We start from the raw sequence: 57,456 nt of genomic DNA on the forward strand, positions 1-57,456 counted from the left end.
AGGCATCGTCCACGTGGTGGGCCCGCAGCTGGGCCTGACCCAGCCCGGCATGACGGTGGTGTGCGGCGACTCGCACACCTCCACCCACGGCGCCGTCGGCGCGCTCGCGTTCGGCATTGGCACGTCCGAGGTGGAGCACGTCATGGCCACCCAGACCCTGCCGCTGAAGCCGTTCAAGACCATGGCCATCAACGTTGAAGGCACCCTGCGCCCGGGCGTCAGCTCCAAGGACATCATCCTGGCCATCATTGCCAAGATCGGCACCGGCGGCGGGCAGGGCTACGTCCTGGAATACCGCGGCTCCGCGATCCGCGCCCTGTCCATGGACGCCCGCATGACCATCTGCAACATGTCCATCGAGGCGGGCGCCCGCGCCGGCATGATCGCCCCGGATGAGACCACCTTCGAATTCCTCAAGGGCCGCCCCCACGCCCCGGTTGGTGCCGAGTGGGATGCCGCCGTCGAGTACTGGAAGTCCCTGGCCACCGAGGACGACGCCGCGTTCGACGCCGAAGTATTCCTGGACGCGAACACCCTGGAACCGTTTGTCACCTGGGGCACCAACCCGGGCCAGGGCGTTTCCCTGAACGACGCCGTTCCCTCACCTGAGTCCTTCGGCGACGAAAACGCCAAGGCGGCCGCCCAGCGCGCGCTGGCCTACATGGACCTGGAAGCCGGCACGCCCATGAAGGACATCCGCGTGGACACGGTGTTCCTGGGTTCCTGCACCAACTCCCGGATCGAGGACCTGCGCGCCGCGGCGGACATCGTCCGCGGCCGCGAAAAGGACCCCAATGTCCGCATGATGGTTGTCCCGGGCTCGGCCCGTGTACGGCTCGAGGCAGAGGCCGAGGGACTGGACAAGGTCTTCCTGGCCTTCGGTGCGGAGTGGCGCTTCGCCGGCTGCTCCATGTGCCTAGGCATGAACCCGGACCAGCTGGCGCCGGGCGAGCGCTGCGCCTCCACGTCAAACCGCAACTTTGAGGGCCGTCAGGGCAAGGGCGGGCGCACCCACCTGGTCTCGCCCGTGGTCGCAGCCGCAACGGCCGTGCGCGGAACCCTCAGTTCGCCGTCGGACCTTGAACCTATTGGCGTCGCAGCCAGCACCGTAGCGTAAGGAGCTCACCCCATGGAAAAGTTCTCCACCCACACCGGCATTGGTGTTCCGCTGCGCCAGAGCAACGTCGATACCGACCAGATCATCCCCGCCGTCTACTTGAAGCGCATCACGCGCACCGGCTTTGAGGATGCATTGTTCGCGAGCTGGCGCAAAAACCCTGAATTCATCCTCAACCAAGAGCCGTTCAACGCCGGCTCCGTGCTAGTTGCCGGGGCGGACTTCGGCACCGGTTCCTCCCGCGAACACGCCGTATGGGCGCTCAAGGACTACGGCTTCAAGGCCGTGCTGTCCTCCCGCTTTGCCGACATTTTCCGCGGAAACTCCGGCAAGCAGGGCCTGGTGGCAGCCGAGGTGGCCCAGGACGACATCGAGCTGATCTGGAAGGTCCTGGAGAACGCGCCGGGCACCGAGGTTACGGTGGACCTGGAGGCCAAGATGGTCACCGCCGGTTCGGTGGTGGCGCCGTTCCAGATTGACGACTACACCCGCTGGCGTCTGCTCGAAGGCCTCGACGACATTGGCCTGACCCTGCGGGACGAACCGGCCATCACCGCGTTTGAGGCCACCCGCCCGTCCTTCAAGCCCACCACCCTGCCCGCCAAGAGCTAACTTTCGCTCCGGATGGCGATACGGACTTTCGCCCCTGGTATACCGGGGGCGAATGTCCGTCCCGGCCCCAGGATGTCGAAACGGCTAATTGAGCCCGATAGTTCAGGCTCAAATGTCCGGATCGGCATCCGCAGCGATCAAACACGTTTCCGGCTCCCGGAACCGGACGGCAGTCCAGCCTTGTGCAGCTTGGCCACCAGCAGCCGTGGATCCCTGAGGTCGTCCCAGACCCAGCGGACCACCGTGTAGCCGAGCGCCCGCAGCCGGTCCTCCCGTTTCTTCTCTTCCACAACCACCTGCGACGGCGTTTTGCCTTTGAGGTAGCGCTGGGCAGAATACTTTTCGAAGCCGTCAAATTCACCGATGACCTTGAATTCCTCCCAGTCAAAGTCCGGATAGCCCACCAGCCCCCAGTCGTCAAAGAAGGGCTTTTGCAGCACGGGCCGGGGGAATCCATTGAGGATCATGATGGCACGGCTTCTGGATTCCCCGGCTGACTGTGCGCCGGCGTCGGCAACGTCAAGCACCCGCCTGACCCGGTTCTGCTTGGCCATGGAGCCCAGTCTGGCAAGGGATTCACGCATGTGCTCCTCCCCGAACGTCAGATTGGTACCGTGGGGCGAGCCGGGGAGAATCTTGCCCTGCAGGAGTTTGTCCATGGCTGGCAGGGCACGCTCGAGGGGCAGGTGGACGGCCAGGTCGCGGGCCGTCTCCACTGGCCGGGTCACCCTGAGCCCGAACATGGCCCACGGTTCCGGATCCCCTTCGACCGCCATGATCCGCCGCACGCCGTTGCGGCTCTGCCCGCCCGGAGTTCCGGGCGGGATGACCGTCTGGACCAGGAGGGGCACGCCGAATACGGGAAGCCCCATCACCTCGGCGGCGGATTCCCTGGCAAAAACGGGCGGATTGACGGCCAGTTCTTGCACGGCCTGGACCCGAACCCGGTGCTGCTCCCACGGTTTCAGCGCAGCCCACACCTCCGTGGGCAGGTAAAGGCCCTGCCGCACGCGGACCAATTCCCCTGACGCCGCGCGCCTGGACAGCTGCCGGCTGCCGTGCTCGGAGACGAACTTGCTCGGGGCACTGATGAAGGGCGGCAATTCAAGCGTGGTCATGCGTCAATGGTTCCGTGTCCCGGCGGCTTGGAACCGGCCATCGCCCCGAATGTGGGCAACCCCGTCCCCGGCTCCCCTTGTGGAGGACGGATCGGGGGCTGCCCGAAAGGGGCGGATTGGTCCAGGATGTCGAGGTGGACTATTGATCCCGGGATATGAGGATCAAAAGTCCGAATCGGCATCCTGCATGGAATCACGACGCCGGAGCCCCCATCCGCTGTTCCGTTTCGGCATCTTCGGTGAAGAAACTATGCTTGACTGAGGCTTCCTGCATGCCAGGGGAACCGAGCCGCAACAAAGGATGTGTATTTATGGGCAGGATTCTTACGGTCCGCGGAGGAGTTCCGCTCAAGGGACGGGTGCAGGTGCGGGGGGCCAAGAACCTGGTGCCAAAAGCCATGGTCTCGGCCCTGTTGGGAAACTCACCGTCCATCCTGCGCAATGTGCCGGAGCTCAAGGACGTTGAAGTTGTCACCTCACTCCTGCAGATCCACGGCATCACGGTGGTCAAGGACCCCGTCACCGGCGACCTCACGATGGATCCGGCCAACGTCAAGACGGCGTCCAGTTCGGAAATCAACACCCATGCCGGCGACTCCCGCATCCCCATCCTGCTGTGCGGACCGCTGATCCACTCCATCGGCCACGCGTTCATCCCGGACCTGGGCGGCTGCAAGATCGGCGACCGGCCCATCGACTACCACCTGGAAGTGCTGCGCAAATTCGGCGCCGTGGTGGACAAGACGGGCGGCGGCATCCTGATCACCGCACCGAACGGACTCAAGGGCACCAAGATTTCGCTGCCCTACCCCAGCGTCGGCGCCACGGAACAGGTGCTCCTTTCGGCAACCCGGGCCGAAGGCATCACCGAGCTCAGCGGGGCGGCAACGGAACCGGAAATCATTGACCTGATTGCCATCTTGCAAAAGATGGGCGCCATCATCTCGGTGCAGACTGACAGGACCATCCGCATTGAGGGCGTGAAGGAACTGACCGGCTACGTCCACACGGCGCTCCCGGACCGCAACGAGGCGGCGTCGTGGGCCTCGGCCGCACTGGTGACGGGCGGCGACATTTACGTTGAGGGCGCCAGCCAGCGGGACATGATGACCTTCGTGAACACCTTCCGCAAGATCGGAGGCGGCATGGACATCCACGACGACGGCATCCGTTTCTACCACCCCGGCGGCGACCTCAAGCCCCTGGTCCTGGAAACCGACGTCCACCCCGGCTTCATGACCGACTGGCAGCAGCCGCTGGTGGTGGCGCTGACGCAGGCCCAGGGTGTGTCGATTGTCCACGAAACGGTTTACGAAAACCGCTTCGGCTTTACCGAGGCCCTGGCCCGCATGGGCGCCAACATCCAGTTGCACCGCGAATGTCTGGGCAGTGTCCCCTGCCGGTTTGGCCAGCGCAACTTCATCCACTCGGCCGTCATTTCAGGCTCCACCCCGCTCACCGGCACCAGCATTGACATCCCGGACCTGCGCGGCGGATTCAGCCACATGATCGCCGCCCTCGCCGCCAAGGGCACCTCCACCGTGACCGGAATTGACATCATCAGCCGCGGCTATGAGCGCTTCACCGGCAAGCTGGACGCACTCGGCGCCGACTTCGACGTCCACGACTCCAAACAGGCGCTGGTGTAGGAATGGCTGATCGCAAGCGGCCCTTCAAACCTGCCGGAATGTCCCTGCGCACCCGCGTTTTCTTCGCCATCCTGGCCGGCGTGGCCCGCCCGGCCATGAACCTGCTCACGGGCAAGGAGTGGCACGGGCTGGAAAAGCTGCCCGTGGGCGAGGGCTTCATTGTGGTGCCCAACCACTGCACCGAAATTGACCCCATAGTGGTGGGCCACATGCTCTACAACCAAAACCTCATGCCCCACTTCCTGGCCAAGGACGGACTGTTCCGCACGCCCGTCCTGGGCGCCGTGTTGCGGGGTGCCCACCAAATCCCCGTTGAGCGCAGCGGCGTCGGGGCGGGGAAGTCGCTCGAAGGCGCCGAAAGGGTGCTGGGTGAGGGCGGCGCCGTCGTTATTTATCCTGAGGGGACCTTGACCCGGGATCCGGGCCTGTGGCCCATGAAGGGCCGCACCGGCGCCGCGCGGTTGGCGCTCAGCACGGGTGCCAAGGTGGTTCCGGTGGCCCATTGGGGCGCCCAGGAGGTGTTCCCCCGCTATGCCAAGGGCTTCAAGATTTTCCCCCGCAAGAAGACGCATGTGGTGGTGGGGGACCCCGTCAACCTGGATGAATTCATGGGCAGGACGGGCGACAAGGCCACGCTGGAAGCCATGACGGAGGTCATCATGGCGGACATCACGGCCCTGCTGGAACCGCTGCGCGGCGAGAGCGCGCCGGCCCAGCGCTGGGACCCCACGGCCCACCACCAGTCAACCCACGGCCGCTTCGTGGAGCGGGGCGCCAAGGCCCACGGTACACCCGGCAAGGACGACGCCGGCACACCGGAAACAGGGGACCCCAAGTGAGCTTTGTGGACGGCCTGGCACCGGCCAAGGTTGCCGTACTGGGCGCGGGAAGCTGGGGCACCACCTTTGCCAAGGTGCTCGGCGATGCCGCGGAAGGCACCGGCCGCAGCATTGTGCTCTGGGGTCGCCGGCAGGAAGTTGTCGACCAGATCAACAACCACCACAGGAATCCGCGCTACCTCTCCACCACGGCGCTGCCGGTCAACATCACCGCCTCCACCGACGTCCGGGAAGTCCTGGCCAGGGCCGAGCTGGTGGTGCTGGCAGTCCCGGCGCAAACCCTGCGCGAGCAGCTTCGCGGGTGGGCCGGCCTCCTGGCGCCGGACGCCGTCGTCGTGAGCTTGATGAAGGGGCTGGAGCTGGGCACGGACCAGCGCATGTCCCAGGTCATTGAACAGGAACTGAACCTCACCCCGGACCGCGTGGTGGTGGTCTCCGGGCCCAACCTGGCCATGGAGATTGCGCGCCAGGAACCCACGGCATCCGTGGTGGCCTGCGCGGCGGAAAGCACGGCGAAGTGGGTGGCCGAGGTGTGCACGCCCGCATACTTCCGCCCCTACACCAATGACGATGTGGTGGGCGTGGAAATCGGCGGGATCGTGAAAAACGTGATTGCGCTGTGCGTGGGCATCTGCGAGGGCCAAAAGGTGGGCGACAACACCAAGGCCTCCGTCATCACGCGCGGGCTGGCGGAAACCACGCGGCTGGCGCTGGCCTTGGGCGGCAAGGCCGAGACCCTGTCGGGGCTGGCGGGGCTGGGCGACCTCGTGGCCACGTGCTCGTCCTCGCTCAGCCGCAACCACACCGCCGGTCGGATGTTGGGCGAGGGGCTGACGCTGGAGGAAGTCAACAACCGCATGACGCAGACTGCCGAAGGCATCAAGTCCGGGCGTGCCGTGAAGGACCTGGCCGCCAAAATGGGAGTTGAGATGCCCATTACCAACGCCGTGGTCGGTGTCCTCGAAGGTAAGCTGACTGTCGACGACCTCGGGCCGCTGCTGCTGGCCCGCCAACTGAAATCCGAAGGCGATTAACGCGTGAGTACTCAAGCACCAGTTCCCGGCACGGCCACGCCCGGACGCATCCGGGTGGCCATTCTGTTTGGCGGGCGCTCCAGCGAGCATGCCGTCAGCTGCGTCACGGCGGCAGGGGTCATGGGTGCCATTGACAGGACCAAGTACGACGTCGTCCCCATCGGCATTGCGAAAAACGGCCAGTGGGTACTGGCTGGCAATGAGGTTGCCGGGTGGTCCCTGAGCGCCGGCACCCTGCCTGAGGTGGTGGCCGGGGACAAGTCCGTTTCGCTGTCCCACCTGGGCGGGGACCACCAGCTGGTGGTGTCCGAATCCAGCGCCGTTCCCGAGGAGCTCGGTTCCGTGGACGTCGTGTTCCCGCTGCTGCACGGGCCGTGGGGCGAGGACGGCACCATCCAGGGACTGCTGGAGCTGAGCGACACCCGCTACGTGGGAGCCGGGGTCCTGGCGTCCGCGATCGGCATGGACAAGCATTTCATGAAGGTGGTGTTTGAGGCCGCCGGCCTGGCGGTGGGCCCGTATGTTGCCGTGACGGACCGCGAGTGGACCGTTTCGCCCGGGCTGGTCCGGGAGCGCGTGGCCGCCTTGGGCTTCCCGGTGTTTGTGAAGCCCGCCCGCGCAGGGTCCTCCATGGGCATCTCCAAGGTGGATTCCCCGGCCGGGCTGGATGCCGCCATCGCGGAGGCACGCGAACACGACCTCAAGCTGGTCATTGAGGCCGGCATTGTGGGCCGTGAAATTGAAATCGCCGTCCTGGAGGGCCGGGGGAGCGCCGCGCCGCGCGTTTCATTGCCGGGCGAGATCGCCATGGTGGACGGCGCGCACCACCAGTTCTACGATTTTGAGGCCAAATACGTCCAGGGCGACGCCGTGAACCTCAGCTGCCCGGCCGACATGCCGGACGCTGACATTGCACGCGTCCGGGAGCAGGCGGCACGGGCTTTCGACGCCGTCGGTGCTGAGGGGCTCTCCCGGGTGGACTTCTTCTACACGGCTGCCGGGGAGCTCATCATCAATGAGATCAACACCATGCCCGGGTTCACGCCAAGCTCCATGTACCCGCAGATGTGGGCTGCCTCAGGCCTGTCATATCCCGAGTTGATTGACGAACTCCTCCAGCTGGCCCTGACCAGGAAGACCGGCCTGCGCTGAGCGCCGGCCAGCATGGCGCTCAGGACGGCGCCGCAGCAGTCACCTGGACGCAGGACGGCGTGGAGCGCACAGCCCTGTGGCGCCCGGCCTCGGGTGTGGCGGCGCCGAAGTCCGTGGAGACCGTGGATGATTCCCTCACGGCAGACCAGGCATACCGCTTGGCCGTGCAGGGCCGGGCCATGCTGTGGACAGGGGACTACCACAACGCCCGCCAGCTGCTGTCGGCCCTGGCCCGGCGGCTGCTGGACGGCACCACCGGGCGGAAGAAGCACGACGGCGGCGGCGTCGCGGAAGAGTTCTACCGGCACCGGCAGGCCCGCTCCCAGCGTGCGCGGATTCTCGGGCTCCTGCTGGTCCCGCTCGAGGCCGGCCCCGCCGTGGCGCTGCGCCGCGCACCGGATGTTGCGGCCGCCTGGCTCGCGGCGTCCGGACCCGTGGAGGCGGCCGCCGTCGCGCCGCTGCAGGACGTGCTCGGAGCCATTGGGGCTCAGGAATGGCGCCGGAAGGGGCTCCGCGTTGAGGCACTGGACGCCGTCATCCACCCGCACTATGGCACTTTTGCCCCCATCCGGAGCGAGTACCTGGACCTCGTGGCACAGGCGGAGCTGCCTTCCACTGAACTGGCCTTTGACATCGGAACGGGGACCGGCGTGCTGGCGGCCATCCTGGCCCGGCGCGGCGTAAGGCGCGTCGTTGCCACGGACAGCGAGCCCCGTGCCATTGCCTGTGCCGAGGAAAATCTGGCGCTGCTTGGCCTCTCAGCCGTGGTTGAACCGGTGCTCGGCGACATGTTTCCGGCCGGCCGGGCGCCCCTGGCGGTCTGCAACCCGCCCTGGCTTCCCGGCACGGCCCATACGCTGCTGGACAATGCCGTCTACGATCCCAAAAGCCGCATGCTCCGGGCCTTCCTCAACGGCCTGGCCGCGCACCTGGAACCGGGCGGGGAGGGCTGGCTCATCATCTCCGACCTGGCCGAGCACCTGGGCCTGCGCACCAGGGAGCAGCTCCTCGGCTGGATCGCAGGGGGCGGACTGGAGGTGCTTGGCAGGCTGGACACGCCGGCGCAGCACCCCCGCTCCATGGACCGCGCCGATCCCTTCTTTGAGGCCCGTTCGCGGGAAGTGACGTCGCTGTGGAAACTCGGCGTGAAGTAGCGCCTATCCCTTCGCGGGGGCGGTGCTTGTTGGTGCGGTGCCTGTCGGCGCGGTGCTTGCCGCTGAGGGCGTCGTACTCGGGACCACGTCGCCGGGTCCCACGCAGCTGCGGACCTGTGGCAGCTTGGACACGGCACTGGACAATTGGGCCAGCACGGTGCGGTCCGGAGTCTTTTTAGGGTCCAGCAGCACCTGGACGGCCGGATCACGGCCGTAGCTGGTCAGCGTCCAGACGGGGTCGCCCTGCTGGAGCACCCAGTCCACGCCGTTGACCGTGGCACACGGATCGGTGGTCGGCCCGAGGGGTGGCACGCCGCACCGCAGGATGATCTGGGAGGGATTGCCCCAGGCGGCCGTGGCCTGGCTGGAGGTGGTGCGGCGCGCGGCGTCCGCCAGGGAATCGGGCAGGGCCACCATCATGGGTGCGCAGGCAGGATTGTTGGAGTCCTTGGCCGCGGACACCTCCACGGACGGGGCGCAGCCGGTCAGCGCGACCAGGGCGCCGACGGCAAGAGGCACAGCAATCCGCCAGGACAGGGAATTCAAAGGCATGGACCAAGCCTAGTCCGTGAAACTGGGAACACCGCCACCCAAGATCACCGCTTGAATACCGCGCAACTGCCCAGCACGGAGGAAGCGGAGGGAAAGCCATTCAACCGTTCTAACCGGGGTAACTCAGTGTCCTGTCCGCAAGGGCCCGGACGCCCATTGGTCAATCAGGCCGTTGTGCTGGCCCAGCGTGGGGGCGGGGGAGGGTGCCACCGAACCGGTCAGGCGCAGCGGCGAGGCCAGGGTCCGGAAGCCGTCCGACTCCGTGGCCACCGTGCCTCGGTACTCCGAATGCTCGCTGTCCAGCGCCTCGTTCACGCTGTACACCTTGGACGCGGGCACCTGGTGGGCGGACATGAGCTCGAGGGCCTCGTCGTCGGTGAATTGGCTGAGGGCCTCCTCCAGTGCGGCCCGGAACTCCACCGGGAACTCGTTGCGGCGGGTTTGCTCGCTGAAGCGCTGGTCCTCCAGCCACTCGGGCCGGTTCAGCGCCTCGGTCAGGCGGGGGAACAGGCGGTCTCCGGCGATGGCAATCGCGATCGAGCCGCGCCCGGTCTGGTACGTGCTGAACGGCGTGGACATGGCGTGGTCGTTGCCGCACGCTACCGGCTCCTCGCCGTGCAGGGCGCGCATGCCCACGGATTCCAGCACGGAGATCAGGCTATCCAGCATGGCAACGTCAATGTGCTGGCCCCGGCCCGTGGTGTGCCTCTCGTTGATGGCGGCCAGCGCGGCGATGGCCCCGTACAGGCCCGGAATGACGTCTCCGATGCTGATGCCGATGCGCGTCGGGTCGCCGCCGCGCAGGCCGGTGATCGACATCAGCCCGCTCATGGCCTGGGCGATGAGGTCGTACGCGGGCGCCTTCTGCAACGGCCCGTCCTGGCCAAAACCGGAAATGCTGACGATGATCAGGCGCGGGTTCTCCTCCAGGAGTCGTGCTGGGGACAGGCCCAGGCGTTCCATGACGCCCGGACGGAAGTTCTCGATCACCACGTCGGAGCGCCGGGCGAGATCCAGCAGGCGGCCGCGTTCGGCTTGGTCCTTAAGGTCCATGGTGACGCCGAACTTGCTGCGGTTGAAGAGCCGGTAGTAGGCGGACTCGCCGTTATACCAGGGGCCGAAGTGGCGGGAGTCGTCGCCGTCGGGACTCTCCACCTTGATGACCTCGGCTCCCAGGTCGGCCAGGATCATGGCACAGAACGGGCCTGCCAGGACGCGGGAGAGATCCAGGACGCGTAGGCCCTCAAGCGAGCCAGGGCGCCCCAGTCCCAGGGCGGGGGAGTGGGGGTCTGTCGCGGAGGGGGAGGGCATGGTAGCGGTCCTTTAAGTAAGTGGCGGCCCGGCCGTCCGGGAGGGCTTACCCACTATCCGACCACCGAAACATGGGTCGCGGCACTTTACGTCCCGGCGAAGTATCTGTGATCACAGACAAACGGCGCTGTAGCATGGTGTGATGAACTCGCCCCAGCTGCCGGCGCAGGTCCCGGCCGCCAAGAACGTCCTGTCCGTGCTGCGCTACGTGGCAGCCCAGGCCGGCCCGGTGGGTGCAGCCGCCATTGCGCGCGACGTGGACCTGCCCCGTTCCACCACCTACCACCTGTTGGCGGCGCTGGTGGAAGACGGCTTCGTGGTTCACCTGCCGGAGGAGCGCAAGTACGCGCTGGGCGTGACCGCCCACGAGCTGGGCACGGGCTACTCGCGGCAGGCACCGCTGCAGCGCATCGCCCGCTTCCCGATTGCGCAGCTGGTGGCCCGCACCAGGCGCACTGCGCATCTGGCCGTCATGCACGGACGCGAGGTTATCTATGTGATCGAGGAGCGTGCCAAGCGCCAAAGCGAACTGGTGACCGATGCTGGAGTGCGCCTCCCTGCGCACCTCACCGCCAGCGGACGGGCAATGCTGGCGTCCATGCCGGCGGCACAGCTGGCGGCGCTCTACCCGGGGCCGGAGGCGTTCCCCACGCGGTACGAGAACGGGGTCCATTCGGTGGAGGCGCTGAACGAGCTGCTGGCCCGCATCCGCGAGCGTGGATTTTCGTGGGAACAGGACGAGGTGACGGACGGCTTTTCGAGCCTGGCCGTGCCCGTGCTGGACCGCAGCGGCTACGCGTTAGCCAGCGTGACGCTGACGGTGGCCAACCGGCCGACGCTGTCCACGGCGGCCGCCGCTCGCCATGCCGCGGAAGGCACGGTGCCGGAGCGCACCGTGCAGCTGGAAGACCTCGCCAGTCAGTGGCTGCCCGAGGTCAAGCGCTGTGCTGCGGAGATTTCCCGGAGGCTGCGGCCGAGCGGATAGAGTTTTTGGTGCACATGGTTTGTGTATGTCATCGGCAGATTCCGCGGCAGATGCGTGACATGCCGTCATTGGCCCGCGGCCGCTAGGTAGTGTGGCGATTACACCACCCGCAGCGGCAGCCCGGCCGCGACCCTGGCCACGGAGGATTCCCTCCATGACGGTTGCCAGCATCCAGGCCACTGCCCTTGAAGAACTGGGGGCCGCGCCAGGCGCCAAGGTCAGCACGGACTCCGAAGTTCTCGCGTCCCGCGGCCACGACAGGTCCCACCTGCCTGGGAGCCGCCCCTGGCAGTGGTGCGGTGCTCCGGCACCGCAGACGTGTCCGCAGCCCTGCGGATCTGCCACCGCCACAGCATACCCGTGGTGCCGATCGCAGCAGACACCGGCCTGGAGGGCGGCGCCAACGGCTCCGCGGGGACTGTCTGCCTGGACCTCTCCGGCATGGACAGGATCCTGCGGATCGGGGCGAAGGACTTCGACGCCACGGTGCAGTGCGGCGCCATGAAAAGCGCCCTCAATGCCGAGCTTGCCGCGCACGCGCTGGCCTTCCCCGTGGGGTCCGGCGTGGATGCCGGGGTGGGCGGCATGGCCTCCACGGGGCCAATGTCAGCACGGCGGTGCGCTACGGCACCATGAAGGAAAACGTGCTGGACCTGACGGCGGTCCCGGGCGCCGGAACCTTAATCACCGCAGTAGGCCCCTCGCGCAAGTCGGCGGCAGGCTACGACGTCACTCACCTCTTTGTCAGTGCCGTTGGAATGCTGGATATACTGACGGAGGTGACCCTGCGTGTCTACGAGATTCCGGAGGCAACGGCCGTGCCAATCTGTTCCTTCCCCGCGCTGGGGGACTGCACGGCTGTGGTCCAGGCCACCCTGGAACGCGGCGTCCCCATATCCCGGGTTGAGCTGCTGGACAGCGTCACGGTGGATTTAGGGAACCGCTATACCGGCTTGGGTTTGCCCGTCATGCCGACGCTCATGTTTGAATTTGAAGGCTCCCCGTCCAGCCTTGCCTAGCACGGCGCCGCCGTCCGCAGTCTCGCTGAAGTGCACGACGGCGTGGCTGGGACTATGCCGACACCCCCGAACGCATCGGCCGGATCTGGCGCGCCCGGCACGACGTCCTTCCCCCCTACGCCGCACAGGTTCCCGGACCCAGCACCTGGTCAACCGCTGTGTGTGCCCACCTCGCAGCTGACCAAGTGCATTGCCCTGACCCAGGAAGACACCGAAGTCCACGGCGTAATGGCTCCCATTGTGGGCCACGTGGGCGACGGCAACTTCCACCTGGCGTTCGTGCTGCCGCCGGGCGACACTGCGGGGGCCGCCGTCGACGCGAGGTTGGTAGAGCGGGCCCTTGCCATGGGCGGGACCTCCGCCGGCGAAAACGGGATGGGGCTGGGCAAGGTGGCCTCTCTTGCCAAGGAACACGCCTCGGCGCTGCCCGTCATGGCAGCGATCAAGAACGCGCTGGATCCCCGGGGAATTCTCAACCCCGGCAACGTGCTGGCCCTGCCCTAATCGCGGGTGCTCAAAAAGCCGGGGCCGGCCCAGTGTGGACTGTGCCGGCCCCGGCTTTTGTGTTCTTCAGGCTCGAGCGGTTAGCGACCTTGGCCGGCGGCCAGCCATGCGTCCACGCCGCGAAGGACGGCCGCCTCTGCCTCCCGCGAGCCGACCGTGACGCGCACGCCCTCGCCCGCAAAGCAACGCACGCTCACGCCCTCGGCGAGACAGGCAGCCTCCAGGGAACCGGAGCCGCTGCCCACCGGCAGCCACAGGAAATTGGCTCCGCTGTGCGGCACATCCAGCCCGCGCAATGCGAGTTCCGCGGAAAGCGCCGTGCGGACCAGGATGGGGTAGGCCTCATAGTTGCGCCAGGCAAACACCACTTCCGTTGCCGGACCCGTGAACGCCGCCAGCAGCTGCTGGAGCACGGCGAGCGAGCCGGCCCCCGCAACGGGCTGCGCCGGGTCCACGGCCAGACTGCTGGCCAGGGCGGCAATCAGGGGATCCCCCTGCAGCGTGGGGTATTGCTGGCACTGCCGGGCCGCCCGGTCCACGGCCGCAAGGACCGCGGCCGACGGCGGAAGGAAGGACTCGTTGGACGACGCCCGCCACCGGGGCTGCTCCGTCCCGCCCGCCTTGGAATAGACGGGGGGACGGCCACGACCGCACGGGGTTCCGGCGTTTAGCGGTCCTCGGTCTCGACAGGCTCGACCACCGGACGTGCCGCCGTTTGCGAGATCATGCCGACGGGGAATTGACGGGTTCGGCTGCCGCGGTCTCCTCGATCGGGTAGACCATCTCCGCGGGAGGGCGCTGGAATTTCCGGGCAACCGGGTAGTAGACCACGGCCGTGACCACCAGGCCCACCAGCCACGAGATGTCCGCGCCGCCCAGCAACGGGGTGATGGGCCCGGTGTACATGGACTGTGCGAGGAATGGGACCTGGACGACCACGCCGAGCAGGTAGGTCAGCAGGGCCGGCACATTCCAGGCACCGTAGCGGCCCTTGGGGTCGTAGAGCGCTGGGACGTCGACCTTCTCCTTCGACACCAGCCAGAAGTCGACCAGGTTGATGGAGCTCCACGGGATGAAGACCATCAGGAGCAGCAGCACAAAGTTCTTGAAGTTGGAGATGAAGTCCGCCGAGGCGGCAATGGCGATGATGACGGAAACGGCAATGAAGCCGATCACGTAGGCGAAGCGCACCCACGGGGCGAACCGCAACTGGCGGGTGAACGCGCTGACAGAAGTCAGGATGGTCATGTAGCCACCGTATGCGTTAAGCGTGTTGACGGTAAGCTTGCCCACTACAACGACCAGGTACAGCAGGATGGCAATGGCGCCGCCGCCTGACAGCTCGCCCACAAAGGCCACCTGCCCGTCCAGGAACTCGTGGCCCTTGGGCATGGCGATCGCGGCAAACAGTGCGCCGAGCGTCATGGACCACTGCGCGCCCAGCACGGAGCCGGAGAAGCAGGAAAGGAAGGTCCGGCCCGCCGGGGTGTTCGCCGGAAGGTAACGGGAGTAGTCCGCCACGTAAGGCCCGTACGTTAGCTGCCAGCCGGCGCTGAGGGAGATCGCCAGGAGGAACGTGGGGAAGGCGAAGCCGCCCACCCCCAGGACGGCAACGACGTCGTGCTTAAGGAACAGCTGGACGGCCAGGTAGCTGAAGCCGAGGATGCCCACGATCGTGGAGATGCGGCCAAGGGCGTGGATGTACTTGTAGCCCAGCGTGGCCACGAGCACCGTCAGGGCGCCGAAGATGATGACGCCCACGGCCGGGTGGCCCGTGGGGATGATCTGCCCCACGGCCTGCCCGGCCAGAACGGCGCCGGTGGCCGCGAAGCCCAGGTACATGATGATGACCAGGACGAGCGGGATGACGGCGCCGAACACGCCGAACTGGGCCCGGCTGGAGATCATCTGCGGCATGCCGAGCTTGGGTCCCTGCGCGGCGTGCAGGGCCATGACCGTGCCGCCGAGGATGTTGCCGATGAACAGCCCGATGATGCCCCAGAAAGCGTCCGAACCAAAGATCACGGCCAGGGCGCCGGTAACGATCGCCGTGATTTGCATGTTGGCGCCGAACCACAGCGTGAACTGGCCAAACGGCTTGCCGTGGCGCTCACCGTGCGGCACGAAATCAATGGAGCGGCGTTCTATTACCGGCCCTGACTTCTTTACTGTTTCAATCCTTGACATGCGGTTCCTCCGATGGAATTTGTGGCGCAAAAGCTAATCCATCAATCTGAGCACGGCGGGCCGAGTCGCGGTGATCCAGGCCACTAATCTAGTCTGTGATCACAGACAAAGCGGCAAATGGTGCCGCCCGGTCCATTTTGCCGGCGCGCGGCGGCTATGTTCGATGGACACCCCTTCCTCTCCCTTTTCTGTTCCGAAGGAGCACTCCCATGAGCGAAACCCGTGCGCTGCCCTATGTTGACGGCGACTTCTTCTTCTTTGAAAGCCTGCTGCCCGCTGGCGAGCTGGCCCGCCTGAACGAGATCCGGGACTGGATGGAGGCCAATGTGCGCCCCATCTCCCGCGACTACTGGAACCGCAGCGAATTCCCCAAGCACCTGATCCCGGAGGTTGCCAAGCTGGACATGATCAGCCCGGTTCGCCGTCAGGGACACTCGCACCTGTTGGCCGGCATGGTCACCGCCGCCATCCACCGCGTTGACGCCTCCTTCGGCACCTTCTTCAGCGGCCACGACGGCCTGTTCACCGGTTCCATCGAGCTGCTGGGCTCCGAGGAGCAGAAGGCTGCGTGGCTCCCCGACATCTACGCGCTGCGCAAGACCGGCGTGTTTGCCATCACCGAGCCGCTGGCCGGCTCCGACGTGGCGGGCGGAACACAGACCACCGCCGAGCGGCGCGGTTATTCGTGGGTCCTCAACGGCCAGAAGCGGTGGATCGGCAATTCCACATTCTCCGACTACGTGATTGTCTGGGCCAAGGACGTGGCGGATGGCCAGGTCAAGGGCTTCCTGGTGGAAACCACCACGCCCGGCTTCAAGGCGACCCTGATTGAGAACCGGATCGCACTGCGCGCGGTCCAGAACGCCGACATAGTCCTGAAGGACGTCGCGGTGCCCCACTTCAACAAGCTGGCCGGGGCCAACAGCTTCCGTGACACCAACAAGGTGCTCAAGACCACCCGTGCCACGGTGGGCTGGCAGGCCGTGGGCATGCAGCTGGCAGCCTTCGACGTGGCCCGCAAGTACGCGGTGGAGCGCCACCAGTTCGGCAAGCCGATCGCCAGCTTCCAGCTGATCCAGGAGCAGCTCGTCACGATGCTCTCCAACGCCCAGGCGTCGATGGGCATGATGGTGCGGCTGGCGCAGATGGAGGACGCCGGGACCACGCGCAACGAGCACTCCGCGCTGGCCAAGGCATTCGTGACCAAGAGCATGCGCGAGACCGTGGCGCTGGGACGCTCCATCCTGGGCGGCAACGGCGTGTCGGTGGACTACGAGATGGCGAAAATCTTCTGCGACGCCGAGGCCATCTACACCTACGAGGGCACCTACGAGATCAACACCCTCGTGGCCGGGCGCGCCATCACGGGGATCGCTGCGTTCGTGTAACGGTGCCTCCGTGAAACAGCACGGCCGCAGTGACTGAGAAGCCCGTGGCACGGGACATCGCCACCCCGGCGAGGTTGAACAGTGCCGCTCCGCCTTCGACTGACGGCCGCCCAAGGAGGGATCCCGGCATCGTGCATCAACGGAGGGGCCATTGTCTTGAATCACAGACACCATGGTTGCCGCGGACCTAGGAATGCGGCGTCTGTGGGGGTTGGATGGAACTAAAGGAAACCCCACCGAACCCTATCGCTGACTAAAGGAACACATCATGGCAACGATGCATGACCCCTCCCGCACCATCCGCGCGGCCCGCGGCACCGAACTCACGGCCAAGTCGTGGCAGACCGAGGCGCCGATGCGCATGCTCATGAACAACCTGGACCCCGAAGTGGCCGAACGGCCCGAGGACCTGGTTGTCTACGGCGGAACGGGCCGCGCAGCCCGTTCCTGGGAAGCATATGACGCCATTGTGGCCACGCTGAAGACGCTTGACGACGACGAAACCCTCCTGGTGCAGTCCGGCAAGCCCGTGGGCGTGTTCCGCACCAACGTCTGGGCACCGCGCGTGCTGCTGGCCAACTCCAACCTGGTGGGGGACTGGGCCACCTGGCCGGAATTCCGCAAGCTGGAGGCCGAGGGGCTGATGATGTACGGCCAGATGACGGCCGGCTCCTGGATCTACATTGGCACCCAGGGCATCCTGCAGGGCACGTTCGAGACCTTTGCCGCGATCGCTGAGAAGCGCTTCGGCGGCACGCTGGCCGGCACCCTGACCTTGACCGGCGGCTGCGGCGGCATGGGCGGCGCCCAGCCGCTGGCCGTCACGCTCAACGGCGGCGCCTGCCTCATTGTGGACGTCTCGGAGGAGCGCCTCAACCGCCGCGTGGGCAAGCGCTACCTGGACGAGCTGGCCCCCGACCTGGACACCGCCCTGGCCCGGGTCCTCGAGGCCAAGGCCAACAAGACCCCGCTGTCCGTGGGTGTCGTGGGCAACGCCGCCGACGTGTTCCCGGCCATCCTGAAGCGCCACCAGGCGGGCGAGTTCACGGTGGACATCGTCACCGACCAGACCAGCGCCCACGATCCCCTCTCCTACCTGCCCACCGAATATTCCGTGGAGGAATGGGCAGCCGAGGCCGAGAGCGATCCCGAGGGCTTCACCAAGAAGTCGCAGAACGCGATGGCCCGCCACGTCCAGGCCATGGTGGAATTCCAGGATGCCGGCGCCGAGGTGTTTGACTACGGCAACTCCATCCGCGACGAGGCCCGCAAGGGCGGCTACAACCGTGCCTTCGAGTTCCCGGGCTTTGTTCCGGCCTACATCCGCCCCCTGTTCTGTGAGGGCCTGGGCCCGTTCCGCTGGGTGGCACTTTCCGGCGATCCCGAAGACATCCGCGTCACCGACGAAGCGCTGAAGGAACTGTTCCCCGACAACGCCCACCTGCACCGCTGGCTCGACGCCGCGGCGGAGCACGTCGAGTTCGAAGGCCTGCCGGCGCGCATCTGCTGGCTGGGCTACGGCGAACGCGCCAAGGCCGGCGTGCTGTTCAACCAGCTCGTTGCTGACGGCAAGGTGAAGGCGCCCATCGTCATTGGCCGCGACCACCTCGACTCCGGTTCCGTTGCCTCCCCGTACCGCGAAACCGAGGCCATGAAGGACGGCTCCGACGCCATCGCCGACTGGCCCTTGCTCAACGCCATGCTCAACACCGCCTCCGGCGCCACCTGGGTGTCGATCCACCACGGCGGCGGCGTGGGAATCGGCCGTTCCATCCACGCCGGCCAGGTCTCCGTGGCCGACGGCTCCGCGCTGGCGGCCGAGAAGCTCCAGCGCCTGCTCACGAACGACCCCGGCATGGGCGTGATCCGCCACGCCGACGCCGGCTACGAGCGCGCCATTGACGTAGCCGCCGAACGCGGCGTTCGGATCCCCATGCAGGAGCAGTAACCCCCCTGCACCGACGGCGTGCCAAGCTGGCGGCGGCGTGTGAAACTTCACACGCCCCGGACAGCCTGGCACGCCGTCGGCGTTTCACGGCTCGGCACCGGCAGCCGCCCGGAGTCAGGGCCTTCGCGTCAGCGGGTCCATTCATACGGCGTGGTGGTGGACACCTTGACCAGCCCGGAGCGTTCCAGGATGGGGCGGGAGAATTCCGTCGAGTCGCTGTGGACCAACGTTTTGCCCATGGCCAGCGCCGACCGGGCCCGGGCCGCCGTCAGCGCGCGGTAGATGCCGCGGCCGCGGAACTCCGCCAGCGTTGAGCCGCCCCAGACACCGGCGAAATCCGTCCCGGGCACCGGTTCCAGCCGGCCGGCGCTGACCATCCGGCCGCCGAGCTCGGCCACCCACAATTCCATGCCGTCGTTGCGGGCCAGGCGGGCCAGGAGGGAATCCGCCCTCCGGGTGCTGGCGGGCTCGCCAAATGCCTCGTCGGCCATGGCGCTCATGGCCCGGACATCCACCTCCGCGGAAACCTTGCGCAGCGTCACCCCGGCCGGCACGGGGGCGTCCGCGCACAGCCCCGCAAGCGGCCCAACCATGATGGATTCCGGCTCGCCGGGCGTGAATCCGTTGGCAAGCAGTGCTTCGTGCAGGCCCGGCGCCTTGTCGTGGCCGCGCGTTTTCCACTCGACTTCCGTGATGAACGGGTCCGCAACAAAGTGCGCCAGCGCGTCCACCACCAGGGCCGCGATTTCCATGCGGCCGGCGCCGGCGAAGTTCCGGTACGTAATAAATCCCTGGCCGCCGGCGAAAGTCACCAGCCGCAGCGGCCCCAGCTCCGTGACGTTCAGGGCGCTGGGTGTTTCCGCGTCCGTCCGGAGCTGGCTGTCATAGGCCTGAAGGTACCGCTGCGCATCAGTCATCCCCCACATCCTCACAGCCCGGCGCACGTGGCGCAAGCAGGCGGCGCCCGTCCGGCAAATCCATCCTGAGGATGACAATCCTTGTCACACCCAGCCGCTAGGGTTAAACCATGACCCTCACCGTGGACCAACTCTCCGAATCCGAGCTGCTGGCGCGCATTTTCCCGCGCCTTCCGGCCGGCACGTCCACGCTGCTTGGACCCGGCGACGACGCCGCCATCATCTCCGCCCCGGACGGCCGCACGGTGATCTCCATCGACACCCAGGTCCAGGACAAGGACTTCCGGCTCGCCTGGCCCAACGGCTATGCCACCACCGGCTTCGACGTCGGCTGGAAGGCGGCGGCCCAGAATCTCAGCGACATCAACGCCATGGGCGCCGTGGCCACCGCCATGGTGGTCAGCCTCACCCTCCCAGGCACGACGCCGGTGGGCTGGGTTGAGGGGCTGGCCGACGGCCTGGGTGCCGCGATCGCCGCGCTGGGTGCGGAATCATGTTCGGTGGCCGGCGGGGACCTTTCCGGCGGCTCCGAAATAGTCGTGACGGTGGCAGTCACAGGATCCCTGGAAGGACGGGAGCCTTTGCTGCGCAGCGGTGCACAGCCTGGCGACATCATCGCGGTGTGTGGAAACCTGGGTTTTTCGGCCGCAGGCTGGGCGCTGCAGGAAAGCAGCATCGGGGCCGGCAGCCAAACGACTGCGCTGCAAAAGGCCGCGCGGCTTTTCAACCGCCCGGAGCCGCCGCTGGAGGCCGGACCCGCAGCGGCCGCGGCCGGTGCCACGGCCATGATGGACATTTCCGACGGACTGCTGCGCGACGCCGCGCGCCTTGCCGCGGCCAGCGGCACCCGGCTGGACCTTAACGGCGTCGTTCTTGGAAGGGAAGCGGAAAAGTTGTCCGAATGCGGCCGGTTGCTTGGCCTTGACCCCCTTCAATGGGTCCTCACGGGCGGGGAGGACCACGGCTTGTTATCCACATTCCCAGCAAATGCCGTGCTGCCTTGCGGGTTCATTGGGATAGGCTCGGTACTGTCCGCAGGCGGCGGCCGCCCGGCCGTGTCCATCGATGGACGGAACTTCAAAAGCGTCGTGGACGGCGCCGTGGGATGGGATCATTTTGCAGTCTAAGATTGCCGCAACCGCCCCCGTCATACTGCGCTGGCTCGTGATGGCGGAACGGACACTGGCCAACCACAGCGACCGGCTCAACGCGATCAACATTTACCCGGTGGCCGACGCCGACACCGGAACCAACCTCTACCTCACGGTGCGTTCCGCCGCGCAGGCACTGGCCGCCGCGGAGCCGGGGGACGTGGGCGCCTCCATGGCCCTGGCCGGGCGTGCCGCCATGGAACAGGCCCGGGGGAATTCCGGGACCTTGTTTTCGGTGTTCCTCAGCGCCATGGCCGAACCCCTGGCCGGGGCCCAGCGCCTGAACGGCCCGCTGCTGGCCGCCGCCCTGCACCGCGCCCAACTGCGGTCCTGGAGCGCGTTGAGCGAACCCATGCCGGGCACCATCCTTTCGGTGCTGGAGGCGGCGGCACGCGGCGCCTCCGACGTGGAATCCACCCTCAACGGCGACGACTCCAACGTGGCCCTGGTCCGCACCCTTGACGGCGCCGTCTGTGCCGCACGGCAGGCAGTGGCGCTCACGGAATCCCAATTGGACATCCTCACCAACGCCCATGTGGTGGACGCCGGCGGGGTTGGCCTGCTGCTGATCCTCGACTGCCTGCGCTCCGTGGTGGTCGGCGAACCGCTGCAGGAGGACCTCCTCGACGGCCTCTCCGGCTACAAGGTGCAGGACCCCAACATTGCCCTGACCATGCCGGAACAGTCCGGCGTGGAGGTCATGTGCACGGTCAGCCTGACACCGCTGGCCGCGGCGGGCCTGCGCATGCAGCTGGACGAGCTGGGGGACTCGGTCATCATGAGCGCAGTGTCCGAAGAAGCCGACGACGCCGGCGCCTACCCGTGGCGCGTCCACGTCCATGTGCCGTCACCCGCCACCGCGCTCGACGCCATCCAGGCCGTGGGTGATCCAAACAACGTGAGCATCTCCCAGCTGAGCCCAAACGCCACCGAAGACGCCCATGACCTCCTCTGACCCCACTGCCGACCTCGGCCTGCAACTGTCCCGCCTGGTGGGGGCGGCCACGGCCAAGGCCGTGGAAAAGCACTTGGAGATCACCACCGTGGGGCAGATGCTCCACCAGTTTCCGCGGCGCTATCTGGCCCGCGGCGAACTGACCGACCTAGGCCAGCTGCAGCTGGACGAGGACGTCACCATCCTGGCCAGGGTGGTGGCGCTGAACACCCGGTTCATGCAAACACGCAAGGGCACCATCAGCGACGTCGTCATCACCGACAACTCCGGCCGGCCGTCGTCGCTGGTGATCAGCTTCTTCAACGGCTTCAAGGCCAAGAAGGAACTTCAGCCGGGGGTGCTCGCCATGTTTTCCGGCAAGGTCTCCGCCTACGGCGGGCACAAGACGCTGACCAACCCGGGCTACGTGCTGGTGGCCGACGACGAACTTGCCGAGCACGAGGCCGAAGTGCAGTCGGCGCGGCCCGTTCCGATCTACCCGGCCACCGCCAGTTTCCCGAGCTGGAAAACCGGCAAGATCATTGAAACCCTGCTCCCGGCCCTGGACCTGCACCGCATTCCGGACCCCGTTCCGGCCACGATTGCCGCCCGGGAACGGCTCATGCCGCTGGCCGACGCCTACGAGCAGATCCATTGTCCGGACACCATGGACGACTTCCCGCGTGCCAGGCAGCGCTTCCGCTACCAGGAGGCCCTGGCCCTCCAAACGGCCCTGGCCCAAAAGCGGTTTGAGGCGGTGCAGCAGGATGCCACCGCCCGGCCACCCGTGCCTGGTGCACTGCTGGACGCCTTTGACGCCCGCATCCCCTACACCCTCACCGCCGGACAGCAGGAGGTTGGCGATCTGGTGGCGGCTGAGATTGCGGGCGGGCACCCCATGCAGCGGCTGTTGCAGGGCGAGGTCGGTTCCGGCAAGACGGTGGTTGCCCTGCGCGCCATGCTCCAGGTGGTCGACGCCGGGGGGCAGGCTGCATTCCTGGCCCCCACCGAGGTTCTCGCCGCCCAGCACCTCCACTCGGTCATGCTGCTGCTGGGCCCGCTGGGGCAGGGGCCCCTGCTGGGCGGCCCGCACGCCACCTCCGTGGTGCTGCTGACAGGATCAATGCCCGCGGCGGCCCGCAAGAAGGCCTTGCTTGCGGCAGCCTCCGGCGAGGCTGGAATTGTGATTGGCACCCACGCGCTGTTTTCGGACAATGTGCAGTTTGCCGACCTGGGGCTCATCGTGGTGGATGAACAGCACAGGTTCGGGGTGGAGCAGCGGGACACCCTGCGCTCCAAGGCCGCCAAGCCCCCGCACCTTTTGGTCATGACCGCCACCCCCATACCCCGCACCGTCGCCATGACGGTCTTTGGCGACCTGGAGGTTTCCGAGCTGACCGAACTGCCCCGCGGCAGGGCCCCCATCGCCACCCACGTGGCCCCGCTGGCCGAGCACCCGTCGTGGGAATCGCGGGTCTGGGCACGGGCCCGCGAGGAGATCGACGCCGGACACCAGGTGTATGTGGTGTGCCCCAAGATCGGCGACGGGGACGCCCCCGGTGGCGGGGCAGCGAGCTCTGCGGGTGGTCCCGGTGGTCGAGCAGCGAGCTCTGACGCCGCCGGTGGTCGAGCAGCGAGCTCTGCGAGCGCGTCGAGACCAGGGGCCCCCGACGACGACCGTCCCATGGCTGGTGTGCTCGACGTGGTGCAGTACCTGAGGGGCGTTCCCGCGCTGTCGGGCAAGCGCATCGAGGCACTCCACGGCAGGCTCGATTCCGCCGACAAGCAGGGCACCATGGCCACCTTTGCCGAAGGCGGGATTGACGTGCTGGTGGCCACCACCGTCATTGAGGTGGGCATGGACGTGCACAATGCCACGCTGATGGTGGTCCTGGACGCCGACAGGTTTGGCATGTCCCAGCTGCACCAGCTGCGCGGCCGGGTGGGCCGTGGCGGTCACCCGGGCACATGCCTGCTGGTGACGGGGCTGGAACACGGGCACCCCAGCCGGAAGCGGCTTGACGCCGTCGCGGCCACCACCGATGGATTCGTGCTGGCCCGGGAAGACCTGGAACTGCGGCGTGAGGGTGACATCCTGGGCGCCAGGCAGTCCGGAGGGCGCAGCGGCCTGCGCATGCTCAGCGTGCTCCGCGATGAGGACCTCATCGGGCGGGCGCGTGCTGACGCCGCGGCCATTGTGGCCGCTGACCCGGAATTGGACTACCACCCGGCACTAAAACTTGAAATCGAAACTTACGTCAATGAACAGAATGAGGCCTTCCTTGAACGCGGCTAGCAACACCCCCCTGACTGCGGAACGCCCATGAGCCGGATCGTTGCCGGGGCAGCCGGCGGCACGGTGCTGGTGTCCGTCCCGGGCGATGCGACACGGCCCACCACCGACCGGGTGAAGGAGGCGCTTTTTTCGCGCCTGGAAGCTATGAACATGCTCTCGGACTCCCGCGTGCTTGACCTGTACGCCGGCTCGGGCTCGCTAGGCGTTGAGAGCGCCAGCAGGGGGGCCAAGTCAGTGGAACTGGTTGAGTTCAACGAGAAGGCGGCCGGCGTGTGCCAGCGCAACGCCGAACTGGTCAACAAGGTGGTCGGATCCAAGGTGGTGAAGGTCCAGCGCTCGCGGGTGGAGACCTTCCTGGCCCGCGTGGCGGAGGCTGGCGTGGACCAGTGGGACCTGGTGTTCATGGACCCTCCCTACCCCCTGACGGAACCGGAACTCTCACTCGTGCTGGATTTGCTGGGCCCGCGGCTGAGCCCCTACGCCGTGGTGGTGGTGGAGCGGTCCTCCAGGACTCCCGAACCTGACTGGCCGGCGTCCATCGAACTGTTCGCGGAAAAGAAATACGGCGAAACCCGCCTGTGGTTTGCCGAACCTGCCGGGCAGTAGGAAAACCACGCTCCAGGCCTACACATTCGGGTGCCTGCACCGGGTCAATTCCAAGCATCGGCGCGTAGCGTTGATCGGATCAGGGCGGCCCGTTTCGGTGGAGGCGGACACCGTTAGACGTGCAGGACCTGGAAAGGAACGCGGTCATGCAAATATTGTTGGCATTCCTTCCCCTCATCGTCATCATTGCGGCGGTGGTGGTGCTCCTGGTGGTGGTCCGGGTGGCCGTCAAAATGATGTGGCAGGTGGCCGAGCCCAACGAGGCCCTGATCATTTCCGGCTTTTCCCGCGGCCGGCCGGCCACCTCCGACGGCATGGACTTTCGCATTGTGACCGGCAAGGGCGCGTTTGTAGTTCCCGGGCTGCAAACCGTCAGGCCCCTGTCCCTGACCTTGAACGAGACCGAACTGCAGGTCAACTGCGTCACCTCCCAGGGCATTCAGGTGGTGGTCCAGGGCGTGGTGATCTTCAAAATTGGGGACTCGACACCGTTCATCGCCAACGCGGCACGGCGTTTCCTCGGGCAGCAGGCCAAGATGGAAAGCCAGGTGTACAACGTCTTTGAGGGGCATCTGCGCTCGATCATTGGCAGCATGACGGTGGAGGAGATTATTCGGGAGCGGGACAAGCTGGCATCCCAGGTCCGCAGCGCCAGCGGAACGGAAATGGAGAAGCTGGGGCTGGTGGTCGATTCGCTCCAGATCAAGGACCTTGAAGATCCCACGGGGTACATCCAGAACCTGGCAAAGCCGCACATCGCCCAGGTGAAGATGGAGGCCCGAATCGCCGAAGCCACACGGAACCGGGAGGCTGCCGAGAAGGAGGCCGAAGCGGCGTCGCTCATTGCAGACGCGCAAAGCGTTTCCGCCATCAAGCAGTCCGCCGCCGCCGCGAACGCCGAACGCGCCCGGGCGAACGCTGCACAGGCGGGCCCGCTGGCGGACGCCACGGCGCGCCAGCAGGTGGTGGTGCAGGAGACCCAGGTGGCCAAGCTGGAGGCGGACCGCGAGGAGCAAAAGCTGCAAACCACCGTCCGCAAGCCGGCCGACGCCCGGGCCTACGCACAGCGGACCGAGGCCGAAGCCCAGAAGGCGGCGGACATCAGCGCGGCCGAGGCCCGCGCCCGGAAGACCGAAGTTGAGGCGCAGGCCAATGCGACGGCGGCGGCGGCCATGGCAGGCGCCACGCGCGTCACCGGCGAGGCCGAGGCGGCGGCGACGAAGGCACGCGGGGAGGCAGCGGCGTCGGCCATCAAGGCGAAAGCCCTGGCCGAGGCGGACGGCATCAAGGCCCGGGCGGAGGCGCTCGGCACCAACCAGGAGGCCGTCATTTCCCAGCAGCTGGCGGAAAACATGCCGGCCATCGTGGCCGCGGCTGCCGAGCCCTTCGGCCACGTGGGCCAGCTGACGGTCCTCAACGGCGGCGACGGGGTCAACGAGATGGTGGGCGGCATCCTGGCCCAGGTGGGCAGCTACCTGCCGGCCCTGACCGACTCCCTGAAGAAGGGCAGGGGCGATGGCCGGCAGCCGCCCCAGCCGTAGGGACATGGACCGGAGCCTGACCGGACGGATTGGCCGGGTGTCCGGCCACGTTGGCCCGGGGACTGTGGGGGAGGTGATGGTCCCGTTCCAGGGCGGCACCAGGGCGTTTTTTGCCCATCCCTATGACGGGTCCAGTGACTACCCCGTGGGGGAGCGGGTGCTCGTCATGTATTTTGAACCCCCGCAGACCGTCTACGTGGAGCAGCTCCCGGACTTCCTCCGCGAGGACGCCTGAAAGCCTAGCCGGCGAGCCCGTCGAGCTCCAGGCCGCTGAGCACTGTGGCCGGGTGCGGGCCCGCCGCGACGAGTGCCTGGGACCATTCTTCCGGCCAGGCACCGTCGCGGCCCATCAGGATGATGTTGCCGGGAAAGCGGCGGCTAAACAGGCTGGTGGTGCCGTACGCCGCGACGCCGGCCATGGCCGAACGCAGTGCCCGCACTTGGCTGGAAACCAGCGTAAACCCGGGCTCGTCGCCCACATTGACCAGCAGCACCCCGCCCGGCGCGAGCACGCCCGCGGCCTCCCGGTAAAACTCCGTGCAGGCCAGGTGCGCGGGCGCGTCCGGTCCGCTGAAGATGTCAAGAATGACGACGTCGAACTCAAGTCCCGCGGGCAGCTCGCCGAGCGCTTCGCGGGCGTCGCCCACATGGCCGGTGAGCAACGTCCCGGCCGGCAGGGGGAGCTGTTCAAGGACAAAGTCAAGCAGTTCGCGTTCCAGCTCCACGGCATGCTGGACCGATCCGGGGCGCGTGGCCTGGATGTAGCGGGCCAGGGTCAGGGCACCGGCCCCCAGGTGCAGCGCGGCAACAGGCTCACCGGCGGGCTTGACCAGGTCCACGGCGTTGGCAATGCGGCGCAGGTATTCGTAAAACACATCCCCAGGGTGCGCCAGGTTGACATGTGACTGCTCGGCGTTGTCGATGCTCAACACAAACGCATTCGCATGCCACGGATCGGGATCGATCGTGGCGTGGACGCCGCTGGCGCCCAGGAACCTGCTGGCCAGGACCACTACAGCCTGTCCTTGAGGGTGGCGAGGCGTTCGGCGGCCTGTTCCAGCAGCGCTTCCTTCTTGCAAAACGCGAACCTCAGCAGCGAGCGCGTGCGCCGGGCGCCTTCGGGGTGGCAGAACACGGGGACCGGGATCGCCGCCACGCCCACCAGCTCCGGCAGGCGGCGGGCCAGCGCCGTGGCGTCGGTGATGCCCAGCGCGGATGTGTCGGCGTTGATGAAGTAGGTCCCCTGGGGCAGGTACACGTCCAGGCCTGCGGCGCGCAGTCCCTCGGCCAGGATGTCCCGCTTGCGGGCCAAGGTGGCTGCGGCGCCGGTGAAGAACTGCTCATCCATGCGCAGGCCGGCGGCGATGGCACTTTGGAACGGCGTGCCGGAGGAGTACGTCAGGAACTGCTTGACGGTGCGGGCGGCGGCAACCAGTTCCGCAGGCCCCGACAGCCAGCCCACCTTCCAGCCTGTATAGGAAAACGTCTTGCCGGCGGAGGAAATGGTCAGCGTGCGGTCCGCGGCACCGGGCAGGGTGGCCACGGGTATGTGCCGGGGACCAAACGTCAGGTGCTCGTAGACCTCATCGGTGAGGATGACGGCGTCGTATTTGATGGCAAGGCGCACCACCTCCGTGAGCACGGCCTCGGGGAACACGGCGCCGGTGGGATTGTGCGGGTTGTTGATGATGACCATCTTGGTGCGCGGGCTGAAGCTGTCTTCCAGGGTTGCCAGGTCCGGCATGAAGTCCGGGGCCAGGAGTGCGGCGGTGGTGTGGCGGGCGCCGCTGAGGCCGATCATGGCGCCGTAGGAATCATAGAACGGCTCAAAGGTGAGGACCTCGTCGCCGGGGCCCGTCAGTGACAGGACGGCACTGGCAATGGCCTCGGTGGCGCCGGTGCTGATGATGATTTCAGTTTCAGGATCCGGCGTGAGGCCGTAGAACCGCTCCTGGTGTTCGGCCACCGCGGTGCGCAGCGACAGGAGGCCCTTTCCGGGTGCGTATTGGTTGTGTCCCGCAGCGATGGCGTCCTGGGCCATGCGGCCCAGCTCGGCCGGGCCGTCCTCGTCCGGGAACCCCTGGCCCAGGTTGATGGCGCCGTGGCGGGCGGCCAGCGTGGTGATCTCCTCAAAGATCGTCACCCCCAGGGAGCCGTCGGGGCCCAGAAGGTTGGCGCCCTGCGCGGTGCGCTGCCATGGCGTGCTCATTGCTGCTCCTTGCTGGCCGTGAGGCGGCGCGGCCGGTGAAAAGTCGCCTTCACCTGACAACGTTACCTGCAGCGCGCTGCGGGCCGGCGGCTACCGGCCCGTATGGTGGACATTGGCGGCCAATGCCGGGACATGGCTGGGGCCTGGTCGTCTTGGCGGGGTTCATCGGATAGATTCATGGCATGCGACGCGCCGTCTGCCCAGGGTCGTTTGATCCGATCCACAAGGGGCACATTGAAGTCATTGCCCGTGCCACCGGCCTCTTTGACGAGGTGATCGTGGCCGTTTCCACCAACTATGCCAAGACGTACAGGTTTTCCCTGGTGGAGCGACTTGAAATGGCGCGGACCACTTTCTCCGCACTGTCCGGGATTGTGGTTGAACCGATGGGCGCGGGGCTGCTCTCCGACTTTTGCCACTCGCACGGTGTATCAGCGATCGTGAAGGGCCTGCGGTCCTCGTCCGACTTTGACTATGAGCTGCCCATGGCCACCATGAACCGCCAGCTTTCCGGCGTGGAGACCGTGTTCCTGCCGGGGGACAGCCGCTACCTGCACCTGTCCTCCACCCTCATCAAGGAAGTCCACTCGCTGGGAGGGGATGTTGCCGACTATGTGCCGCGGGCCGTACTGCGCCGCTTGCAGGGCGACGTGGGTCCGGACACCCGGCCGGTGCCACTGGTTCCACCGAGCCTGTAGCCTGGTCTCCCCGGGACCAACTGCCGGTCGCAGCGCAGGCCGGCCCTCCGGCGTCGTGCATGGTGAGAGTTACATCACCCGGGACGCGGCACCGTCATGTCGACGCCCGGCCGCGCCCTGCAGTAGACTGGACAAGGCCGAATTGGCCCGGTGACGCACGTTTTGAAGCCTATGGTTATTCGCGATAGGATGGTGCGTCGGTCCTATGTTCACTCAGGAGTTCTCATTAGCGCAACCACGTTGGGCAACAAGTCCAACCATGGCACGCCCCTCACCATTGGTGTCAGGGAGCTTGGGCGAAGCCCGGGCAGCATGTGGACCCTGAAGGAACAAGTACCTGTGCCGGAGGATTTCGGCACCCCGCTCATTGGCGCGACGCCCGGATCCGAATTGGATCTGGAACTCCGTTTTGAGGCCGTTCATGAAGGAATTCTCGTCTCGGGAAGCGTGTTGGTCGATCTGACCGGCGAATGCTCCCGTTGCCTTGAGGCCTTCGAGGAAGACCTTGAAGTCAATGTGCAAGAACTTTTCTTCTACGAGGAACCCGAACAGGGCCTTGACGAAGAGGAAGATCAGCAACGTTGGGTCGAGCACGATTCTATCGATCTTGAACCGGTGTTGCGGGACGCAGTGGTAACCGCCCTGCCGTTCCAGCCGGTGTGCCGGGAAGACTGTGAGGGCCTGTGTTCCGAATGCGGAATACGCCTTGCGGATGAGCCGGGGCACCACCACGAGATCCTGGATCCCAGGTGGGCTGCCCTACAGGGCTTAACCGGCGAAGAAAACTAGCAAATCAAGTTTTTTCGTGTTGGCACGTGCCGCACGTTATCGAGAGAAAAGAGTTTGCCGTGGCTGTTCCCAAGCGGAAGATGTCCCGTGCCAATACGCGCGCACGCCGTTCCCAGTGGAAGGCCACTGCGCCGAACCTGGTCAAGACCATCGAAAACGGCCAAGTTGTCTACAGCCTGCCGCACCAGGCGCGGGTTGTCACCGACTCCGCCGGCACCGCCCTGTTCCTGGAGTACAAGGGCCGTAAGGTTGCCGACGTCTAAGACGTCCGTGCGGCCGGCCGGCCGCCCGTTCACTGGTTAACAATTTTTGCAGGAGTTGCTTGTGTCCTCAGACCCGGAATCCCCGAAGCTTGAGGACGGCCATCAACTGCTTTTGAAGCGTCTCGGTGTCACTATTGATGCCGGGACGCTTCGTCTTGCCCTGACGCACCGTTCCTACGCCTACGAAAATGGTGGCATCCCCACCAATGAGCGCCTGGAATTTTTGGGTGACTCCATTCTGGGCTTCTCCGTCACCGACGCACTGTACCGTGACAACCCCACACTTCCCGAGGGCGAGCTGGCCAAGCGCCGCTCCGCCGTCGTCTCCACCCGCGCCCTCGCCTCGATCGCCCGCTCGCTGGGCGTAGGCGAATTCATCTATCTGGGCCAGGGCGAACGCCTCACCAAGGGCCGCAACAAGTCCTCGATCCTGGCCGACACCATGGAATCACTGATCGGCGCCACCTACCTCACCCACGGCATTGAGACCGCGCGCGAGCTGGTCATGCGCCTGGTGGGACCCCTGCTGGCGGACTCGGCCGTCCTGGGCGCCGGTACCGACTGGAAAACCAACATCCAGGAAATTGCCGCAGCACGCCACCTCGGCACCATTGAGTACGAGATCACCGGCACCGGCCCGGACCACAACCGCTCCTTTTCCGCACGCCTGCTGATCGGCGGCCAGCATTTCGGCACGGGCGCAGGCCCTTCCAAGAAGGAGGCCGAGCGCTCCGCAGCCGCCGCGGGCTGGAACGTCCTGCAGGAGCGTTTTGCCGGCAAGGGTGGTGCCGCCGGTTCGGCGTCCGGAACAGCTGCCGGCTAAATGCCCGAGCTGCCCGAAGTTGAGGTGGTGCGGCGCGGACTGGCACGCTGGATTGCCGGGCGCACCGTCACGGCCGTTTCCGTCCCGGACCCGCGCTCCATCCGCCGCCACGCACTCGGCACCGAGGACTTCCGCGGAAACCTGCTGGGTGCCACTGTCCTGGACGTGGTCCGGCGCGGCAAGTTCCTCTGGATGCCCCTGGCCGATTCGGCGCCCGGTTCCCAGCCGTACGGAGGTTCACTGCCCCACACCGCCCTGGTGGCCCACCTGGGCATGAGCGGCCAGCTCCTGGTGGAGTCTCCCGGGCAGCCGCATGAAAAACACCTCAAGGTCCGGATTACCTTCTCCCCGCGCGAGGATGCGCCCGAGGAGCTCCGCTTCATCGATCAGCGAATTTTCGGCGGCCTTTTCGTGACCTCGCTGGTGCCCACGGCGGACGGGCTGCCCGGCGGCGGCATTGGAACCCGCGGTGCCGCCGAAATAGGGCCCGACGTGAACGGACATGCTTCAGGCACCGGGTGGGCCCTGGTTCCCGCCGAGGCGGCCCACATCGGCCGCGACCCGCTGGACCCGCACTTTGACATCGAGGCCTTCCACCAGAAGCTGCGCGCCAGGAAGACGGGGCTGAAACGCGCGCTGCTGGACCAGGGGCTGGTCTCCGGCATTGGCAACATTTATGCCGATGAGGCCTTGTGGGCTGCGAAGATGCACTACGCGCGGCCCACCGACACCATGCGGCGCCCGGACACCGAACGCATCATCCACGCAGCCCGCGACGTCATGGTCCGTGCCTTGGACGCCGGCGGCACCAGCTTTGATTCCCTGTACGTCAACGTCAACGGCGCCTCAGGATATTTTGCCCGGTCACTAAACGCCTACGGCCGCGAGGGGAAACCGTGTCTTCGCTGTGCCGAACTCGGCCTGTCCACGCTGATCCGCCGCGACACCTTCATGAACCGGTCGTCCTACAGCTGCCCCGCGTGCCAGCCACGACCGCGCAACGCCAGGCTGTAACCTTCCCGGCACACCCTAGGCGGAGGTTCGTGAGCGCTGGTGTTCGCTGCAGAATATGCTGATGTAGCCACCTGTTTCGCCACGGACTTCAGCAGTCAGGGTCCGGTTCGGCCTGAGGGACGGCACGTTATCCACAGCGGACCCATCCGGTCTTGAACGTCCCACCCCTTTCTTACAGACTCAGTGACATGAATGAGTCCAGAATTCGGATGCACCTTGGGCAGCTGTGGCCAGCCGAGAGGTACGTTGCCACAGCGGCTCAGCTTGCGGATGCCGGCATGGATGCCCGGTTCGTGGCGGACGCTGTCCGTTGCGAGGCGCTATTTCGCTTGCGCCGCGGAGGCTACATGCCCATGCATAAATGGCGGGCCCAAAAGCCGTGGGTACAGGCCAAGAGCCGGCTCGCCGGCCATATCGCCGGGTCCCAAGGAAGACTTGCCTATACGCACTTCAGTGCCGCACGCCTGCATGGACAACATGCGTGGAATACCCCGGACCAGATACACGTCAACGTCCCCTATGGCGCCTCCCTCGGCAAAGGGGCTGCTGATGTAGTCGTTCACCACATGGCCCTCGGCCCCGATGATCTGGTGCAAAAATACGTTCCGGGGGTCGGCACAGTGACTATTACCAGCCTGGCCCGCACTGTTCTCGATTGTGCCCGTGTCGCCCCATTGGACTTGGCCGCTGTTATTGGCGACTCTGCGCTGCACAGGGGATTGAAGCTGGCGGAGTTGGAAAACCTCGCGGCCAGAATGGCCGGCTACCGGGGCATCAAGCGTGCCGTCAAGGCCGTTGGAATGCTCAATGCCTTGGCCGAATCCGCCGGGGAAACGCGCACCCGGCTCATAGTCGCCCAACTGCCCCTTGAGCCGCCGGAACTGCAGGTCACACTCTACGTTGACGGCAAGGAATACCGTCCGGACCTGGCCTGGCGCGGGGTGAATCTGATTGTGGAGTTCGACGGCAACACCAAATACTTCGACTATGCAACACCGACGGACGAAGCGTTGGTGGCAGAACGCGAACGGGAAAGTGCCCTCATGGAGGAGGGCTGGCGGTTCATCCGCATCAAGTGGCGCCATCTCCAGCGGCCGGACGAGGTCAAGGCCCGCGTTCTGGCTGCCTACCTGTCAGCCTCGGAGCGTGCGGCCTGAACCCACTCAGTGAATGCTGGACTTGCTTGCGAGAACGGTGGTTCCGCAGGGCAATCTTGCACACAACTCCAGCGTTCGGGCCTGAAATGCAGGCAACTCCAGTGCTCGCCGTCAGTTGCCGTAATGCCGAGCCAGCAGGGCCAGGCCTTCATCCAGGGAGATCGCGGGGGCCCAGTCGAGCACCTCGCGCGTGTGTCGCTGGTCGAACCAGTGAGCAGTTGAGAGCTGTTCGGCCAGAAAGCGCGTCATGGGCGGCTCATCGCGGACCCATCCGCGCGTTCCCGCAGCCAGCCAGGCCTTCTCAATGACCGAGCCGGCGCCGCGGGCCAACCAGCCCGGCACGGAAAAGGCGGGTTCGGGCACGCCGGCGGCCCGGCAGATCCCGGCAATGAGCTCGCCCACCGGACGCGGCTCGCCGTTGGTCACCACCAGGGCCTGGCCGTGGGCGTGGTCCATGCGCTCCAGCCCGCGCACAATCGCCTCCGCGGCATTGTCCACATAGGTGGTGTCGATCAGCGCGCGGCCGCCGTCGAGCAGGGGCAGGCGGCCGGCGCGGGCGCGCTCCACCACGCGCTCCACCAGCTGTGTGTCGCCGGGCCCCCAGACGATGTGGGGGCGGATGGCCGCCACCCGAAACTCCGGGGAGTCCTCGGCCAGTGCCAGGTCCTCGGCGGCAGCTTTCGACCGGGCGTAAAAGCCGCGGGCGCGTTCAGGATCGGCGCTTCCCGCGCCCGCACCCACGATCGAGGAGCCAAAGTGCGCCACGGACGGGGAGGACACAAACACGAAGTCCCGCACTCCCGCATGCCGGGACGCCGCCAGCAGCTGGCGGGTCCCCACAATATTGGTGGAGACAAAGTCCGCCCATTCGCCGGTGAAAGACACCTTCGCAGCCAGGTGGATGACGGCGTCAACGCCTGCCGCGGCCCGCGCTGCAACGTCAGGATCGGCCACGGAACCCTGCACGGATTCCCACGGGTCGTGGACGGCGCGGCGCTGCAGCGAGCGGACGGACCAGCCCCGGGCGTGCAGGAGCCGGGCCACGGCGCGGCCCAGCAGCCCGCTGGTGCCTGTCACCAGGACGCGGCGGGACGGGCCCGGGGTGCCGGCTGCCGCCGTCGGGCCCGGCATCAGGGCCGCCCCGGCCTGGCTCCGGCCAGCATGCGCGACGCCCAGGCCGCCAGGGCTGCCCGGTCAATCTTCGAGTTGTGGCGCACGTCCGTGGGCATGGCGTCGATGACCAGAACGGCGGCCGGCACCAGCCCGGTCAGGGCCACGGCGGCGCGGACGTCTCGGGACAGCCCGGTGTCCGCCAAGCCGGAGCGCCGGGCGGCCGGCGCCGTCTCAACGATCGCCACAGCCACCTGGGCCCCGGCCGGGCCAACACCGACGACGGCGGCGCGCGCCACCGCGGGCACCGATTCGGCGGCCAGCTCACCGGCCACCGGCGTCCGGACGCCGTTGGCCGTGGTCAGGACATGGGCCATGCGCCCCTCGACCCACAGGCGGCCTTCGGCGTCGAGGTGGCCCACATCGCCGCTGCGGTGCCAGCCGGGGATGGCGGCTGCGTGCTCCTGCGTGATCCAGAGGCGGTCGTAGCGTTCCAACACGTGCGGGGCGCTGACCAGGATCTCACCGGTCACGTGCGGTTCCGTGGTGGGGGCCAGGCTGCCGGTGCCATCCGCGCGCACTGGCGCAATTGCCACCGAGGCGCCGCTGACGGGCAGTCCCACGCACACGCCTTCGCCGGTCCCCGCCGCCCTGATGCCGGCCAGGTCAATGTCCGTCACCGGCAGTGCCTCGGTCATGCCATACGGGGTGTGCAGGGAGGCATGGGGTGCCAGTTCCTGGACCTGCGCCAGCAGGGGTTCGCCCAGGGGCGCCCCCGCGGAAAGGAAAAGTTCGACGCCGGCCAGCGCGGTTTTGCGGGCGGGCGGGAGTTCCGCCGCGGTCGCCACGACGTTGACCAGCGCGGCGGGGGAGGCGAAGACCACAGTGGCGTTGATGGCGGCTGCAGCGTCCGCCAGCGCCTTGGCCGTCAGGGTGCGCGGGGCCGTGACGTCCATGTCGGGTGTGACGGACGTGGCCCCGAGGGCCGGGCCCAGCAGGGCAAACGGGGCGAAGCCGGCCACGAGCGACGTGCCGGCCCGGAGCTTGTACGTGGCCTGCAGCGTGTCCCGCATGGCGGCCAGCCGCCGGTGCGTGTAGACCACGCCCTTGGCCGGCCCGGTGGAGCCGGAGGTGAACAGCACCGCGGCGTCGGCGTCGGGGTCCGGGACGGCGGGTGCGGCGGCCGTGCAGGCCAGGCGGAGCACGCGGCCCTTGTCCATGAGCTGCGGAACGGTGGCTGCCACTCCCAGCAGCCTGCGCCCGGCCCTGTCCGCGGCCGGGGTGGAGTCGCCGGCGCTGATTTTCACGCCGGGCCAGTTGTAGATCCGGGCACCAGCCAGCGCCCGGCCGACACCCACCAGATAGGCGGGACCGGCGCCCTTGATGGCCCGCCCCAGTCCCTTCGTGCCCAGGCCCGCATCGGCCACCACGATCACGGCACCCAATCTCAGGCAGGCGTAGATGAGCGTGGTGAGGGTGATCCCCGGCGGCACCAGCAGGCTGACACGGTCACCCGGCTTGACGCCGAGATCCGCCAGCCCGGCGGTCAGGTCGTCAATGTCTCGGGCAAGTTCCGCCCAGGTGAGGCTGCGAGCGGCCCCGCCCGCCAGCATGTCCACAATGGCGGTGGAGGAATCTTCACGCCGTGCGTCGACTTCGGCCAGCATGGGACGGAAGGCAGGCGCGGATTCTGGCTTCGGCTGGGCGGCACTGCCACCCTGCGCAGCACTGCCACCCTGGGCGCGGTGACTGGCGTCGACCTGTTTGGCCAGCCAGGCAAAGGTGGGTCCGGCGATGTCCCGGTCCTCCTGGACCAGGTGGCCGGCACCCTCAAAGCGGTGCACATCGGCCTGCGGCAGTCGTGTCAGGAGGTCCCGCAGGTAGCGGTCGGAGAACACGGGATCCTTCGGCCCCCACATCATGAACGCCGGCACGCCAAGGGTGCGAATGCCGGAGGACACCTCTTCGAGCGCGGCCCACGAAGGGTGGGCGGGGGTTGCCGGAATGTCGGCCACGAAGTTGCCCACCCCGGCGCGCCGCACCGCAGTGCGGTACGGGGCCATGAACGCGTCCCGCACGGAGGGCGCCAGTGCCGGCTGCGCCAGGGCGTGGGTCACCTTCAGGAACGCCGCGGTGGCCTTGGTGCCCCAGGGGTGCACGGCCGGGTGCAGGGCCAGCTTCAGGGCAGGGGGCAGGGTGAATCCCGCAGGGTGCACGGCCGTGTTGGTGAGGACCACGGCGGCCAGCTGTTCGCGGTGCCGCACGGCCCAGCCGAGGGAGATGATGCCGCCCCAGTCGTGCCCAACGGTGACCACCGGGCCGTCCAGTTTCAGGGCTGCGGTCAGGTCGGAGAGGTCGTTGATGCGGTCCGCGAGGCGGCGGAAGGTGCCGGTGCGCTCGGAGAAGCCCATGTCCAGCTGGTCCACGGCAATGACACGCCACGGTCCGCCGTCGGCCAGGGTTTCCTGGGAAGTGGCCGCGGCCAGCAGGCTGCGCCACAGGTATGACCACGTTGGGTTGCCATGCACGCACAGCAGGGTCCCGGCGGGCGCCAGGCCGGTGGCGTCGACGTCGTCCCGGTTGTCCAGAAAGTGCCACTCGCGGCGTGTTCCGGGGGCGTCCGCCGCCGACGTTGACGGCACGGACAGCGTCCGGCGCCAGGAGGCGCACACGCCGGGCCAGGGATCGGGGTGGCGGGAAGGGTCCTGCGGGGGCAAAGCGGCAGTTACCACGCAATTTCCATCATGGTCGTGTTGAGTCCGGAACCCACGCCCATGCAGAGCACGCGGTCGCCGGCGGAGAGCGTCTGCGCCTCCTGCGCCAGCGTCATGGGCAGCGAAGCCGGGCCCACATTGCCCCATTTCGGGAAGGTCACGGGCACCTTGCTGCGGACCAGGTCCACGGCCTTGATGATGGCGTTGGTGTAGGAATTGGACACCTGGTGGGTGACATAGCGGTCCATCTTGCGCCAGTCCCAACCATCCGTGTGGGCCTCGTCCCAGGCGTTCGTGACCAGCTCCAGCCCGTTGTCCAGCAGGCCCTTGGTGTCGGTGAACATGCCGTCGGGGCCCCCCACGCACAGCTCATGGTGGGAGGTGCCGGCGCGGGAAACCCCGCCCAGGATGCGGTGCGCGCCGGGGTGGTCGCTGGCCGGGCCGATGACGGCGGCGGCCGCGCCGGAGCCCAGCGTCAGGGTGGCGAACTCCCGCAGGTAGTCCTCCCGGGTGGACGTTTCCGCGTTCAGCCGGCGGAAGGTGGTTTCCTGGGTGGCCTGGGCGTCCTCGCCGGCCACAATGAGTGCGTACTTGATTTGGCCGGAATCAATCATGTTCGCGGCCAGGGTCATGCCGTTGACAAACCCGAGGCAGGCGTTGGCCAGGTCAAAGTTCATGGCGGAGGAGGGCAGTCCCAGCCCGTTGTGGATCTTGACGGCAACGGAGGGCTCCAGGTTGCGCCGTGTCACCGAGGTGTTGATGAGCAGGCCGATCTGCCCTGCCTCAATTCCGGCCTCGGCCAGGGCCTTCGCGCCGGCCTCAATGGCGGCGTCGTCAAACGCGGTTCCGGGCGCCCACCAGCGGCGTTCCTTCACTCCTGCAACACGTTCCAGCAACCGCTTGGACAGCCGCAACCGCTTCAGGCTCGGGGCCAGGCGCTCATCAAAGTCGGAGGAACTGACCACCACGGGCGCCTCCACGCTGGTGACGGCAAGTAAGGCAGTGTTGTGGTGACGAAAAGTCGCGTTGCCGATCAAATTCCAGCCTTTGTCTTGTGTATTTTGTGGTGCCCGGCCGAAACCAACCGGTTAATATTCGCCGGGACAAAAGTGACAAAGGTGCGCTGTCCCTGTCCCGACATTAAGCCTCAGCCTTAACTATGCACCTTCCAGGGAGGTTATCGCACATGCGCCCCGGCGCATACATGCGGGCGGCTACCCTGCCAAACATGGAATTCGCGGTAGATTAACAACGGAAATAACGCCCCTGCGCAGGAGTATAAAACAGTTTGCATCTAAAAAGTCTGTCCGTGCGAGGCTTCAAGTCGTTCGCATCGGCCACCACCTTTGACTTTGAACCGGGAGTGACGGCCGTGGTTGGCCCCAACGGCTCCGGCAAGTCGAACGTGGTTGATGCGCTGGCCTGGGTCATGGGGGAGCAGGGCGCCAAGACCCTGCGCGGGGGAAAAATGGAAGACGTCATTTTTGCCGGCACGTCCGGGCGTCCCCCGCTGGGCCGGGCGCACGTGGCGCTGACCATTGACAACACCGACGGCGCCCTGCCCATCGACTACACCGAAGTCACCATTTCCCGGACACTGTTTCGCACAGGCGGCTCGGAATACGCCATCAACGGCACGGGCTGCCGGTTGCTGGACATCCAGGAACTGCTCTCCGACTCCGGCCTGGGCAAGGAAATGCACGTCATTGTTGGCCAGGGCCAGCTGGACAAGGTGCTCCATGCCACGCCCGAGGACCGTAGGGGCTTCATTGAGGAGGCTGCCGGCATCCTCAAGCACCGCCGCCGCAAGGAAAAAACCCTGCGCAAGCTCGACGCCATGTCAGCCAACCTGGCCAGGCTCAGCGACCTGACGGGTGAAATCCGCCGCCAGCTCACGCCCCTGGGCAAGCAGGCGGCCGTGGCGCGCCGGGCCCAGGCCGTGCAGTTTGACGTCCGCGATGCCAAGGCCCGCCTGCTGGCCGACAGCCTGGTCACGCTGCGCACCGCCGTCGAAAAGGACGTGGCGGACGAACTGGCCCTCAAGTCCCGCCGTGCCTTGGCGGAGCAGGGACTTCAGGAGGGCCGCAGCCGGCAGGCCGAGCTGGAACAGCTGTCCGCCGCCGCGGCCCCCGTCCTCACCGCGGCACGGGACACCTGGTACCAGCTTTCGGCAACGCAGGAAAAGTTCAAGTCCCTGGGCCTGCTGGCCGCCGAGCGCCAGCGCCACCTGGGAGCAGCCGAAGCCCCCGCGGATCCCAGCAGGGACCCGGACAGGCTGGCGGAGCAGGCCGCCCGCTTGCGCGGGGAAGAGGCGGAGCTGGACCTCGAATTGGAGGAACGGCGGATCGCACTGGAGGCGGCCATGGAAATCAAGGACGACGTGGAAGCCTCCGTCCGGGCCGAGGAGCAGAGGGTCCGCGACGTGCTCCGGGCCACGGCCGACCGCCGGGAAGGGCTGGCGCGGCTGGCAGGCAAGGTTGCCTCGGCCAGGTCGCGGGTGGAGGCCGCGGAGGCCGAGATCGGGCGGCTGCACCAGGGCCGCGACGCCGGCGAGCAGCGGCATGCGGCCGCAGCCCGCGAGTTCGCGGCGCTGGAATCCCAGGTGGCCGGCGTCGAGGAGGGCGAGGAGCGCCTCGACGCCGACTATGAGGAAGCCGCCCGGGCCCTGGCGGACATCGACACCCTCATGGAGGGCTTGACGGCGGCCCAGCTGGCAGCCGACAGGGAACGTGACTCCCTTGCCGCCCGCCGCGAGGCCCTGGCGGTGGGGCTGCTGCGCAAGGATGCGTCCTCGCACGTGCTGTCGGCTGGCCTGCCCGGCGTTCTGGGTGCCGTGGCGGAACTGCTCACGGTGGCGCCCGGGCATGAAACGGCCATTGCCGCCGCCCTGGGCGCGGCCGCAGGGGGAGTGGCTGTGGCCGATTCGGCCGCCGCAGTGGCCGCGCTGGAGCGCATCAAGGCGGACGACGGCGGCCGCGTCACACTGGTCGTTGCGTCGGCCGCGCCGGCCGGGTCTGAGAATGGACCACCCTCTGCGCGGGCAACCCTCGTCGAGAGTGCGGTGGCGGCGGTGGATGGCGTCGCGGCAGGGCGTGCACAGGTCACGGGGCCGGCGGAAATCGGTGCCGTGCTGGACGCCCTGCTGGACGGGGTGGTGCTGGTGCCCGACCTGTCCGTTGCGGTGCAGCTCCTGGACGGCTACCCGCACTTGACGGCCGTTACCGCCGGCGGGGATGTCCTGAACGCGTTCTCCGTGCGGGGCGGTTCGGCCACGGCGCCGTCGCTGCTGGAACTGCAGGCAGCCGTGGATGAAACGGATGCGAAGCTGCGGGCTGCGGTGGCTGACGGGGAGCGGGCCCGCTTTGCCCTGGCCGCAGCCGCTGCGCGCCGCCAGGCCGCCGCAGACGCAGAGGAGGCCAGCCTGGCGGCGCTGCACGATTCCGACGCCAGGATCGCGGCGGTGGCGGAACGGCTGGGAACACTTGGCGCCACCCTGCGATCCGCAACGGGGGAGTCGGAACGGCATGCCCAGGCGTTGGGGCTGGCCACGGCCAACCTGGCGAAGGAACAGCAGGCCCTGGAGGAAGTGGCAGCCCGGCTGGCCCGCGCCCAGGAAGAGCCAACCGGCGCGGACCCGTCCATGGAGGAACGGGACGCTCTGGCTGCGCAGGCCACGGCCGCGCGTGCCGTCGAGATGGAGTCGCGGCTGGCGCTGCGCAGCACCGAAGAGCAGATGAACGCGGTGCGGAACCGGGCCGCGGCGCTGGAACGGGCTGCCGCCACCGAACGCACGGCCCGCGAACAGGCCGCCAGGCGGGCGTTGCAGCGCCGCCGCCAGGCGGGGAAGGCGGAGGCGGTGGCGGCCGCCGTGGGGCAGGTCCTGCAGCATGTTGCGGCGTCGATCGAGCAAGGCGAGCAGGAGCGGGACGCGGCGGAGGAACTGCGCGCGCAGCGCGAGGTGGAGCTCATGGCAGTGCGCTCGGCAACGATGGAACTGGAAGTGGAGCTGGCCCGGCTGACGGACTCCGTCCACCGGGACGAATTGGCGCGCGAGGCGCAGCGGCTCCGCATTGAACAGCTGGAAAACAAGTCCATCGAGGAGCTGGGGCTCAGCGTTGACCACCTCATCAACGAATACGGCCCGGAGACGCTGGTCCCGCCCAGCCCCGGGGCGGGCGCCGACAAGTGGGCTGCGCTGCGGGTTGAAGTGGACGAAACAGGGGCGGAAGTCCCTGAGGGCACCCCGTTTGTGCGCGAGGAGCAGGAGAAAAGGCTCAAGAGGGCCGAACGCGACCTGGCAGCCCTGGGCAAAGTCAACCCGCTGGCCCTGGAGGAATTTGCAGCCCTGGAGGAACGCCACCAGTTCCTCTCAACCCAGCTGGAGGACCTGAAATCCAGCCGCAAGGACCTCATGGACATCATCAAGGAAGTGGACCAGCGGGTCGAGGAGGTCTTCACCTCCGCCTACGCGGACACGGCCGTGCAGTTTGAGCGCGTGTTCGGCCGGTTGTTCCCGGGAGGGGAGGGGCGCCTGGTCCTCACCGACCCCGACGACATGCTGACCACGGGCATCGAGGTGGAGGCCCGCCCGGCGGGCAAGAAGATCAAGCGCCTCTCGCTGCTGTCCGGCGGGGAGCGCTCGCTGACGGCCGTGGCGCTGCTTGTGGCCATCTTCAAGGCCCGGCCCTCGCCCTTCTACGTCATGGATGAGGTGGAGGCGGCGCTGGACGACACGAACCTGGGCCGACTCATCACCATCTTTGAGGAACTGCGCGAATCCAGCCAGCTGATCATCATCACGCACCAAAAGCGCACCATGGAGGTGGCCGACGCCCTATATGGCGTGTCCATGAGGGGCGACGGCGTTTCCACCGTCATCAGCCAGCGGATCGACCGCGCAACCGCCCCCACCTGATCCCGGCAGTCCGCCCCGCCCCGACGCTCCATCACTTTTCGCGGGCTTTTCCCGGACCCTCTATCACCTTCTGCGGGTTTTTCCCCGACGCTCCATCACTTTTTTGACGGCGCGGTCAGGGCTGGAACTTGGTGTCCCGGGCGGAGAGCCAGAACACCGCGGCGAGCAGCGCCACGGCGGTGGCCATGGAAAACGCCAGGCCGAAGGAAAACAGGTCAACGAGGTACCCGGCCGCAATGGGGCCGATGATGGCGCCCAGGTCCGAACTCATTTGAAACGTGGCGAGCACCTTGCCGCCGGATCGTTCGTTGCCAATGACGTCCGCCACGATGGCCTGCTGCGCCGGTCCCATGAGGCCGCTGCCCAGCCCGGCAATGGCTGAGACCACAAAGAACCAAAACTCGTTGCCCGTGAACCCGAGGACGCCCATCCCGATGCCGTTGACGGCCAGGCCCAGCAGGACCATCGGCTTGCGGCCCCAGGTGTCGGCAAGCCTGCCGGAAAACAGCAGGGCCACGCCAGTGCCGATGGCAAACACGGCCAGGGAAATGCCCGCCACCTCGGGGCCGGCACCCAGGGCTGCGGTGGCAAACAGCGGCACCAGCGCCATGCGAATGCCAAAAGCCGACCACCCGTTGGCGAAGCTCGAGACCAGTACGGCGCGGTATGCGGGAATGCGCAGCGCCGCACGCAGGGGGAGCGGCTCCCGCGACGCCGCCGTCGTGCCTTTCCCCGAAGCGCCGGGCGCGTCCGACGCCGGTCCCCCGCCTCCCGCGGGACCGCCGGCTTGCACCGCGGCCGGGACCGCGACGGCGGCGCTTTTCACGGCGGGCAGCATGGTGGCGACCAGCAGGGCCACCAGGACCAGCGCACCCGCGTACACCAGGAACGGCAGCTGCAGGCCGAAGCCAGCCAGGAGCCCGCCAATGGCGGGTCCGGCGATGTTGCCCAGCAGGAACGAGCCCGAATACAGGCTGGAAACACGGCCTCGCGCGGACGGTGGGGCCAGCCGGATCAGCAATCCCATGGCTGAGACGGTGAACATGGTGGAGCCGATGCCGCCCAGCCCGCGGTATATCAGCAATTGCCAATAATTCTGGGCGAAGGCGCACGCCGCGGAGGACGCCGCGACAATCAGGATGCCCAGGATGTAGGTCCGCCGTTCGCCCAGCCGCTCCACAAGGACACCGCTGAGCGGGGCGAAGACGAGGCGGGTGAAGGCAAAGGCGCTGACCACAATGGCCGCGGCGCCCACGCTCACGTGGAAGCTTTGGGCAAATTGCGGCAGCACGGGCGCCACAATGCCAAAGCCGATGGCGATCAGGAAGGCGGCGGCCACCAGGACCTTGATTTCGCGCGGCAGCGTGACAGTGCGGGCGGCTGTTGGTGGTGGGACTGGGGCGGCGGCATTGGTGGACATCAGATTGAGTGTTTCACAACCGGGACCGGGCCGTGGCCGCCCGCGCCCCCGTGAGAGACTTGGACGGTGAACCAGACTCTTGCCATCATCCTGTACATCGTCATTGGGCTGGCCGTCGTCGGCGGCCTCATCCCTGTCTTCTTGAAGGCCCGGAAGAACACCCAAAACTACACGGGGCCGCGCGACGCCAACGACCCCGCCCCCGTCGATTCGGCCGGAACCGGCACCCTGCTGGAGGACCGCCCGGGCGCCCAGGCGCCGCCGTCGGGCATGGAAACGTCCGGCCTGGAAGCGCAGGGCGTGGACACGGCCGAACCGGCCGCCCCGGCCGCCCCGGCCCTGGAAAAGCCGCTGCCCGTGGAGGGCCGGCTGGTGCGGCTGCGCGCGCGCCTGTCGAAGTCGAACAACGCCCTGGGCAAGGGGCTGCTGGCGCTGCTGTCCCGCGACACGATTGATGAAAGCGTGTGGGAAGAGGTCGAGGAAACGCTGCTGCTGGCGGACATAGGCACCGACTCCACCATGGACCTGGTGGACACCCTGCGCGAGCGCGTGAAGGTTTTGGGCGTGCGCAGCCCGGAGCACGTCCAGGCGATGCTCCGCGAGGAACTCATCAAGCTCGTGGACCCCACCATGGACCGCAGCCTGAACATTGGCCGCCATGACGGTCGCCCCGCGGTGCTCATGGTGGTTGGCGTCAACGGCGTCGGCAAGACCACCACGGTGGGCAAGCTGGCCCGCGTACTGGTGGCCGAGGACAAGGACGTGCTGCTGGGCGCGGCGGACACTTTCCGCGCCGCGGCCGCCGAGCAGCTGGCCACCTGGGGTGCCCGTGTGGGCGTGCCCACGGTGAAGTCCGACGTCGATGGTGCGGACCCTGCCTCCATCGCCTTTGAAGCGGTGAAGGCCGGGATTGAGCAGGAGGTGGACGTGGTCATGGTGGACACCGCCGGGCGCCTTCAAAACAAGGTGGGCCTGATGGACGAGCTCGGCAAGGTCAAGCGCGTCATTGAAAAGCAGGCCACCGTGGATGAGGTGTTGCTGGTGCTTGATGCCACCACGGGGCAGAACGGGCTGAGCCAGGCGAAAGTGTTTTCCGACGTCGTGAACATCACCGGCATCGTCCTGACCAAGCTGGACGGCACGGCGAAGGGTGGCATTGTCGTGGCCATCCAGAAAACGCTGGGCGTGCCGGTCAAGCTCATCGGCCTCGGCGAGGGTGCCGACGACCTGGCGCCCTTTGACGCGGAAAACTTCGTGGACGCGCTGCTGTCCTAGCGGTGTGCGGCCCGGCCCGTAACATGCCGGAAACAAAGGCGGCGACAGGATTTAACCTGTTGCCGCCTTTTGTAACTTAAACGAAATTATTGCCGCCCCATGCCGAAACACTCCGGCGGCACAGTTGTAAGTGTCCTCCTTGCACCAGCCCCGACGACGCGGCACCGCAAAAACCTCACTTGCAACGAAAGGCCGGCAGAGCCATGAATACTGGCGACACAGCGTGGGTCCTGGTTTCGGCAGCACTAGTGCTGCTGATGACACCGGGCCTGGCATTCTTTTACGGCGGCATGACCCGGGCCAAGGGCGTGCTGAACATGATGATGATGAGTTTCGGGGCCATTGCCGTCGTCGGCGTCCTCTGGGTGCTGTTTGGCTACTCGGCAGCCTTCGGCAAGGACGTTGGCGGCGGGCTGCTCGGCAACCCGCTGGCCAAGCTGGGCCTGCAAGGGGTCCTGGACACCGGCAAGACCATGCCGCTGGTGGGCACCATCCCGGAAATTGCCTTCGTGGGATTCCAGGCCGTTTTCGCCATCATCACCGTCGCCCTCATCAGCGGCGCCATCGCGGACCGGGCCAAGTTCGGCGCGTGGATGGTGTTCGCGGCCATCTGGGTCACCGTGGTCTACTTCCCGGTGGCGCACTGGGTCTTTGACTTCAACAAGGACGCCAACGGCAACAACACCGGCGGCTGGCTGGGCCAGGGCCTGGGCGTCATCGACTTTGCCGGCGGCACGGCCGTCCACATCAACGCCGGCGCGGCGGCCCTGGCACTGTGCCTGATCCTGGGCAAGCGCAAGGGCTTCGGCAAGGACCCGAGCCACCGCCCCCACAACATGCCGTTCGTGATGCTCGGCGCCGGCCTGCTCTGGTTCGGCTGGTTCGGCTTCAACGCCGGCTCCGCCCTGGGCGCCAACGGCGTGGCCGGGTATGCCTGGATCAACACGCTCGCCGCACCGTGTGCCGCCACCCTCGGCTGGCTCCTGGTGGAACGGCTCCGCGACGGCCACGCCACCTCGCTCGGTGCCGCCTCAGGCGCCGTCGCCGGGCTTGTCGCCATCACCCCCGCGTGCTCCGCCATCACCCCCATGTGGGCCATGGCCCTGGGACTGCTGGCCGGCGTGGTGTGCGCCATGGCTGTGGGCCTGAAGTTCCGCCTCGGCTTCGACGACTCGCTCGACGTGGTGGGCGTCCACCTGGTGGGCGGCATCATCGGCACCCTCTTCATCGGCCTGGCCGCGGACCCCAACTCCCCGGCTGCCGGCCAGGGGCTGTTCTACGGGGGCGGCCTGGAACTGCTCGGCAAGCAGGCCGTCGGTGCCTTCGCCGTGATGCTGTACTCCTTCATCGTGGCCTACGTCATCGGCTGGATCATCAACAAGACCATGGGCTTCCGTATTTCCTCTGCCCACGAGTCCGCAGGCATCGACATTTCCGTCCACGCCGAATCCGCCTACGACTTCGGCGGCCGCGTCTCCGGCAGCTTCCACCCGCTGGAGGAAAACCCCGCCTGGCAGCACGAAACCCCCGCCCGCACCGAATCCAAGGTTGACGCATGAAACTCATCACCGCCATCATCCGCCCCGAACAGCTCGACGACGTCCGCGGCGGCCTGGAAGGCTACGGCGTGCAGGGCCTGACCGTCAGCAGCGCCCACGGCTACGGGCGCCAGCGCGGCCACACGGAAATCTACCGGGGTGCCGAGTACACCGTGGACCTCCACGCCAAGGTCCGCATCGAGGTCCTCACCTCCGACGAACGCGCCTGGGACCTCATGGACATCATCGTGGCCACCTCCAACACAGGCAACGCCGGCGACGGCAAGGTGTGGATGGTGGAAGTGTACGAGGCAGTCCGCGTCCGCACCGGCGAACGCGGCGTCGCCGCGATCTAAATCGTTTCCCCGGACCGCTTTTCCAAGAACGACGCCGGCACCCGGGTGGGTAGTGAATCCCACCCGGGTGCCGGCGTCGTCGTGACTGGGTGCCGGCCCCGTCGAGGTTTGAGATAACCACGTCGGTTGTCTCACCCCTCGCAGGTGTCAGTCGTTGCTCGTGGCCCAGCCGGACGGGCCGTTGGAGCCGGCCGCGTATTCCTCCATGGGCACGGATCCGGCCTTCCAGGCGGCAAACGCCGGCTCCACAATCCGCCAGCAGTCCTCGGCCGTGTCGCCGCGGACAGACAGCAGCGGGTCCCCGCTGAGCACACCCTCGAGCACTTCGCCGTAAGGCAGGAGCGGGTCGCTGGCCAACGCGGTTTCCAGTTGCACGCGGTCAAGGGTGAAGAGGTCGCCCGGCCCGTTGACGTCCAGGTCAAGGGTAAGAGTCTCGGGGCCGAAGCCGATGTGCAGGCGCGTGGGGGAGTCAACACCGGTGAAGCCGGCAGGCAGGTGCGGCACCGGCTTGTACGTCACCACGGCCTCCTTGCGGCCACGGCCCAGTGCCTTGCCGGAACGCAGGATGAACGGCACTCCCGCCCAGCGCCAGTTGTTGACGTAGACCTCCACCTCGGCCAGGGTCTCGGTGTCGTTGGCCGGGTCCACACCTTCCTCGTCAACATAGTTGGGCACCTGGCGCTCGCCGATGGTCCCGGCCGTGTACCGGGCCCGTCGGGTGGCGTCCGCCAAGTCCGGCTTGTAGGAGTTTCCGATGGTGCTGCACCGCAGCACGGCGGCAATGCTGGAACGCACGTCCTCCTGCCCCAGCGTGGCGGGGGGCTCCATGGCCATGATGGCCATGATCTGCAGCAGGTGGCTCTGGATCATGTCCTTGCCGGCGCCGGCGTGGTCATAGTACCGGGCCCGGTTTTCCAGGGTCAGGTCCTCGTCAAAGACAATTTCCACCTTCTCAATGTGCTCACCGTTCCACAACGGTTCCAGCAGCCGGTTGGCGAACCGCAGCCCCATGATGTTCAGCACCGTGGACTTGCCCAGGAAGTGGTCCACGCGGTGGATGTGGTCTTCGGCCACCAGTTTGCCCAGCGTGGCGTTCAAGGCGTGGGCGGAGGCGGCGCTGGAGCCGAAAGGCTTCTCCATGACCAGCCGGGTGCCGGCCGGGAGCTCCTTCTTTTTCAGCACCTCGCACGCCTTTTGGCTGATGGCCGGGGGGAGTGCAAAGTACAGGGCCACAGGACCCTCCACGGTTGCCAGGAAGGCGCCCAACTCGCCCTTGGCCGTGACATTGAGCTGGTGGTAGCTGCTGTTGGACTGCACCGCCTCAAGGGCCTTGATGCCCTCGGGGGTGGAATCCCCTCCCGGCGCAAGGGCGTCGGCGAAGCTGCCGGCCAGGCGCTCCTGCCACTGTTCGGCCGTCCAGTTGTCACTGCCGGCACCCACCAGCGTGATGCCCGGGGCGCGCCCCGAAGCGATGAGGCGCCCGACGCCGGGCAGCAGCAGCCGGCCCGTCAGGTCGCCGGAGGCTCCCAGGATGACCAGGGTCTTGATCCGCTCCGAAGCGGATGGCGAGCCGGGCGCGTGAGCCGGGGACCCGGCGTCGTGCGGGGCGCTGCCGGTGGCGGCAGAGGGCTTGGCGGGGGCAACTTTGGGGATCTGCGTGGTTTTCGTCACGAACCCAAGCATGTCACTTCCGGGTCAAAATATCAGGGCGGGCGCGGCCGCGGCGGGCAAATTTCCGGAAGGGGTGCAGCTGGCCGCCCGTCCGCCGGGAAGGGAAAAACCGTGTCCCCCACGGGCCCCGCCTCTTGATACCCTTGATAGTTGAGTCCTACAGGAAAGGGAGCGGGCCGGCCGTCACCGGCTGCCCGCCGTTCTCATCCTGCAATTCGAACGCCGCATCCGCAGCAAGCGGTTTGGCCGCCCTTGGCCAAACCGCGCGGGTGATGGCATTTCCTCAGACGAAAGAAGTACACGGCGCGTGTTCAACTCCCTATCTGACCGGTTGACAGCAACCTTCAAGAACCTGCGCGGCAAGGGCCGGCTCAGCGAGGCCGACGTCGACGCCACGGTGCGGGAGATCCGCCGCGCCCTGCTGGACGCCGACGTTGCCGTTCCGGTGGTGCGCGAATTCACCGCCAAGGTCCGTGAACGCGCCCTGGGGGCCGAGGTCAACGAGGCGCTGAACCCCGCGCAGCAGATCGTCAAGATCGTCAACGAGGAGCTGGTGGCGATCCTGGGCGGGGAGACCCGGCGCATCAACCTGGCGAAGAACCCGCCCACCGTCATCATGCTGGCTGGCCTCCAGGGTGCGGGCAAGACCACGTTGGCCGGAAAGCTGTCCAAGTGGCTCAAGGCCCAGGGCCACAGCCCCCTGCTGGTCGCCGCCGACCTTCAGCGCCCCAACGCCGTCAAGCAGCTGCAGGTCAACGGCGAGCGTGCCGGCGTGCCCGTGTTCGCCCCGCACCCCGGCGTCAGCAGCGAATTTGAATCCGCCACCGGCGATCCCGTGGCAGTGGCCCGGGCCGGCGTGGCCGAGGCCAAGTCCAAGCTGCACGACGTGGTCATTGTTGACACCGCCGGGCGCCTCGGCATCGACGCCGAGCTGATGAAGCAAGCCGCGGACATCCGCGCCGCCATCAACCCGGACGAAGTGCTGTTCGTCATTGACGCCATGATCGGCCAGGACGCCGTCACCACGGCCCAGGCCTTCAACGAGGGCGTGAACTTCACCGGCGTGGTGCTTTCCAAGCTCGACGGCGACGCCCGTGGCGGCGCGGCACTCTCGGTTGCCTCCATAACGGGCAAGCCCGTCATGTTCGCCTCAACGGGTGAGTCGCTGGACGACTTTGAGCTGTTCCACCCGGACCGCATGGCCAGCCGCATCCTGGACATGGGGGACGTGCTCACGCTCATTGAGCAGGCGGAAAAGAACTGGGACAAGGGCGAAGCCGAGCGCATGGCGCGCAAGTTCGCCGACCAGGAAGACTTCACCCTGGACGACTTCCTCTCCCAGATGCAGCAGATCCGCAAAATGGGATCCATGAAGAAGATGCTGATGATGATGCCCGGCGCGGCAAACATCCGCCAGCAGCTGGAAAACTTTGACGAGCGCGAGATCGACCGCGTTGAGGCCATTGTCCGGTCCATGACCCCGCACGAGCGCGTGGCGCCAAAGATCATCAACGGCTCCCGCCGTGCCCGCATTGCCAAGGGCTCCGGTGTGCACGTCTCTGAAGTCAACGGCCTGCTGGAGCGTTTTGGCCAGGCACAGAAAATGATGAAGAAGATGGCCCAGGGCGGCGGCATCCCCGGCATGCCGGGCATGGCCGGCCCCGGCGGCTTCAAGGGGTCCCGCAAGGGCAAGCAGGCACCCAAGAAGAAGGCCCGATCCGGAAATCCCGCCAAGGCAGCCGCTGAACTCCGCGCCGCCGAGGAAAGGGCCAATGCGCCCAAATCCCTTCCCACGGGCGCTGCGTTCGGGGCGGCCAACGAGGACTTCGACCCGGCCAGCTTGAACCTGCCCAAGGGCTTTGAGAAGTTCCTGGGGAAATAGCAGGGCTGCCGGAATTTTTGAAGGTACCCAGACTTTCCCGGGAATGTGGGTCTAGAATCCAGCCTAGGAGCTGCGTGAGGACCAAACAGATCTGCCGCCGCGGCTCCAGCCAGGAGGCGCATCATGAAAAAATTGCGGACTCATGGGGGGATTCGGAAGAAGACCTTCCGGATTTTTGGAAGCATTGCAGTGGTTTTGCTGGCATTGACCGGTTGCTCTTCGGGAAATGGTTCCCCGACGGCGACTACGGCCTCAGGAAATGCCCCAGGGAAATCTGCTGACACGGCAACCTTTGCCGATCCACCAAACACGGTGCCGAATTGGATTTGGCCTTTTTCGCCACTTGCCAATTTTTCGGTTTCCAATTCATCTGACCTGCAGTACCTGTTGTTCCGGCCAATGTACTGGTTTGGCAACAACGGCAAGGCGGAGGTCAGCGACTCGCTCAGCCTGGCCGCCGAGCCCGTCTACAGCAACGGCGGGAAGACGGTCACGATCAAGCTGAAGGACTACAAATGGTCCGACGGCACCAGCCTCACGGCCCAAAACGTGATGTTCTGGTACAACATGCTGAAGGCGGAAAAGAAGAATTACGCCGCCTACACGCCCGGCCAGTTCCCGGACAACATCGTCTCCGTGTCCACGCCGGATCCGAAGACGGTGGTGTTCACCACTGACAAGGCCTACAGCCAGCAGTGGTTCCTCTACAACCAGCTGAGCACCATCACGCCCATGCCGGATGCCTGGGACATGACGGCCGCCGGCACCAAGGGCGACTGTGCCACGAACGAATCCGGCTGCGCCGCCGTCTATGCGTACCTGGTGGCCCAGTCCAAGGACCTGCCCACCTACGCCACCAACCCGCTGTGGCAGGTGGTGGACGGGCCGTGGAAGCTGTCCAAGTTCAATGCCGACGGCAACATCACGTTTGTTCCGAACCCCACCTATTCCGGGCCGGTGAAGGCCAGCCTCAAGCAATTCATTGAGGTCCCCTTCACCACGGACGACGCCGAATTCCAGGTTTTGCGCGGAGGCAACACCATCGATGTTGGTTACCTTCCGACCCAGGACCTGGCGGCCGCCAAGTCTGCCACCACGGGACCGGCGGAAGCGGGGCCAAACCCGTTGAGCGCAAACTACCAGCTGGCACCGTGGTTTCTCTACGGCGTCAACTACTTCCCGATCAATTTCAACAACCCGACAGTGGGGCCGATCTTCAAGCAGCTCTACTTCCGGCAGGCACTGCAGTCAGTGGTTGACCAGCCCGGGGTGCTCAGTTCCGCAGCCAAGAACTATGGCGTGCAAACCACGGGCCCGGTGCCGCTCTACCCGGACAGCCCGTTGATCTCACAAACCGAGAAGAACAATCCCTATCCGTTCAGCATTGCCGCGGCAAAGAAGTACCTCACGGACAACGGCTGGACCGTCAATGCCGGAGGCACCAGCGTTTGTGCCAAGCCGGGAACGGCGGCCGGTGACTGCGGTCCCGGAATTGCGGCAGGGGCAAAGCTGGACTTCAACCTGCAGTATGCAAGCGGCCAGCAGACCATCACTACGGCCATGCAGTCGCTAAAGTCGAATGCAGCCCAGGTTGGCATCACCTTGAACATCACCCCGGCCCCGTTCAACACGGTGACCGGAACAGCGATCCCCTGCTCGGGCAAGACTTGCACGTGGCAGATGGGCAACTGGGGTGGCGGCTGGGTGTACGCACCTGACTACTACCCGACAGGCGAAGTCCTCTGGGAGACGGGTGCCGGCTCCAACAGCGGCAGCTACACCAACCCGGCCATCGACAAGCTCATCATCGACACCACCACGCAAAGTGGCACGGCCGTGATGCGAGCCTACGAGGATGCCCTGGCGAAGGACCTGCCGGTCATTTGGCAGCCAAACTACACCTACAGCCTCACCGAGGTGGCCAACGGGCTCCAGGGCGCAACGGTGCAAAACCCGTACAGCGCCATCAACCCCGAGGAATGGCACTACTGAACAGCTGGTGCAAGGCATCATGATTGGCTACATACTGCGCCGCCTGGCCCAGTCCATCCTGGTGGTCCTGGTGGTGACGGTCATTGTCTTCATCTTGCTGCACCAGCTGCCCGGCGGGGCGGCACGGGCCATCCTGGGGCCGCGGGCGACCGCGCTCCAGGTGGCCCAGTTCAACACTGCGAACGGCTACGACCAACCCCTGCTGATCCAGTACTTCAGGCAGCTGGGCGAGTGGTTTACGGGCAATTTCGGCTTTTCCATCAAGCTCAACCAGTCCGTCAGTTCGCTGCTTGCGCAGCGGCTGCCCAAAACCATCGTCCTGAGCCTGCTGTCCCTGGTCCTGACGGTGGTCGTGGCCGTCCCCCTGGGCATTTACCAGGCCGTCAGGCGCAACCGCACCTTTGATTACGTCGCCACCGGCCTTTCCTTCATTTTCTATGCGGCGCCCACATTCTTCATCGGCATCATCATGATCGAGGTCTTTTCCCAGAACCTGGGCTGGTTCCCGCCGGAAGCGCCGCAATCAAACGGGGTGGGACCCATCTTCGAGCAGTTCGATGCCATGGTCCTGCCCGTTGTCACGCTGGCGCTGCTGAGCATAGCCGGGTTCTCCCGCTACATGCGTTCCTCGGTGCTGGACAACATTGACCAGGACTATGTGCGAACGGCCCAGGCCAAGGGGGCTTCGCCGCAGCGCGTGCTGTACCACCATGTTCTTCGCAATGCGCTGATCCCCATCATCACCTTGCTGGGGCTGTCGCTCCCGGCGCTCTTTGCCGGGGCACTGGTGACGGAATCGATTTTTAACTTCCCCGGCATGGGCCTGCTGTTTTGGCAGGCGGCCCAATCATCTGACTACCCGGTGGAGCTGGGTGTGGTCATCATCACCGCCTTCGCCACGGTGGCCGGCAACCTGCTGGCTGACGTGTCCTTGGCGATCATCGATCCGAGGGTCAAGCTATGAGCGATCCAGGCAGGGCGCAGGTGGATTCCCTCGGCGAAATGCCACCACCCGAACCGGCAGCGGCCGCCCCCACCGGGCTGCCCGTCGGCCAGGCCAAAAGCATGTTCCAGCTCGGCTTTGAGGTCTTCATCCAAAACAAGCTCGCCATCGTCGGCATGGTGGTCCTGGTCCTGGCGGTGGTGTTCTGCTTCGTGGGACCGCTTTTCTACCACACGGACCAGGTGACCGTGAACCTGTTGACCACCAACCTCCCGCCGGGGCCCGGCCATCCGCTGGGCACGGATGAAACCGGCTATGACCAGCTGGGCCGGCTCATGGTGGGCGGGCAGGCTTCCTTGACCATTGGCTTTGCAGCCGCCATCATCGCCACCATTGTCGGAACGGTGTGGGGCGCCATCGCAGGCTTCTTCGGCGGCCTGGTCGACGCCGTCATGATGCGCGTGGTGGACGCGATCCTCTCCATCCCCATCCTGTTTCTGCTGCTGTTCATCGTCACCATCGTCAGGCCCAGCATCCCGGTCATGATCTTTGTGCTGGGGCTCACGGCGTGGCTGGTCCCCGCCCGCCTGGTGCGCGGGGAGTCCCTGACGCTTCGTGTTCGCGAGTACGTCCAGGCCGTGCGTGTCATGGGCGGCTCCTCGTGGCACTCGGTGCTCCGGCACATCATGCCCAATGTGATAGGCACGGTCATTGTCAACGCCACGTTCCAGGTGGCGGACGCCATTTTGCTCATCGCCTACCTTGGGTACCTGGGCCTGGGCATTTCACCGCCCGCCACCGACTGGGGCGGCATGCTCAGCAACGGCACGGCCTTCATCTTCACCAACTACTGGTGGCTCATTTACCCTCCGGGGATCCTGATCATCGTGGTGGTGGTGGCCGTCAACCTGGTGGGCGACGGCCTGCGCGACTCCGTGGAGGTGAGGCTGCAGCGGCGCTGAGAAAAAACCCCAGGGAACATGCCGGCGGCGCCCGGCCCGCCGGCGTCGTGCCTGGCAAGGAACCCGGCACGGAATTGGGCCCGGAAAATGTGGAAGGGAAGGCATTATGGCACTGCTGGAGATCAGGGACCTGAGTACGGACATCGCACTGAGCAAGTCCGTGGTGCATGCCCTCGACCACGTCAGCCTGCATGTGGACGCCGGGGAAACGCTGGGGCTGGTGGGGGAGTCCGGCAGCGGCAAGACCATGACGGCCATGTCCATTGAGCGCCTGCTCCCGCCAGGCGGCCACATCACCGGCGGGGAAATCCTCTTCGACGGCGAGGACCTGGTCCAGCTGGAGGAACCGCGGCTGCGCGAAATCCGCGGCGGGGACATCGGCATGATCTTCCAGGACCCCATGACCTCGCTGAACCCCGTCATTCCCGTGGGAGACCAGGTGGCGGAACCGCTCATGCTCCACCGCGGACTGTCCAAGGCGGAGGCCATGAAACGGGTGGTGGAAATGTTCGGCCTGGTTGGCATCCCCAGCCCGCTACAGCGCACCCGTGACTTCCCGCACCAGCTTTCCGGCGGCCAGCGCCAGCGCGTCATGATCGCCATGGCGCTGATCTGCCAGCCGAAGCTGCTCATCGCCGACGAGCCCACCACGGCCCTGGACGTGACGGTGCAAAAGCAGATCCTGGAGCTGGTGGACAGGCTGCGCCAGGAGTTCCACATGGCCATGATCCTGGTGACGCACGACCTGGGCGTCATCGCTGGCAGCGCCGACCGTGTGGTGGTCATGTACGCCGGCAAGGTGGCCGAGATGGCGGACGTCCACACCTTGTTTGCCGCCCCCAAGCACCGCTACACCGATGCCCTGTTCGAGGCCCTGCCGGAGCGCGCGGCCGGCACGGGAGAGCGGCTGTACTCGATCCCGGGCCTGCCGCCGGACCTCGTGGAGCCGCCGCCCGCCTGCCGGTTTGCTCCGCGCTGCCGCTTTGCAGTGGACGCCTGCCGGGCCCAGGTGCCGCCCATGACCCGGATCAATACGCCCTACGGCCCGCAGGAATTTGCCTGCTTTGTCCCGCGCACCACGCCCTTGCATGAACCCGAGCCCATGGACCTGCGCACCGTGGTGCCGGAGGTTGCCCGGGTGGAGCCCGCGGAGGTTGGCGGGCGGGGCTGGGTGGCGCCCACCACGTTCATCCCGGCCGACGGCGTGCCGATCCTTCAGGTGCAGGCCCTGGTCAAGGACTTCCCGGTGACGGCCGGGGCCATCCTGCGCCGGCACGTGGGCGACATCAGCGCCGTCGCCGACATCACCGTCTCCATCCCCCGCGGGCGGACGCTGGGTCTGGTGGGGGAGTCGGGCTGCGGAAAGACCACGCTGGGACGGCTGGTGGTGGGCCTCGACGTGCCGACGGGCGGGAAGATCCTGTTCCGCGGCCGGCGCATTTCACAGCTCCGCGGCCGGGAGGCCAAGGAGGGGCGGCGGAACGTGCAGTTCATGTTCCAGGATTCCTACGCCTCGCTGGACCCGCGCATGCGCGTGCGCTCCATCCTGCGCGAGCCGCTGGACATCCAGCACGTGGGGACCCCCCGTGACCGCAATGAGCGGGTAGATGAGCTGCTGGCCGCCGTCGGGCTTCCCGCCCGCGCAGCCGAGAGATACCCGCACGAATTTTCCGGCGGGCAGCGCCAGCGCATCGGCCTGGCGCGCGCCCTGGCCCTCCAGCCCGGGCTGATCGTGGCTGACGAGCCCGTTTCCGCGCTGGACGTGTCCATCCAGGCCCAGGTGCTGAACTTGATGAAGGAGCTCCAACGCGACCGCGAGCTGACATATCTGTTCATCAGCCACGACCTGTCAGTGGTGCGCTACCTTTCCGACGTCATTGCCGTCATGTACCTGGGGCGGATGGTGGAGGTGGGGCCGGCTGCGGAGGTGTACTCGCACCCGCAACACCATTACACGCGCGGGCTGATCGACACCATTCCCATTCCGGACCCGGTGGTTGAGCGCCAAAAGGCCAAGCTGGGCGTGCGCGGTGAACTGCCCTCCGCCATGAACCCGCCCAGCGGCTGCCGATTCCGCACCCGCTGCCCCATGGCGCAGGACATTTGCGCGAGGGTGGTCCCGCCTCTGCAGCCCGGCGGCGGATCGGAGCCCATGGCTGCCGCCGAGGTTGAGGCTGCCGTGGCTTCCGCCGCAGCCCGCGGAACCGTTCCGCACATGACCGCCTGCCACTTTCCCATCAACGGGCACTCCGCCGCCGACACATTGGTTGAGGGAGCAGTCTCCCCGGTGGCGTAGTGGGGGGTGCCCGTTCAATGCCCTGTCAGGCCCATCCGGTACCCTGCTTGAATGACAAAACCCCGGATCGTGTTCGTGCACGGGATCGACGGCTTCGGAGCGGCAGCCTGGCCGGTCCAACACCGCCTGGCCGGGCGCTACGATGCCCTCTTCCTCAAGCGCACCGGCTTCGACGCGGCGGCGCCTCCCGTGCCCACCGAATATGCCGCGGATGTACGAATGGTGCTTGACGCGCTCGACGGCGGCGCCCACCTGGTGGCCCACGCCCAGGGTGCCATTGCCGCTGTGATGGCTGCCGTGGAGCAGCCCGGACTGGTCAAGTCCCTGGTGCTGGTGGAACCGGCACTGCTCTCGCTCACCACTGAACTGCCCGCCACCAGCGCCTATCGCGAGCACCTGGAACCGCTGTTTTCCCGGAGCGCCACGATGACTGACGCTGCCTTCTCCGCCGAATTCCGCAGGCTGACGGCGTCCATGGCAGGCTCGGGCGGTGCCGGACCCGGCATTTCCGGTGGCGGAGCGGGGCTGCCGGGCCGGCTCCCCGGTCCCGGACCGGTTGAATCCTCGGCGCGGATCGCCGCCCGCATTCACCTGCAGGCACCACTGTGGGAGGCCCCCGTGCACATTGTCCCCGGGGTGCCCACCCTGGTGCTGACCGGCGGGTGGGAGCCGCTCTATGAGGAGATTGCGGACTACCTCGCCGCCACCGGTGCCCGCCACGAAGTCACCGGCGGCGGGCACCGGCCGCAGGATTCCGAGACGGGGGCGGCCCTGATTGAGGAATTCATCGCCGGCCTCGAATCCGGCCTCGAGGCCGGCTCCGGGGACGGCAGCTAAGCGGGGGCCTCCGACTTGGTGTGGGATCTGGCTGATTTCCGTTTTTGATGATGTGGTGGTTTTGGGCAGTGGTGGGGCCGGCCTTTCTGCCGGTGGTGATCCATGTTGGGTTCCTTGGCGGCTTTCGGGTTCAGTTCGGGGATGCGTCGCACGACCAGCCGCCCGGGGATCCGTTCGGCCTTCGTCCTCGGGAGAACGGGGTGAACGGGATCTTGGCGACCTCGCGGCGCCCTTGCGCAGGCGCTGGGCGATGATCACCGGTGCGGCGTCTTCCCCGAATGGTGTCCCGAACAAGGGCGCCGTCCGGCCCAGGCGCATCACCGGGACCAGGCCCGAAACCCACCGATGGATCACGGCCAAGCGGGGCCGAAAACCCAGTGCACAGGTGCGCTGGCCACTGTTTGGGAAACAAGTTCTTCATCCAAGCCCAGCAGTCCCGGCATCAGGGCCCGCATCAGCAGCGGTCCCGTCAAAAGGTCGCAGGCACATTCAACGTCGGGGTTTGGAGGGATTTCGCCGCGCCCCGCCACGCGGAGGATGATCAAGCCGGCGCCGAACCGGCGTGGTGACAGGAACTC

Annotated in this window: 50 protein-coding genes (2 of these 50 running past the window's edge); 36 read left to right on the forward strand and 14 right to left on the reverse strand. The window is 66.9% G+C overall.

Annotated elements, in window-relative coordinates; genetic code table 11:
- Together leuC and leuD are read left to right on the forward strand one after the other, a co-directional pair.
- Window positions 1-1,117, forward strand: the 3' portion of a protein-coding gene (gene leuC / locus G6N77_RS05950; protein WP_165181182.1) for a 3-isopropylmalate dehydratase large subunit. The gene continues 362 nt to the left of window position 1, outside the view; only the last 1,117 of its 1,479 coding nucleotides appear in the window; its start codon lies beyond the left edge, outside the window; the stop codon is at window positions 1,115-1,117.
- Window positions 1,118-1,129: 12 nt separating this feature from the next.
- Window positions 1,130-1,729 (forward strand): 3-isopropylmalate dehydratase small subunit, encoded by a 600-nt coding sequence (gene leuD / locus G6N77_RS05955; protein ID WP_165181112.1) that lies wholly within the window; start codon window positions 1,130-1,132, stop codon window positions 1,727-1,729.
- Window positions 1,730-1,866: 137 nt separating this feature from the next.
- Here leuD and G6N77_RS05960 read toward each other — a convergent pair whose 3' ends face one another.
- Window positions 1,867-2,847, reverse strand: a complete 981-nt coding sequence (locus G6N77_RS05960; RefSeq protein WP_165181113.1) for a hypothetical protein — start codon at window positions 2,845-2,847, stop codon at window positions 1,867-1,869.
- Window positions 2,848-3,158: 311 nt separating this feature from the next.
- Here G6N77_RS05960 and murA point away from each other — a divergent pair, with 311 nt between their 5' ends.
- From murA to G6N77_RS05985, 5 genes are read left to right on the forward strand one after another with little or no spacing between them, the layout of a single operon-like run.
- Window positions 3,159-4,496, forward strand: coding sequence for a UDP-N-acetylglucosamine 1-carboxyvinyltransferase (murA, locus tag G6N77_RS05965; protein ID WP_165181114.1), 1,338 nt, complete (start codon window positions 3,159-3,161; stop codon window positions 4,494-4,496).
- A gap of 2 nt (window positions 4,497-4,498) precedes the next feature.
- A complete protein-coding gene (locus G6N77_RS05970; protein WP_240901720.1) occupies window positions 4,499-5,335 on the forward strand; it encodes a lysophospholipid acyltransferase family protein in 837 nt (278 codons plus the stop codon).
- Window positions 5,332-6,369 carry an NAD(P)H-dependent glycerol-3-phosphate dehydrogenase gene (locus G6N77_RS05975; RefSeq protein WP_165181115.1) on the forward strand — a complete coding sequence of 346 codons (1,038 nt, stop codon included), beginning with the start codon at window positions 5,332-5,334 and terminating at the stop codon, window positions 6,367-6,369. The genes G6N77_RS05970 and G6N77_RS05975 overlap by 4 nt, the downstream gene beginning before the upstream one ends.
- Window positions 6,370-6,372: 3 nt before the next feature.
- Window positions 6,373-7,521 (forward strand): D-alanine--D-alanine ligase family protein, encoded by a 1,149-nt coding sequence (locus G6N77_RS05980; RefSeq protein ID WP_165181116.1) that lies wholly within the window; start codon window positions 6,373-6,375, stop codon window positions 7,519-7,521.
- Window positions 7,522-7,580: 59 nt separating this feature from the next.
- Complete coding sequence (locus tag G6N77_RS05985) at window positions 7,581-8,675, forward strand: methyltransferase (protein ID WP_306986921.1); 1,095 nt, start codon at window positions 7,581-7,583, stop codon at window positions 8,673-8,675.
- 3 nt (window positions 8,676-8,678) lie between these two features.
- Here the strand turns inward: G6N77_RS05985 and G6N77_RS05990 are convergent, their stop codons facing one another.
- Complete coding sequence (locus tag G6N77_RS05990; protein ID WP_165181117.1) at window positions 8,679-9,227, reverse strand: DUF3515 family protein; 549 nt, start codon at window positions 9,225-9,227, stop codon at window positions 8,679-8,681.
- A 123-nt stretch (window positions 9,228-9,350) separates the two neighbouring features.
- Window positions 9,351-10,538, reverse strand: a complete 1,188-nt coding sequence (locus G6N77_RS05995) for a CaiB/BaiF CoA transferase family protein (RefSeq protein ID WP_165181118.1) — start codon at window positions 10,536-10,538, stop codon at window positions 9,351-9,353.
- Between the two features lie 142 nt (window positions 10,539-10,680).
- Here G6N77_RS05995 and G6N77_RS06000 point away from each other — a divergent pair, with 142 nt between their 5' ends.
- From G6N77_RS06000 to G6N77_RS06015, 4 genes are all read left to right on the forward strand, one after another.
- The gene (locus G6N77_RS06000) at window positions 10,681-11,523 is read left to right on the forward strand and encodes an IclR family transcriptional regulator (RefSeq protein WP_165181119.1); all 843 of its coding nucleotides are present in this window, start codon (window positions 10,681-10,683) and stop codon (window positions 11,521-11,523) included.
- 294 nt (window positions 11,524-11,817) lie between these two features.
- Entirely contained in the window at window positions 11,818-12,159 is a 342-nt protein-coding gene (locus tag G6N77_RS06005) for an FAD-binding oxidoreductase (protein ID WP_338083808.1), read from the forward strand.
- Window positions 12,156-12,542 (forward strand): FAD-linked oxidase C-terminal domain-containing protein, encoded by a 387-nt coding sequence (locus G6N77_RS06010; protein WP_165181121.1) that lies wholly within the window; start codon window positions 12,156-12,158, stop codon window positions 12,540-12,542. Before G6N77_RS06005 ends, G6N77_RS06010 begins: the two co-directional genes overlap by 4 nt.
- A gap of 162 nt (window positions 12,543-12,704) precedes the next feature.
- Window positions 12,705-13,046, forward strand: a complete 342-nt coding sequence (locus G6N77_RS06015) for an FAD-binding oxidoreductase (RefSeq protein ID WP_165181122.1) — start codon at window positions 12,705-12,707, stop codon at window positions 13,044-13,046.
- An 80-nt stretch (window positions 13,047-13,126) separates the two neighbouring features.
- On the opposite strand, the gene G6N77_RS06020 is transcribed toward G6N77_RS06015, so the two are convergent.
- Both G6N77_RS06020 and G6N77_RS06025 read right to left on the reverse strand, forming a co-directional pair.
- Window positions 13,127-13,585, reverse strand: coding sequence for an aminotransferase class I/II-fold pyridoxal phosphate-dependent enzyme (locus G6N77_RS06020; protein WP_205678040.1), 459 nt, complete (start codon window positions 13,583-13,585; stop codon window positions 13,127-13,129).
- A 184-nt stretch (window positions 13,586-13,769) separates the two neighbouring features.
- Complete coding sequence (locus G6N77_RS06025; RefSeq protein WP_165181123.1) at window positions 13,770-15,233, reverse strand: purine-cytosine permease family protein; 1,464 nt, start codon at window positions 15,231-15,233, stop codon at window positions 13,770-13,772.
- 209 nt (window positions 15,234-15,442) lie between these two features.
- Between G6N77_RS06025 and G6N77_RS06030 the strand changes: the two genes are divergently transcribed.
- Together G6N77_RS06030 and hutU are read left to right on the forward strand one after the other, a co-directional pair.
- On the forward strand, window positions 15,443-16,621 hold the full coding sequence (locus G6N77_RS06030; RefSeq protein ID WP_165181124.1) for an acyl-CoA dehydrogenase family protein: 1,179 nt from the start codon (window positions 15,443-15,445) through the stop codon (window positions 16,619-16,621).
- 268 nt (window positions 16,622-16,889) lie between these two features.
- On the forward strand, window positions 16,890-18,569 hold the full coding sequence (gene hutU / locus G6N77_RS06035) for a urocanate hydratase (RefSeq protein ID WP_165181125.1): 1,680 nt from the start codon (window positions 16,890-16,892) through the stop codon (window positions 18,567-18,569).
- Window positions 18,570-18,697: 128 nt separating this feature from the next.
- Here hutU and G6N77_RS06040 read toward each other — a convergent pair whose 3' ends face one another.
- Window positions 18,698-19,486: a GNAT family N-acetyltransferase gene (locus tag G6N77_RS06040; protein ID WP_165181126.1), complete on the reverse strand. Its 789-nt coding sequence runs from the start codon at window positions 19,484-19,486 to the stop codon at window positions 18,698-18,700.
- A gap of 110 nt (window positions 19,487-19,596) precedes the next feature.
- On the opposite strand from G6N77_RS06040, the gene G6N77_RS06045 reads away from it, so the two are divergent.
- The 6 genes from G6N77_RS06045 (at window position 19,597) to G6N77_RS06070 (ending at window position 26,249) form a co-directional block, all read left to right on the forward strand.
- A complete protein-coding gene (locus G6N77_RS06045) occupies window positions 19,597-20,613 on the forward strand; it encodes a thiamine-phosphate kinase (RefSeq protein ID WP_165181127.1) in 1,017 nt (338 codons plus the stop codon).
- A gap of 22 nt (window positions 20,614-20,635) precedes the next feature.
- Window positions 20,636-21,592 (forward strand): DAK2 domain-containing protein, encoded by a 957-nt coding sequence (locus G6N77_RS06050; RefSeq protein ID WP_165181185.1) that lies wholly within the window; start codon window positions 20,636-20,638, stop codon window positions 21,590-21,592.
- Window positions 21,579-23,867 (forward strand): ATP-dependent DNA helicase RecG, encoded by a 2,289-nt coding sequence (locus tag G6N77_RS06055; RefSeq protein WP_165181128.1) that lies wholly within the window; start codon window positions 21,579-21,581, stop codon window positions 23,865-23,867. Before G6N77_RS06050 ends, G6N77_RS06055 begins: the two co-directional genes overlap by 14 nt.
- Before the next feature lie 27 nt (window positions 23,868-23,894).
- Complete coding sequence (gene rsmD / locus G6N77_RS06060; RefSeq protein ID WP_165181129.1) at window positions 23,895-24,473, forward strand: 16S rRNA (guanine(966)-N(2))-methyltransferase RsmD; 579 nt, start codon at window positions 23,895-23,897, stop codon at window positions 24,471-24,473.
- A gap of 146 nt (window positions 24,474-24,619) precedes the next feature.
- Complete coding sequence (locus G6N77_RS06065) at window positions 24,620-26,014, forward strand: SPFH domain-containing protein (protein WP_165181130.1); 1,395 nt, start codon at window positions 24,620-24,622, stop codon at window positions 26,012-26,014.
- 4 nt (window positions 26,015-26,018) lie between these two features.
- The gene (locus tag G6N77_RS06070; RefSeq protein WP_240901722.1) at window positions 26,019-26,249 is read left to right on the forward strand and encodes a hypothetical protein; all 231 of its coding nucleotides are present in this window, start codon (window positions 26,019-26,021) and stop codon (window positions 26,247-26,249) included.
- A 4-nt stretch (window positions 26,250-26,253) separates the two neighbouring features.
- On the opposite strand, the gene G6N77_RS06075 is transcribed toward G6N77_RS06070, so the two are convergent.
- Window positions 26,254-27,027: a spermidine synthase gene (locus tag G6N77_RS06075; protein WP_306986911.1), complete on the reverse strand. Its 774-nt coding sequence runs from the start codon at window positions 27,025-27,027 to the stop codon at window positions 26,254-26,256.
- Window positions 27,027-28,223: an aminotransferase class I/II-fold pyridoxal phosphate-dependent enzyme gene (locus tag G6N77_RS06080; RefSeq protein ID WP_165181131.1), complete on the reverse strand. Its 1,197-nt coding sequence runs from the start codon at window positions 28,221-28,223 to the stop codon at window positions 27,027-27,029. Before G6N77_RS06080 ends, G6N77_RS06075 begins: the two co-directional genes overlap by 1 nt.
- A gap of 182 nt (window positions 28,224-28,405) precedes the next feature.
- Here G6N77_RS06080 and coaD point away from each other — a divergent pair, with 182 nt between their 5' ends.
- From coaD to G6N77_RS06110, 6 genes are all read left to right on the forward strand, one after another.
- Entirely contained in the window at window positions 28,406-28,921 is a 516-nt protein-coding gene (gene coaD / locus G6N77_RS06085) for a pantetheine-phosphate adenylyltransferase (protein WP_165181132.1), read from the forward strand.
- A 312-nt stretch (window positions 28,922-29,233) separates the two neighbouring features.
- Entirely contained in the window at window positions 29,234-29,710 is a 477-nt protein-coding gene (locus tag G6N77_RS06090) for a YceD family protein (RefSeq protein WP_165181188.1), read from the forward strand.
- Between the two features lie 59 nt (window positions 29,711-29,769).
- On the forward strand, window positions 29,770-29,973 hold the full coding sequence (gene rpmF / locus G6N77_RS06095; protein WP_165181133.1) for a 50S ribosomal protein L32: 204 nt from the start codon (window positions 29,770-29,772) through the stop codon (window positions 29,971-29,973).
- Window positions 29,974-30,034: 61 nt separating this feature from the next.
- Window positions 30,035-30,796: a ribonuclease III gene (rnc, locus tag G6N77_RS06100; RefSeq protein ID WP_165181134.1), complete on the forward strand. Its 762-nt coding sequence runs from the start codon at window positions 30,035-30,037 to the stop codon at window positions 30,794-30,796.
- Window positions 30,797-31,810: a bifunctional DNA-formamidopyrimidine glycosylase/DNA-(apurinic or apyrimidinic site) lyase gene (gene mutM / locus G6N77_RS06105; RefSeq protein WP_165181135.1), complete on the forward strand. Its 1,014-nt coding sequence runs from the start codon at window positions 30,797-30,799 to the stop codon at window positions 31,808-31,810. It begins immediately after the preceding gene.
- 347 nt (window positions 31,811-32,157) lie between these two features.
- On the forward strand, window positions 32,158-32,967 hold the full coding sequence (locus tag G6N77_RS06110) for a hypothetical protein (RefSeq protein ID WP_165181136.1): 810 nt from the start codon (window positions 32,158-32,160) through the stop codon (window positions 32,965-32,967).
- A 111-nt stretch (window positions 32,968-33,078) separates the two neighbouring features.
- Here the strand turns inward: G6N77_RS06110 and G6N77_RS06115 are convergent, their stop codons facing one another.
- The 3 genes from G6N77_RS06115 to G6N77_RS06125 are packed head-to-tail and all read right to left on the reverse strand — an operon-like array spanning window position 33,079 to window position 37,828.
- A complete protein-coding gene (locus G6N77_RS06115) occupies window positions 33,079-34,098 on the reverse strand; it encodes an NAD-dependent epimerase/dehydratase family protein (protein ID WP_165181137.1) in 1,020 nt (339 codons plus the stop codon).
- Complete coding sequence (locus G6N77_RS06120) at window positions 34,098-36,809, reverse strand: alpha/beta fold hydrolase (RefSeq protein WP_306986906.1); 2,712 nt, start codon at window positions 36,807-36,809, stop codon at window positions 34,098-34,100. The genes G6N77_RS06115 and G6N77_RS06120 overlap by 1 nt, the downstream gene beginning before the upstream one ends.
- Window positions 36,803-37,828, reverse strand: coding sequence for a 3-oxoacyl-ACP synthase III (locus tag G6N77_RS06125; protein ID WP_165181138.1), 1,026 nt, complete (start codon window positions 37,826-37,828; stop codon window positions 36,803-36,805). Before G6N77_RS06125 ends, G6N77_RS06120 begins: the two co-directional genes overlap by 7 nt.
- Window positions 37,829-38,079: 251 nt before the next feature.
- Between G6N77_RS06125 and smc the strand changes: the two genes are divergently transcribed.
- Window positions 38,080-41,706 (forward strand): chromosome segregation protein SMC, encoded by a 3,627-nt coding sequence (smc, locus tag G6N77_RS06130; protein ID WP_205678043.1) that lies wholly within the window; start codon window positions 38,080-38,082, stop codon window positions 41,704-41,706.
- Window positions 41,707-41,821: 115 nt separating this feature from the next.
- Here smc and G6N77_RS06135 read toward each other — a convergent pair whose 3' ends face one another.
- Window positions 41,822-43,126, reverse strand: coding sequence for an MFS transporter (locus G6N77_RS06135; RefSeq protein ID WP_165181139.1), 1,305 nt, complete (start codon window positions 43,124-43,126; stop codon window positions 41,822-41,824).
- A 66-nt stretch (window positions 43,127-43,192) separates the two neighbouring features.
- Here G6N77_RS06135 and ftsY point away from each other — a divergent pair, with 66 nt between their 5' ends.
- The 3 genes from ftsY to G6N77_RS06150 all read left to right on the forward strand — a co-directional run bounded on the left by ftsY (window position 43,193) and on the right by G6N77_RS06150 (window position 46,295).
- Complete coding sequence (gene ftsY, locus G6N77_RS06140; protein ID WP_165181140.1) at window positions 43,193-44,401, forward strand: signal recognition particle-docking protein FtsY; 1,209 nt, start codon at window positions 43,193-43,195, stop codon at window positions 44,399-44,401.
- Window positions 44,402-44,604: 203 nt separating this feature from the next.
- Window positions 44,605-45,960, forward strand: coding sequence for an ammonium transporter (locus G6N77_RS06145; RefSeq protein WP_165181141.1), 1,356 nt, complete (start codon window positions 44,605-44,607; stop codon window positions 45,958-45,960).
- A complete protein-coding gene (locus tag G6N77_RS06150; RefSeq protein ID WP_165181142.1) occupies window positions 45,957-46,295 on the forward strand; it encodes a P-II family nitrogen regulator in 339 nt (112 codons plus the stop codon). Before G6N77_RS06145 ends, G6N77_RS06150 begins: the two co-directional genes overlap by 4 nt.
- Window positions 46,296-46,442: 147 nt before the next feature.
- Here G6N77_RS06150 and G6N77_RS06155 read toward each other — a convergent pair whose 3' ends face one another.
- On the reverse strand, window positions 46,443-47,843 hold the full coding sequence (locus tag G6N77_RS06155) for a glucose-6-phosphate dehydrogenase (RefSeq protein ID WP_306987513.1): 1,401 nt from the start codon (window positions 47,841-47,843) through the stop codon (window positions 46,443-46,445).
- A 430-nt stretch (window positions 47,844-48,273) separates the two neighbouring features.
- Between G6N77_RS06155 and ffh the strand changes: the two genes are divergently transcribed.
- The 7 genes from ffh (at window position 48,274) to G6N77_RS06190 (ending at window position 56,878) form a co-directional block, all read left to right on the forward strand.
- A complete protein-coding gene (gene ffh, locus G6N77_RS06160; RefSeq protein ID WP_165181144.1) occupies window positions 48,274-49,848 on the forward strand; it encodes a signal recognition particle protein in 1,575 nt (524 codons plus the stop codon).
- Window positions 49,849-49,922: 74 nt separating this feature from the next.
- Window positions 49,923-50,129 carry a hypothetical protein gene (locus G6N77_RS06165; protein ID WP_165181145.1) on the forward strand — a complete coding sequence of 69 codons (207 nt, stop codon included), beginning with the start codon at window positions 49,923-49,925 and terminating at the stop codon, window positions 50,127-50,129.
- Between the two features lie 118 nt (window positions 50,130-50,247).
- A complete protein-coding gene (locus G6N77_RS06170; protein ID WP_165181146.1) occupies window positions 50,248-51,840 on the forward strand; it encodes an ABC transporter substrate-binding protein in 1,593 nt (530 codons plus the stop codon).
- A gap of 19 nt (window positions 51,841-51,859) precedes the next feature.
- Complete coding sequence (locus tag G6N77_RS06175) at window positions 51,860-52,804, forward strand: ABC transporter permease (protein ID WP_165181147.1); 945 nt, start codon at window positions 51,860-51,862, stop codon at window positions 52,802-52,804.
- A complete protein-coding gene (locus G6N77_RS06180) occupies window positions 52,801-53,745 on the forward strand; it encodes an ABC transporter permease (protein WP_165181148.1) in 945 nt (314 codons plus the stop codon). Before G6N77_RS06175 ends, G6N77_RS06180 begins: the two co-directional genes overlap by 4 nt.
- A 106-nt stretch (window positions 53,746-53,851) precedes the next feature.
- Window positions 53,852-56,041, forward strand: a complete 2,190-nt coding sequence (locus tag G6N77_RS06185; protein WP_205678044.1) for an ABC transporter ATP-binding protein — start codon at window positions 53,852-53,854, stop codon at window positions 56,039-56,041.
- 51 nt (window positions 56,042-56,092) lie between these two features.
- On the forward strand, window positions 56,093-56,878 hold the full coding sequence (locus G6N77_RS06190; RefSeq protein ID WP_165181149.1) for an alpha/beta fold hydrolase: 786 nt from the start codon (window positions 56,093-56,095) through the stop codon (window positions 56,876-56,878).
- A gap of 350 nt (window positions 56,879-57,228) precedes the next feature.
- On the opposite strand, the gene G6N77_RS20420 is transcribed toward G6N77_RS06190, so the two are convergent.
- On the reverse strand, window positions 57,229-57,456 hold the 3' portion of the coding sequence (locus G6N77_RS20420) for a TetR-like C-terminal domain-containing protein (RefSeq protein ID WP_165181150.1). Its footprint extends 6 nt past the window's final position; 228 of the gene's 234 nt are visible here — the last part of the coding sequence; its start codon lies beyond the right edge, outside the window; the stop codon is at window positions 57,229-57,231.

The sequence above is a fragment of the Arthrobacter silviterrae genome (assembly GCF_011045165.1).
Lineage (GTDB): Bacteria > Actinomycetota > Actinomycetes > Actinomycetales > Micrococcaceae > Specibacter > Specibacter silviterrae.

What these genes read in the sequence shown, in the direction of transcription:
- leuD (WP_165181112.1), top strand. Translation starts at nt 1,130, where the DNA reads ATGGAAAAGTTCTCCACCCACACCGGCATTGGTGTTCCGCTGCGCCAG.
- G6N77_RS05960 (WP_165181113.1), bottom strand. Translation starts at nt 2,847, where the DNA reads ATGACCACGCTTGAATTGCCGCCCTTCATCAGTGCCCCGAGCAAGTTC.
- murA (WP_165181114.1), top strand. Translation starts at nt 3,159, where the DNA reads ATGGGCAGGATTCTTACGGTCCGCGGAGGAGTTCCGCTCAAGGGACGG.
- G6N77_RS05970 (WP_240901720.1), top strand. Translation starts at nt 4,499, where the DNA reads ATGGCTGATCGCAAGCGGCCCTTCAAACCTGCCGGAATGTCCCTGCGC.
- G6N77_RS05990 (WP_165181117.1), bottom strand. Translation starts at nt 9,227, where the DNA reads ATGCCTTTGAATTCCCTGTCCTGGCGGATTGCTGTGCCTCTTGCCGTC.
- G6N77_RS05995 (WP_165181118.1), bottom strand. Translation starts at nt 10,538, where the DNA reads ATGCCCTCCCCCTCCGCGACAGACCCCCACTCCCCCGCCCTGGGACTG.
- G6N77_RS06000 (WP_165181119.1), top strand. Translation starts at nt 10,681, where the DNA reads ATGAACTCGCCCCAGCTGCCGGCGCAGGTCCCGGCCGCCAAGAACGTC.
- G6N77_RS06010 (WP_165181121.1), top strand. Translation starts at nt 12,156, where the DNA reads ATGAAGGAAAACGTGCTGGACCTGACGGCGGTCCCGGGCGCCGGAACC.
- G6N77_RS06025 (WP_165181123.1), bottom strand. Translation starts at nt 15,233, where the DNA reads ATGTCAAGGATTGAAACAGTAAAGAAGTCAGGGCCGGTAATAGAACGC.
- G6N77_RS06030 (WP_165181124.1), top strand. Translation starts at nt 15,443, where the DNA reads ATGAGCGAAACCCGTGCGCTGCCCTATGTTGACGGCGACTTCTTCTTC.
- hutU (WP_165181125.1), top strand. Translation starts at nt 16,890, where the DNA reads ATGGCAACGATGCATGACCCCTCCCGCACCATCCGCGCGGCCCGCGGC.
- G6N77_RS06040 (WP_165181126.1), bottom strand. Translation starts at nt 19,486, where the DNA reads ATGACTGATGCGCAGCGGTACCTTCAGGCCTATGACAGCCAGCTCCGG.
- G6N77_RS06045 (WP_165181127.1), top strand. Translation starts at nt 19,597, where the DNA reads ATGACCCTCACCGTGGACCAACTCTCCGAATCCGAGCTGCTGGCGCGC.
- G6N77_RS06055 (WP_165181128.1), top strand. Translation starts at nt 21,579, where the DNA reads ATGACCTCCTCTGACCCCACTGCCGACCTCGGCCTGCAACTGTCCCGC.
- rsmD (WP_165181129.1), top strand. Translation starts at nt 23,895, where the DNA reads ATGAGCCGGATCGTTGCCGGGGCAGCCGGCGGCACGGTGCTGGTGTCC.
- G6N77_RS06065 (WP_165181130.1), top strand. Translation starts at nt 24,620, where the DNA reads ATGCAAATATTGTTGGCATTCCTTCCCCTCATCGTCATCATTGCGGCG.
- G6N77_RS06070 (WP_240901722.1), top strand. Translation starts at nt 26,019, where the DNA reads ATGGACCGGAGCCTGACCGGACGGATTGGCCGGGTGTCCGGCCACGTT.
- G6N77_RS06080 (WP_165181131.1), bottom strand. Translation starts at nt 28,223, where the DNA reads ATGAGCACGCCATGGCAGCGCACCGCGCAGGGCGCCAACCTTCTGGGC.
- coaD (WP_165181132.1), top strand. Translation starts at nt 28,406, where the DNA reads ATGCGACGCGCCGTCTGCCCAGGGTCGTTTGATCCGATCCACAAGGGG.
- G6N77_RS06090 (WP_165181188.1), top strand. Translation starts at nt 29,234, where the DNA reads ATGTGGACCCTGAAGGAACAAGTACCTGTGCCGGAGGATTTCGGCACC.
- mutM (WP_165181135.1), top strand. Translation starts at nt 30,797, where the DNA reads ATGCCCGAGCTGCCCGAAGTTGAGGTGGTGCGGCGCGGACTGGCACGC.
- G6N77_RS06110 (WP_165181136.1), top strand. Translation starts at nt 32,158, where the DNA reads ATGCCCATGCATAAATGGCGGGCCCAAAAGCCGTGGGTACAGGCCAAG.
- G6N77_RS06115 (WP_165181137.1), bottom strand. Translation starts at nt 34,098, where the DNA reads ATGCCGGGCCCGACGGCGGCAGCCGGCACCCCGGGCCCGTCCCGCCGC.
- G6N77_RS06135 (WP_165181139.1), bottom strand. Translation starts at nt 43,126, where the DNA reads ATGTCCACCAATGCCGCCGCCCCAGTCCCACCACCAACAGCCGCCCGC.
- G6N77_RS06145 (WP_165181141.1), top strand. Translation starts at nt 44,605, where the DNA reads ATGAATACTGGCGACACAGCGTGGGTCCTGGTTTCGGCAGCACTAGTG.
- G6N77_RS06150 (WP_165181142.1), top strand. Translation starts at nt 45,957, where the DNA reads ATGAAACTCATCACCGCCATCATCCGCCCCGAACAGCTCGACGACGTC.
- G6N77_RS06170 (WP_165181146.1), top strand. Translation starts at nt 50,248, where the DNA reads ATGTACTGGTTTGGCAACAACGGCAAGGCGGAGGTCAGCGACTCGCTC.
- G6N77_RS06175 (WP_165181147.1), top strand. Translation starts at nt 51,860, where the DNA reads ATGATTGGCTACATACTGCGCCGCCTGGCCCAGTCCATCCTGGTGGTC.
- G6N77_RS06180 (WP_165181148.1), top strand. Translation starts at nt 52,801, where the DNA reads ATGAGCGATCCAGGCAGGGCGCAGGTGGATTCCCTCGGCGAAATGCCA.
- G6N77_RS06185 (WP_205678044.1), top strand. Translation starts at nt 53,852, where the DNA reads ATGGCACTGCTGGAGATCAGGGACCTGAGTACGGACATCGCACTGAGC.
- G6N77_RS06190 (WP_165181149.1), top strand. Translation starts at nt 56,093, where the DNA reads ATGACAAAACCCCGGATCGTGTTCGTGCACGGGATCGACGGCTTCGGA.